The organism is Thermococcus sp. ES12 (assembly GCF_012027515.1).
Lineage (GTDB): Archaea > Methanobacteriota_B > Thermococci > Thermococcales > Thermococcaceae > Thermococcus > Thermococcus barossii.
Map to the genome: position 1 here is coordinate 709,453 of NZ_SNUP01000001.1, position 54,947 is coordinate 764,399.

At 54.4% G+C, this 54,947-nt stretch carries 63 protein-coding genes, 1 CRISPR repeat array and 1 riboswitch (2 of these 65 only partly in view); of the genes, 32 read left to right on the top strand and 31 right to left on the bottom strand.

Annotated features, from left to right (window positions below; genetic code table 11):
* The 4 genes in view from top6B to eif1A are tightly spaced (at most 20 nt apart) and all read right to left on the bottom strand, a layout consistent with a single transcriptional unit that may run on beyond the window.
* Positions 1–294 carry the 5' portion of a DNA topoisomerase VI subunit B gene (top6B, locus tag E3E37_RS03980; RefSeq protein ID WP_167715414.1) on the bottom strand. Its footprint begins 1,395 nt before the window's first position, so only the first 294 of its 1,689 coding nucleotides appear in the window; its start codon is at positions 292–294; its stop codon lies off the left edge, out of view.
* Between the two features lie 2 nt (positions 295–296).
* Positions 297–995, bottom strand: coding sequence for a KH domain-containing protein (locus E3E37_RS03985; protein ID WP_088864700.1), 699 nt, complete (start codon positions 993–995; stop codon positions 297–299).
* Positions 996–1,006: 11 nt separating this feature from the next.
* On the bottom strand, positions 1,007–1,783 hold the full coding sequence (locus tag E3E37_RS03990; RefSeq protein ID WP_167715415.1) for a serine protein kinase RIO: 777 nt from the start codon (positions 1,781–1,783) through the stop codon (positions 1,007–1,009).
* 20 nt (positions 1,784–1,803) lie between these two features.
* Complete coding sequence (gene eif1A, locus E3E37_RS03995) at positions 1,804–2,169, bottom strand: translation initiation factor eIF-1A (RefSeq protein WP_088864702.1); 366 nt, start codon at positions 2,167–2,169, stop codon at positions 1,804–1,806.
* Between the two features lie 187 nt (positions 2,170–2,356).
* Here eif1A and E3E37_RS04000 point away from each other — a divergent pair, with 187 nt between their 5' ends.
* The 3 genes from E3E37_RS04000 to rnhB are packed head-to-tail and all read left to right on the top strand — an operon-like array spanning position 2,357 to position 4,666.
* Positions 2,357–3,151 (top strand): metal ABC transporter ATP-binding protein, encoded by a 795-nt coding sequence (locus E3E37_RS04000; RefSeq protein ID WP_167715418.1) that lies wholly within the window; start codon positions 2,357–2,359, stop codon positions 3,149–3,151.
* Positions 3,148–3,969, top strand: a complete 822-nt coding sequence (locus E3E37_RS04005) for a metal ABC transporter permease (protein WP_088864704.1) — start codon at positions 3,148–3,150, stop codon at positions 3,967–3,969. The genes E3E37_RS04000 and E3E37_RS04005 overlap by 4 nt, the downstream gene beginning before the upstream one ends.
* Positions 3,970–3,973: 4 nt before the next feature.
* On the top strand, positions 3,974–4,666 hold the full coding sequence (gene rnhB / locus E3E37_RS04010) for a ribonuclease HII (protein ID WP_167714986.1): 693 nt from the start codon (positions 3,974–3,976) through the stop codon (positions 4,664–4,666).
* Here rnhB and E3E37_RS04015 read toward each other — a convergent pair whose 3' ends face one another.
* Entirely contained in the window at positions 4,667–6,052 is a 1,386-nt protein-coding gene (locus tag E3E37_RS04015; protein ID WP_167714988.1) for a glycosyltransferase 87 family protein, read from the bottom strand.
* Positions 6,053–6,114: 62 nt separating this feature from the next.
* Here E3E37_RS04015 and E3E37_RS04020 point away from each other — a divergent pair, with 62 nt between their 5' ends.
* Positions 6,115–7,257 carry a methyltransferase domain-containing protein gene (locus tag E3E37_RS04020; RefSeq protein ID WP_371731683.1) on the top strand — a complete coding sequence of 381 codons (1,143 nt, stop codon included), beginning with the start codon at positions 6,115–6,117 and terminating at the stop codon, positions 7,255–7,257.
* Here E3E37_RS04020 and E3E37_RS04025 read toward each other — a convergent pair.
* Positions 7,252–7,455: a PCNA-inhibitor gene (locus E3E37_RS04025; RefSeq protein ID WP_088864708.1), complete on the bottom strand. Its 204-nt coding sequence runs from the start codon at positions 7,453–7,455 to the stop codon at positions 7,252–7,254. The genes E3E37_RS04020 and E3E37_RS04025 overlap by 6 nt on opposite strands.
* Positions 7,456–7,617: 162 nt before the next feature.
* Here E3E37_RS04025 and glmS point away from each other — a divergent pair, with 162 nt between their 5' ends.
* Entirely contained in the window at positions 7,618–9,426 is a 1,809-nt protein-coding gene (gene glmS, locus E3E37_RS04030; RefSeq protein WP_167714992.1) for a glutamine--fructose-6-phosphate transaminase (isomerizing), read from the top strand.
* A gap of 10 nt (positions 9,427–9,436) precedes the next feature.
* Entirely contained in the window at positions 9,437–12,301 is a 2,865-nt protein-coding gene (locus tag E3E37_RS04035) for a peptide transporter (protein ID WP_167714994.1), read from the top strand.
* Here the strand turns inward: E3E37_RS04035 and E3E37_RS04040 are convergent.
* Genes E3E37_RS04040 through E3E37_RS04055 form a run of 4 tightly spaced genes read right to left on the bottom strand, consistent with a single transcriptional unit; the run spans position 12,298 to position 13,934 of the window.
* Complete coding sequence (locus E3E37_RS04040) at positions 12,298–12,702, bottom strand: ParB/RepB/Spo0J family partition protein (RefSeq protein WP_167714996.1); 405 nt, start codon at positions 12,700–12,702, stop codon at positions 12,298–12,300. The two genes, E3E37_RS04035 and E3E37_RS04040, sit on opposite strands and share 4 nt — an antisense overlap.
* On the bottom strand, positions 12,699–13,370 hold the full coding sequence (locus E3E37_RS04045; protein WP_167714998.1) for a class I SAM-dependent methyltransferase: 672 nt from the start codon (positions 13,368–13,370) through the stop codon (positions 12,699–12,701). The genes E3E37_RS04040 and E3E37_RS04045 overlap by 4 nt, the downstream gene beginning before the upstream one ends.
* 1 nt (position 13,371) lies before the next feature.
* Positions 13,372–13,653 (bottom strand): MTH1187 family thiamine-binding protein, encoded by a 282-nt coding sequence (locus tag E3E37_RS04050; protein WP_088865773.1) that lies wholly within the window; start codon positions 13,651–13,653, stop codon positions 13,372–13,374.
* The gene (locus E3E37_RS04055; protein WP_088864712.1) at positions 13,653–13,934 is read right to left on the bottom strand and encodes a ubiquitin-like small modifier protein 1; all 282 of its coding nucleotides are present in this window, start codon (positions 13,932–13,934) and stop codon (positions 13,653–13,655) included. Before E3E37_RS04055 ends, E3E37_RS04050 begins: the two co-directional genes overlap by 1 nt.
* 63 nt (positions 13,935–13,997) lie before the next feature.
* On the opposite strand from E3E37_RS04055, the gene E3E37_RS04060 reads away from it, so the two are divergent.
* Positions 13,998–14,753, top strand: coding sequence for a hypothetical protein (locus E3E37_RS04060; RefSeq protein ID WP_167715000.1), 756 nt, complete (start codon positions 13,998–14,000; stop codon positions 14,751–14,753).
* Here the strand turns inward: E3E37_RS04060 and E3E37_RS04065 are convergent.
* On the bottom strand, positions 14,707–15,390 hold the full coding sequence (locus tag E3E37_RS04065) for an adenylate kinase (RefSeq protein ID WP_088864714.1): 684 nt from the start codon (positions 15,388–15,390) through the stop codon (positions 14,707–14,709). The two genes, E3E37_RS04060 and E3E37_RS04065, sit on opposite strands and share 47 nt — an antisense overlap.
* Positions 15,391–15,446: 56 nt before the next feature.
* On the opposite strand from E3E37_RS04065, the gene E3E37_RS04070 reads away from it, so the two are divergent.
* Positions 15,447–15,893, top strand: coding sequence for a single- stranded DNA-binding family protein (locus tag E3E37_RS04070; RefSeq protein ID WP_088864715.1), 447 nt, complete (start codon positions 15,447–15,449; stop codon positions 15,891–15,893).
* Here the strand turns inward: E3E37_RS04070 and trmY are convergent.
* The 4 genes from trmY to pyk all read right to left on the bottom strand — a co-directional run bounded on the left by trmY (position 15,877) and on the right by pyk (position 23,008).
* Positions 15,877–16,488, bottom strand: a complete 612-nt coding sequence (trmY, locus tag E3E37_RS04075; protein WP_167715002.1) for a tRNA (pseudouridine(54)-N(1))-methyltransferase TrmY — start codon at positions 16,486–16,488, stop codon at positions 15,877–15,879. The genes E3E37_RS04070 and trmY overlap by 17 nt on opposite strands.
* Before the next feature lie 491 nt (positions 16,489–16,979).
* Positions 16,980–19,014: a CRISPR direct-repeat array (repeat unit 30 nt; unit sequence GTTGCAATAAGACTGTAGGAGAATTGAAAG).
* Positions 19,015–19,056: 42 nt separating this feature from the next.
* Positions 19,057–21,312 carry an amino acid permease gene (locus E3E37_RS04080; RefSeq protein WP_167715004.1) on the bottom strand — a complete coding sequence of 752 codons (2,256 nt, stop codon included), beginning with the start codon at positions 21,310–21,312 and terminating at the stop codon, positions 19,057–19,059.
* A gap of 1 nt (position 21,313) precedes the next feature.
* Positions 21,314–21,508: a hypothetical protein gene (locus E3E37_RS04085; RefSeq protein ID WP_088864718.1), complete on the bottom strand. Its 195-nt coding sequence runs from the start codon at positions 21,506–21,508 to the stop codon at positions 21,314–21,316.
* A gap of 63 nt (positions 21,509–21,571) precedes the next feature.
* Positions 21,572–23,008, bottom strand: coding sequence for a pyruvate kinase (gene pyk / locus E3E37_RS04090; RefSeq protein WP_167715006.1), 1,437 nt, complete (start codon positions 23,006–23,008; stop codon positions 21,572–21,574).
* Between the two features lie 95 nt (positions 23,009–23,103).
* Here pyk and E3E37_RS04095 point away from each other — a divergent pair, with 95 nt between their 5' ends.
* A complete protein-coding gene (locus E3E37_RS04095) occupies positions 23,104–23,565 on the top strand; it encodes a peroxiredoxin (RefSeq protein ID WP_167715008.1) in 462 nt (153 codons plus the stop codon).
* A gap of 29 nt (positions 23,566–23,594) precedes the next feature.
* Here E3E37_RS04095 and E3E37_RS04100 read toward each other — a convergent pair whose 3' ends face one another.
* Positions 23,595–24,641 carry a radical SAM protein gene (locus E3E37_RS04100; protein WP_167715010.1) on the bottom strand — a complete coding sequence of 349 codons (1,047 nt, stop codon included), beginning with the start codon at positions 24,639–24,641 and terminating at the stop codon, positions 23,595–23,597.
* A 44-nt stretch (positions 24,642–24,685) separates the two neighbouring features.
* The gene (locus E3E37_RS04105) at positions 24,686–25,375 is read right to left on the bottom strand and encodes a peptidase M54 (RefSeq protein ID WP_167715011.1); all 690 of its coding nucleotides are present in this window, start codon (positions 25,373–25,375) and stop codon (positions 24,686–24,688) included.
* Positions 25,376–25,468: 93 nt separating this feature from the next.
* A riboswitch (Fluoride riboswitch) is annotated at positions 25,469–25,542 on the top strand.
* Between the two features lie 18 nt (positions 25,543–25,560).
* On the opposite strand from E3E37_RS04105, the gene E3E37_RS04110 reads away from it, so the two are divergent.
* The 4 genes from E3E37_RS04110 to E3E37_RS04125 are packed head-to-tail and all read left to right on the top strand — an operon-like array spanning position 25,561 to position 27,841.
* Positions 25,561–26,427: a hypothetical protein gene (locus tag E3E37_RS04110; protein WP_167715013.1), complete on the top strand. Its 867-nt coding sequence runs from the start codon at positions 25,561–25,563 to the stop codon at positions 26,425–26,427.
* Positions 26,428–26,436: 9 nt separating this feature from the next.
* Complete coding sequence (locus tag E3E37_RS04115) at positions 26,437–27,126, top strand: DUF6062 family protein (RefSeq protein WP_167715016.1); 690 nt, start codon at positions 26,437–26,439, stop codon at positions 27,124–27,126.
* Complete coding sequence (locus tag E3E37_RS04120) at positions 27,117–27,419, top strand: hypothetical protein (RefSeq protein WP_167715018.1); 303 nt, start codon at positions 27,117–27,119, stop codon at positions 27,417–27,419. The genes E3E37_RS04115 and E3E37_RS04120 overlap by 10 nt, the downstream gene beginning before the upstream one ends.
* A complete protein-coding gene (locus E3E37_RS04125; protein WP_167715020.1) occupies positions 27,416–27,841 on the top strand; it encodes a ribbon-helix-helix protein, CopG family in 426 nt (141 codons plus the stop codon). Before E3E37_RS04120 ends, E3E37_RS04125 begins: the two co-directional genes overlap by 4 nt.
* Here the strand turns inward: E3E37_RS04125 and E3E37_RS04130 are convergent.
* A complete protein-coding gene (locus E3E37_RS04130; protein ID WP_167715420.1) occupies positions 27,838–29,118 on the bottom strand; it encodes a sodium:proton antiporter in 1,281 nt (426 codons plus the stop codon). The two genes, E3E37_RS04125 and E3E37_RS04130, sit on opposite strands and share 4 nt — an antisense overlap.
* A gap of 127 nt (positions 29,119–29,245) precedes the next feature.
* Between E3E37_RS04130 and crcB the strand changes: the two genes are divergently transcribed.
* The 7 genes from crcB (at position 29,246) to E3E37_RS04165 (ending at position 34,014) form a co-directional block, all read left to right on the top strand.
* Positions 29,246–29,617, top strand: coding sequence for a fluoride efflux transporter CrcB (gene crcB / locus E3E37_RS04135; protein ID WP_167715022.1), 372 nt, complete (start codon positions 29,246–29,248; stop codon positions 29,615–29,617).
* Between the two features lie 4 nt (positions 29,618–29,621).
* A complete protein-coding gene (locus E3E37_RS04140) occupies positions 29,622–30,002 on the top strand; it encodes a DUF190 domain-containing protein (RefSeq protein ID WP_167715024.1) in 381 nt (126 codons plus the stop codon).
* Between the two features lie 54 nt (positions 30,003–30,056).
* On the top strand, positions 30,057–31,274 hold the full coding sequence (coaBC, locus tag E3E37_RS04145) for a bifunctional phosphopantothenoylcysteine decarboxylase/phosphopantothenate--cysteine ligase CoaBC (RefSeq protein ID WP_167715026.1): 1,218 nt from the start codon (positions 30,057–30,059) through the stop codon (positions 31,272–31,274).
* A 58-nt stretch (positions 31,275–31,332) separates the two neighbouring features.
* Positions 31,333–32,145, top strand: coding sequence for a mechanosensitive ion channel family protein (locus E3E37_RS04150; protein WP_167715028.1), 813 nt, complete (start codon positions 31,333–31,335; stop codon positions 32,143–32,145).
* 84 nt (positions 32,146–32,229) lie between these two features.
* Positions 32,230–32,952, top strand: coding sequence for a MinD/ParA family protein (locus tag E3E37_RS04155; RefSeq protein WP_167715030.1), 723 nt, complete (start codon positions 32,230–32,232; stop codon positions 32,950–32,952).
* A 50-nt stretch (positions 32,953–33,002) separates the two neighbouring features.
* Complete coding sequence (locus E3E37_RS04160; RefSeq protein ID WP_167715423.1) at positions 33,003–33,683, top strand: aspartate/glutamate racemase family protein; 681 nt, start codon at positions 33,003–33,005, stop codon at positions 33,681–33,683.
* Positions 33,684–33,723: 40 nt separating this feature from the next.
* Positions 33,724–34,014, top strand: coding sequence for a MazG nucleotide pyrophosphohydrolase domain-containing protein (locus E3E37_RS04165; protein ID WP_088864734.1), 291 nt, complete (start codon positions 33,724–33,726; stop codon positions 34,012–34,014).
* Positions 34,015–34,046: 32 nt separating this feature from the next.
* Here the strand turns inward: E3E37_RS04165 and E3E37_RS04170 are convergent, their stop codons facing one another.
* Complete coding sequence (locus E3E37_RS04170; protein ID WP_167715032.1) at positions 34,047–34,283, bottom strand: type II toxin-antitoxin system RelE/ParE family toxin; 237 nt, start codon at positions 34,281–34,283, stop codon at positions 34,047–34,049.
* Between the two features lie 10 nt (positions 34,284–34,293).
* Positions 34,294–34,512 (bottom strand): hypothetical protein, encoded by a 219-nt coding sequence (locus tag E3E37_RS04175; protein ID WP_167715034.1) that lies wholly within the window; start codon positions 34,510–34,512, stop codon positions 34,294–34,296.
* 126 nt (positions 34,513–34,638) lie between these two features.
* On the opposite strand from E3E37_RS04175, the gene E3E37_RS04180 reads away from it, so the two are divergent.
* On the top strand, positions 34,639–36,057 hold the full coding sequence (locus E3E37_RS04180) for a TldD/PmbA family protein (protein WP_167715425.1): 1,419 nt from the start codon (positions 34,639–34,641) through the stop codon (positions 36,055–36,057).
* A gap of 10 nt (positions 36,058–36,067) precedes the next feature.
* Positions 36,068–37,390: a TldD/PmbA family protein gene (locus E3E37_RS04185; RefSeq protein WP_167715036.1), complete on the top strand. Its 1,323-nt coding sequence runs from the start codon at positions 36,068–36,070 to the stop codon at positions 37,388–37,390.
* A 41-nt stretch (positions 37,391–37,431) separates the two neighbouring features.
* Here the strand turns inward: E3E37_RS04185 and E3E37_RS04190 are convergent, their stop codons facing one another.
* Entirely contained in the window at positions 37,432–38,622 is a 1,191-nt protein-coding gene (locus E3E37_RS04190; RefSeq protein ID WP_167715038.1) for an MFS transporter, read from the bottom strand.
* Between the two features lie 206 nt (positions 38,623–38,828).
* Between E3E37_RS04190 and E3E37_RS04195 the strand changes: the two genes are divergently transcribed.
* Positions 38,829–40,109, top strand: coding sequence for an MFS transporter (locus E3E37_RS04195; RefSeq protein ID WP_167715040.1), 1,281 nt, complete (start codon positions 38,829–38,831; stop codon positions 40,107–40,109).
* Between the two features lie 8 nt (positions 40,110–40,117).
* On the opposite strand, the gene E3E37_RS04200 is transcribed toward E3E37_RS04195, so the two are convergent.
* From E3E37_RS04200 to cobB, 6 genes are read right to left on the bottom strand one after another with little or no spacing between them, the layout of a single operon-like run.
* Entirely contained in the window at positions 40,118–40,579 is a 462-nt protein-coding gene (locus E3E37_RS04200; RefSeq protein ID WP_167715042.1) for a COG2426 family protein, read from the bottom strand.
* Positions 40,576–41,151: a phosphatase PAP2 family protein gene (locus E3E37_RS04205; protein ID WP_167715044.1), complete on the bottom strand. Its 576-nt coding sequence runs from the start codon at positions 41,149–41,151 to the stop codon at positions 40,576–40,578. The genes E3E37_RS04200 and E3E37_RS04205 overlap by 4 nt, the downstream gene beginning before the upstream one ends.
* Before the next feature lie 41 nt (positions 41,152–41,192).
* Entirely contained in the window at positions 41,193–41,741 is a 549-nt protein-coding gene (locus E3E37_RS04210) for an ASCH domain-containing protein (protein ID WP_167715427.1), read from the bottom strand.
* A gap of 7 nt (positions 41,742–41,748) precedes the next feature.
* Entirely contained in the window at positions 41,749–42,462 is a 714-nt protein-coding gene (locus tag E3E37_RS04215; protein ID WP_167715046.1) for a TIGR02253 family HAD-type hydrolase, read from the bottom strand.
* Positions 42,463–42,497: 35 nt separating this feature from the next.
* Entirely contained in the window at positions 42,498–42,908 is a 411-nt protein-coding gene (locus E3E37_RS04220) for a DUF3783 domain-containing protein (protein WP_167715048.1), read from the bottom strand.
* Complete coding sequence (gene cobB / locus E3E37_RS04225) at positions 42,905–43,660, bottom strand: NAD-dependent protein deacetylase (protein WP_167715050.1); 756 nt, start codon at positions 43,658–43,660, stop codon at positions 42,905–42,907. Before cobB ends, E3E37_RS04220 begins: the two co-directional genes overlap by 4 nt.
* Before the next feature lie 148 nt (positions 43,661–43,808).
* Here cobB and E3E37_RS04230 point away from each other — a divergent pair, with 148 nt between their 5' ends.
* The 9 genes from E3E37_RS04230 (at position 43,809) to E3E37_RS04270 (ending at position 52,262) form a co-directional block, all read left to right on the top strand.
* On the top strand, positions 43,809–45,005 hold the full coding sequence (locus E3E37_RS04230; RefSeq protein WP_167715053.1) for an aromatic amino acid transport family protein: 1,197 nt from the start codon (positions 43,809–43,811) through the stop codon (positions 45,003–45,005).
* A 69-nt stretch (positions 45,006–45,074) separates the two neighbouring features.
* The gene (glyA, locus tag E3E37_RS04235) at positions 45,075–46,364 is read left to right on the top strand and encodes a serine hydroxymethyltransferase (RefSeq protein ID WP_088864746.1); all 1,290 of its coding nucleotides are present in this window, start codon (positions 45,075–45,077) and stop codon (positions 46,362–46,364) included.
* Positions 46,365–46,677: 313 nt separating this feature from the next.
* Positions 46,678–47,148, top strand: a complete 471-nt coding sequence (locus E3E37_RS04240) for an immunoglobulin-like domain-containing protein (RefSeq protein WP_088864747.1) — start codon at positions 46,678–46,680, stop codon at positions 47,146–47,148.
* Positions 47,149–47,607: 459 nt separating this feature from the next.
* Positions 47,608–47,940 carry a transcription factor S gene (locus E3E37_RS04245; protein WP_167715054.1) on the top strand — a complete coding sequence of 111 codons (333 nt, stop codon included), beginning with the start codon at positions 47,608–47,610 and terminating at the stop codon, positions 47,938–47,940.
* Positions 47,937–48,110 carry a hypothetical protein gene (locus tag E3E37_RS04250; protein WP_014011748.1) on the top strand — a complete coding sequence of 58 codons (174 nt, stop codon included), beginning with the start codon at positions 47,937–47,939 and terminating at the stop codon, positions 48,108–48,110. The genes E3E37_RS04245 and E3E37_RS04250 overlap by 4 nt, the downstream gene beginning before the upstream one ends.
* A 2-nt stretch (positions 48,111–48,112) precedes the next feature.
* Entirely contained in the window at positions 48,113–48,862 is a 750-nt protein-coding gene (locus E3E37_RS04255) for a DNA polymerase sliding clamp (RefSeq protein WP_167715056.1), read from the top strand.
* A 41-nt stretch (positions 48,863–48,903) separates the two neighbouring features.
* Positions 48,904–49,473: a hypothetical protein gene (locus E3E37_RS04260; RefSeq protein WP_167715058.1), complete on the top strand. Its 570-nt coding sequence runs from the start codon at positions 48,904–48,906 to the stop codon at positions 49,471–49,473.
* Between the two features lie 5 nt (positions 49,474–49,478).
* Positions 49,479–51,389, top strand: a complete 1,911-nt coding sequence (locus tag E3E37_RS04265; RefSeq protein ID WP_167715429.1) for a molybdopterin-dependent oxidoreductase — start codon at positions 49,479–49,481, stop codon at positions 51,387–51,389.
* A gap of 225 nt (positions 51,390–51,614) precedes the next feature.
* Positions 51,615–52,262 (top strand): peroxiredoxin, encoded by a 648-nt coding sequence (locus E3E37_RS04270; protein ID WP_088864752.1) that lies wholly within the window; start codon positions 51,615–51,617, stop codon positions 52,260–52,262.
* A gap of 56 nt (positions 52,263–52,318) precedes the next feature.
* Here the strand turns inward: E3E37_RS04270 and E3E37_RS04275 are convergent, their stop codons facing one another.
* The 4 genes from E3E37_RS04275 to E3E37_RS04290 form a co-directional block, all read right to left on the bottom strand.
* Positions 52,319–53,023 carry an ABC transporter permease gene (locus E3E37_RS04275; protein ID WP_167715059.1) on the bottom strand — a complete coding sequence of 235 codons (705 nt, stop codon included), beginning with the start codon at positions 53,021–53,023 and terminating at the stop codon, positions 52,319–52,321.
* The gene (locus E3E37_RS04280) at positions 53,020–53,721 is read right to left on the bottom strand and encodes an ABC transporter permease (RefSeq protein ID WP_167715061.1); all 702 of its coding nucleotides are present in this window, start codon (positions 53,719–53,721) and stop codon (positions 53,020–53,022) included. The genes E3E37_RS04275 and E3E37_RS04280 overlap by 4 nt, the downstream gene beginning before the upstream one ends.
* The gene (locus E3E37_RS04285) at positions 53,718–54,569 is read right to left on the bottom strand and encodes an ABC transporter ATP-binding protein (RefSeq protein ID WP_167715063.1); all 852 of its coding nucleotides are present in this window, start codon (positions 54,567–54,569) and stop codon (positions 53,718–53,720) included. Before E3E37_RS04285 ends, E3E37_RS04280 begins: the two co-directional genes overlap by 4 nt.
* A 103-nt stretch (positions 54,570–54,672) precedes the next feature.
* On the bottom strand, positions 54,673–54,947 hold the 3' end of the coding sequence (locus E3E37_RS04290; RefSeq protein ID WP_240921898.1) for a hypothetical protein. The gene runs 2,194 nt beyond the window's last position; 275 of the gene's 2,469 nt are visible here — the last part of the coding sequence; its start codon lies off the right edge, out of view; the stop codon is at positions 54,673–54,675.

A 54,947-nucleotide genomic window follows, 5' to 3' on the forward strand; every position in this document is an offset into this window, starting at 1 on the left:
TCCGGCGAGCATCTTGCCGAAAACGTGGGTTATGTACTTCTCGGGTATCCCCGGACCGTTGTCCTCGACGATGACCTTGTAGTGCTCCTTCCCGAGCTCCTCTATCTCAACGCGGATATACGGCGCTATTCCTGCCTCCTCACAGGCGTCGAGGGAGTTCGTTACCGCCTCGTGGACGACCGTCGTGAGGGAGCGTATCTTGCCTGTGTAGCCGAGCATGGCCGCGTTTCGCCTGAAGAACTCGCTGACGCTCTGAATCTTGAACTCCTTAAACAGCTGACTTGCTTCGGCCATCTTCATTCCTCCTCGTTCTTCTCAACCTCTTCGCCAAGGGCCTCGTAATAGCTCATGCTCTCCAGTTCGAGGTCCTTCTTCCTGCGTTCCAGGTACTTGTAGACCACACCGTGGGGGGAGCCCTTGGCGAGCTTCTCTATGGCAGTCTTGGCAACCTCAACCTGAATAGGGTTGCCGATTATCGCAACGGTCTTGCCGTAAACGCTCACATCCGCCCCACTCATCTCCTCTATTATCTCCCTGGTTCTGCCCTTCCTGCCGATTATCCTTCCCCTAACGCGTGGAAGGGCGTTCTTATCGTTGCCGATAACTACATCGGTGAGGTTAACGACCTCAAGAACCTCACCCTCGTTGAAGAGCCTGAAGGCCCTCTCCGGGGAGAAGCCCCTCCCGATGGCCATCACGACGTCCCTCGCTTTCCACACTGCCAAGGGATCGTCGGTCTCCTTCGTGGCGGTGATGAAGACCTCGCCCGTTTCGCTGTCTATCTCTATCTTAGTCTTGGTTCTCCGCTCTATCTCCTTCTTCGTCTGCCCCTTCTTCCCTATGACGACCGCCACCCTGTCCTTCGGAATCCTCACGAACTCCTCCTGCTCACCCTCGGCCGCGTAGGTTATCTCCTCCTCGTGTCTCTCCACCAGCGGCCGGCCGTCCTTGTCAAGGCGTTCGTACTTCTTAAGGAGCCTCTCGAACTCGTCCATAATCTCACCCTCTAAAGACCAACCAGCTCACGGAACTTATCGTCGAAATCATCAACATCCACACCCTTTCTACCGAAGTAATTGATGACGTTACGCAGGTCGCGCTTTAGGAGCTCCAGGCTCATGCGATTCCTCCTCACCGTCGCCTGGGACCAGTCTATGACCACCGGCCCCTCGTGGAGCAGGATGTTGTACTCGCTCAAATCCCCGTGCACCATGTCGCCGCGCTTCCAGAGCCTCTCGATGACCCTTATGGTGAAGTCGTAGAGCTCCTCGAAATCTCTGAGCTCAAGCTCGCGCTCCACATCCTTGAGCCTGGGGGCGGGCACTTCGTCGCCAATGAACTCCATCACCAGGACGTTGTTGCGGAAGATTATCGGCTCGGGAACACGAACAGCGTACTTAATCGCCCGCTGGAGGTTCTTGAACTCCCTCCTTGTCCACACGAAGACGAGCTTGCGCATATCCTTGGGCAGGTATCCGATTCTCGGGTCCGCAGCCAGATACTCCCATATGCGCCTGAACTCGGTTGTGTAGGTGCGGTATATCTTGACGGCTATCCTCCTTCCCTCGGCGTCCACACCGGCAAAGACATTGGCCTCCTTTCCCGTGCTTATCACACCGTAGAGAGTGTCTATTTTGCCCCTCCTATGCAGGTAGGCGAGGGTTTCCTTCGTCGTCCTGTCAAAGACCTCGTTGGCTATCTTGTAGAGTTCGCTGTCCTTTTCACGCCTCTCCCTGAGGCCGAGCATGTCTTCGATGGCCCTCTCGATGAGCTCCTCGCGCATCGCTATCACTCAGAGCACGCTCAGAAGAGCATATCTCCGCCGGTGAGGAAGTCCTGGCTTATCTTGCCCTTCCTGAGGAGCCAGTCAACCTGGGTTCTGGTGTAGCGGTACACTATGTCGCCCCTCTCGTCGGTCTGAACCGGCCAGGGCTGGACTATGACGACGTCGCCGACGCGCATCCACATGCGTCTCTTCAGCTTGCCAGGGATTCTGCACCTTCTGATTTTTCCGTCCTCGCAGCGGACGTCCATCCATCCCGAGCCAAGGGCCTGTTCTATCACCCCGAAGAGCTGTCCGTTCTTCGGTAGAGGGACCCTGATGACCTCATCACCCTGAACCTCACGGTTCTTTTTCTTTCCACCTTTTCCACCCCTGTGGTACACCATGACAATCACCTCCAGCGAGTAGGCCCGAGCCCTTATAAACCTGAGCCTTGCAAAAATTTTCTAATTGGAGTACAGGTCTGTGCTTTTAAAATTTTTGCACGCCGCTCGAGTAATTGCCCATCTCTGTCCAGTATGGACACATGAAAGTTTAAAAACGCACCGTTTAAATTGAAGTTCGGAGATGCCCATGGCAGCGATAACCGCCAAGAACCTCACCATAACGTACGAGGGAGTACCCGCGGTGGAGGGGGTCACGTTCGAGGTGGAGAGGGGGGAGACTCTGCTCCTCCTCGGCCCCAACGGTGCCGGAAAAACGACCCTCCTCAAGACGATAGCCTGCTTTCACCGGGAATACCGCGGAGAGCTTAAGGTTTTTGATATGCCCCCCTGCGAGGCGAGGGAGCTCATAGGATACGTGCCCCAGAGCCATAGCCTCAACGAACGCGTTCCCGTCACGGCCCTTGAAGTCGTCGCCATGGGCGGGATATACAAGAGAGGTTTTTCCCATTTCAAAATACCCAGACACGTCCTCGAAAAGGCTGAAGACGCCCTGAACTTCGTGGGGCTTTCGAACGTCCAGGGAAAGCTTTTCCGGGAGCTGAGCGGGGGGCAGAAACAGCGCGTCCTTCTCGCCCGTGCCCTGATAAGCGACCCGAAGCTCCTCCTGCTTGATGAGCCCCTGTCTGCCCTCGACCCGAGCGCAAGGGCAGAGGTCTCGAACGTTCTCGGAAAGATAAAGCGCGAGCGCGGGATAACGATGGTGATAACGACCCACGACATAAACCCCCTCCTGGAGATTGGAGACAAGGTAATGCTGATCAACAGGCGCCTCATAGCCTTCGGGAAGCCGGAGGAGGTTCTGAGGGACAATGTCATCAAGTCCGTCTACGGCCCGCTGGCGAGGGTGATTCCAGTTGAGGACAAGCTGTTCTGCATAACCGGCGACGTCCATCTGCACGGGCACGGGGGTGGAGGCAGATGATCCCTGAATACCTAATCAGAGCTATCTTAGCTAGTGTAATGGTCAGCGTCCTTCTTGGAATGCTCAGCCCCCTCATCAACACCAAGGGACTCGCGTTCCTCACCCATGCAATCTTCCACTCCCTCCTCTTCGGCGCCGTCCTTGGGATGATACTGGGGCTCCTCTTCGAGAACATGGCACTTGTGATGACAGTCGCTCTCCTCGTAACGATAGTGGTGGTTCTCCTGATAGCGCATCTCGAAAAGCTCGGATTCACTCCCGACTCCGCCGTGGGGATAGTGGCGAGCTTCGTTGCGGGACTAACGGTTCTGGGCTTTGGCGTTCTGTACAAGGTCATGGAGAGCCGCCCGTACTTCCCGCTCAGCGAGAGCATAATCTCGTACCTCACCGGCGAGATATTCCTGATAACCCTGAACGACCTTACAGTCCTTGTGCTCGGAGGGGCGCTTCTCTTCTTCGTCATGCTCTTTCTCTACCGCGACTTCCTCTACCTGAGCTTCGATCCCGAGGGTATGGAGAGCTACGGCGGTAACGTGAGGGCCTACCTGATGATTCTATACGTCCTCGTCGGGGCCATTGGGGCTCTAATCGTCCAGACAGTCGGCCTGATAACGCTCCAAGTCGTCGCGGTCCTTCCCGGGGCAATAGCACTGATGGTAAGCAGCGACATCCGGAAGGTTCTTGGCGTGAGCCTCTTTCTGACGCTGGGAATACAGCTCTCGTCGGTTATCCTCGCGTACTTCACGGACATACCGCCCAGCGGAATAGCCACGATAATGCTTGGCCTCATCTACGGGGCCCTTCTCTTCAGGAGGTGAAATCTTGAAGCTCGCTGGAATTGACGAGGCAGGCAGGGGGCCGGTGATAGGTCCGATGGTCATAGCCGCTATTGTAGTGGACGAGAAGAACGTTCCGAAGCTGGAAGAGCTCGGTGTTAGGGACTCGAAGAGGCTCACCCCAAGGAGGCGCGAGAAGCTCTTCGATGAAATAATTGCAGTTTTAGACGATTATGTAATTCTTGAATTATTGCCCGAGGAGATTGACTCCCGCGAGGGCACGCTCAACGAGTTCGAGGTCGAGAACTTCGTCAAGGCCCTAAACTCGCTCAAAGTCAAGCCCGATGTCGTTTACATCGACGCAGCGGACGTCAAAGAGGCCCGCTTCGGCGAGGAGGTAGGGAAAAGGCTGAACTTCGAGGCGGAGATAGTGGCAGAGCACAAGGCCGACGACAAGTTCGTGCCAGTCTCGGCCGCCTCAATCCTCGCGAAGGTAACCCGCGACAGGGCTATAGAGAAGCTTAAGGAGGAGTACGGCGAAATCGGGAGCGGTTATCCCAGTGACCCGAGGACGAGGGCTTTTCTGGAGAGCTACTACCGCGAGCACGGCGATTTTCCCCCGATAGTAAGACGGGGCTGGAAGACGCTGAGGAAGATTGAGGAAAAGCTGAGGGCTGATGTCGAGGCCAAGAAATCGAGGGGAAGGGGACAGCTCAGCCTGGATATGTTTATGGAGTAGTTACCTCCCCAGCCTCAGCCTTATTCTGTCCTTTATTTCAAGGAGCCATTCGAGGTAGAGCCAGAGTGAGTCGGTGAAGGCCTCCCAGCGGAGGAGCTCCTTCAGGGCGATGCCCATGACTATCGCCGCCGGTGGGACGAGAACGGTGGCATAGAAGCTGAACTGGGTCGTTCCGCCGAGGAGGTACTGGAGGACGAAGAATCCGACGGTGCTCCAGAAGATGCCGAAGGGAATCAATATCTTCCCGCGTTTTCTGTAGAGCCAGGGTAGTGAGAGGATGAAGAGAACCATGCTGAGGAGCAGAAACGGGTCCGTCTGGGCGAAGATATTGGGGTTGTAGTGGAATGGAAAGGCCTTCTTGTTCACGAACCACTCCCACACCGGGGAGGCAGCCGGGTGACCGCCCTTGTTCGAGAGGTGCCACCGGAAGCTTCCGAGGATGTCGTCGACCCACTGCTCGAATCCGACGGCCTTTATGGCCACGAGGTTGGGTATGAGAAAACCGAGGGCAGGAAGGGCTGCAATGGCAAGTAAAAAGCTTGTCAGCCTTCTTTCATCTCTGAATGCCTTTATCAGGAGTATTGGATACCCAAAGGCACCGCTGAGCTTTGCGGCCGCGGCGAGGCCAACGGCAAAGCCCGAAGCCTTACGCTTTTCGTAGATTAGCAGAGTGGTGAACAGAGTCACGAACAGTGCCACATGTATGTCAAGCATCGCCGTTACGGCGGTTGCCTCAAGGGTTGGGTCGGCAACCGTAAAGATGAGCGCTATAAGCGCCGCGAGATAGCTTCCACTTATTCTGTAGGTTGCGAGAACCACGAGAAGGCCTATCATGATAAAGGCCAATATACCCGGCAGGCGCCAGTTTATGGGTCTGTCCTCGACGAGCATCCCGAGCATTATGAGGTCCTTCCCAAGGAACGGGTGCTCCGTGTTGAGGTAGTTCTGGATGTTCTCCTTGTCGGGATACCTGTAGCCGGGGACGACGTAGTAGGCATCGGGCGGTATCTCCGAGGAAAGGGCACCGATGAACCCATCCACGTTCTCCAAGGGTACCTCAAAGTAGACGCCCGGAAACTTGAGGTACTCCATCTCGTAGGTGGCGTTGTAGCGGAGGGCTATCTTTTCGACCTCGTACTGGTACTTTATCCTGACGCTAGTGTTCGAAAAGATGACGTTTATCCCGGCTGAGTTTGTCGTTTCGTTCACGTAATGGAGGCTAACACCAAGCCTGTGGAGAACGTTTCTGCTGGCTGGAACGTACCAGACCTCGTCTCCAATGTAATCCCTGAGGTCGGAACGGGAGGCAAAATCGTAGAGATACCAGAATGAACCGATGAGTATAACGGCCGAAACCGCGATGAAGAGGACCCGTCTCCAGTCCATTTTACCACCGGGTAGATTAGCGCGGCAACGTTTTTAAGCCTCTCCCCGAGGTTCGAAACATGATGATAACCGAGGAGCAGGTTCAACTCGCGGTGGAGATGATACGGCGGGGCCTCGATGAGCGGAAGCTACGCGCCAAGCTCGGTGAGAACTGGAGGCTCATAGCGGAGATAGCGAGGGCCAGAATAAGGGCAGGGGACAAATTCTCCCGGAATGACCTGTGGATGGACACGGAAGGCCTCCGCTACGCCACCCATGAGGTCGTGGCCAAGTACCGGGCCGAACGTCTGAGTGAGCTCGGCGTAAAAAGCATAGCCGACGTCTCCTGCGGGATAGGGATACAGCTCATCTTCTACGCCATGAAGGTCGAGAGGGCATACGGGATAGACATAGACCCCATGAAGATTGAGTTCGCCCGGAGGAACGCAGAAAAGTACGGCGTGGCAAACATCGAGTTCATAAACGCCGACTCGCTCGACCCCGAAACCGTCGGGAGAGTGGATGCGGAGGTAATCTTTTCAGATCCCGCAAGGCCGCCTGAAATGCCCGAAAGAAGGCTGGAAGACCTCCTGCCCAGCCCGCTGAAAGTTTACGAGGCATACAGGAATAAAACCGATTCTTTCATCTTTGATTTACCTCCCCAGATGAGGCGCGAGAGGGTTCCCTGGAAGGGAGAGTTTGAGTACATAGACCTATTCGGCGCCCTGAACAGGCTGACGTTCTACACTGAACCCCTGGCGAGAACCGAGAGGAGCGCGGTAATCCTGCCGGCGGGGGGGAGAATCGAAAGCAATCCTGACCTGGAGAACATCGTCGAGTGGGCTGAAAAGCCCGGGGAGTACCTCTATGAGATTCCACAGAGCGTTGACTATGCAGACCTGATAAACGAGCTCTTCCACATCCTGAGCGCCGATGTTAGAATGCTTCTCCGTGAGAAGAGGCGTGTCTTGGCCACCGGAGACGAGGAAATCAGAAGCCCATACCTCAAAAGGACGTATGTCATAGCTGGCGTCGTCCCCTTCCACCCGGTCAGAATAAACGATTTCCTCAGGAAGGAGGGCTTTGGCAGGGCGACGCTCAGGATAAGCGTGCCAGAGGGAGAATACTGGAAGGTCAGAAAGAGAATCGAGGCGAACCTGAGGGGTGAGAGAAGGGCCTTCGTCTTCCAGTTCGGGAAGATGGCAATAATAGCGGAGGGGCTATAGCTCCTCTATCCTGGCGTTTCTTATCTTCTTGGACCCTATGCGGAGCCTCTTGAAGTAATTCACATGCTCCTCCGGAAGAAAAGACTCCAGACTGGTTGATTTCAGGCGCTTCTTCTTTTTCCTCTGCCCACTATTGGTTTCTTCAACCCCTGTCCTCGGCGAGACAGCCTCCAAGAACTCGTCGAGCTTCCGGTTCATCGGCACACCCAAACTGGATAGGCCTGGGGATATAAAGGCTTTATCCTCCCATCGAGTGTTGAACCAAAGGCCATATTAACCGTCCGGGAAACCACCGTTGAGAAACGCTTTTAACTTCCGGCATTTATTTAGGGAAAGAGTAAGCGAGGCGGGTGGAAGGTAATGTGCGGTATAATCGGGTACATCGGGGACAGACCAGCCTGCGAGGTCATTGTAAAGGGTCTAAAAAGGCTGGAATATAGAGGGTACGATTCGGCTGGAATAGTCACCGAAGACGGGGGAAGGCTTTACATAAGGAAGGGCGCCGGGAGGATAGATGATCTCACTGAAAAGCTCGGCTTTCTTGAAATGCCCGGAAAGAGGGGAATAGGACACACCCGCTGGGCCACCCACGGGATTCCAAACGACATCAACGCCCATCCCCAGACGGACTGCACCGGGAGGATAGCCCTCGTTCACAACGGTATAATCGAGAACTACCGCGAGCTCCGGGAGGAACTCCTCAGGAGGGGGCATCACTTCGATAGCGATACGGACACCGAGGTTATAGCCCATCTCATTGAGGAGGAGCTTAAATCGAGTGGGAGCTTTGAGGAGGCCATGAGGAGGGCGCTCCTCAGGCTCAAGGGTTCATTTGCCCTCGGCATAGTGTACACCGGAGAACCTGACAGGCTGTACTTCGTGAGAAACGAGAGCCCCCTCGTGCTGGGCATTGGGGACGGCGAGAACTTCGCGGCGAGCGATGTTCCTGCCTTCCTTGAGTACACGAACCGCGTTGTGTTTCTGGATGATAGGGAGTACGCTATAATCACGAGAAACTCGTGGACCGTCAAGAGTCTTGACAGCGGGGAGGTCGTTGAAAAAACCGTCCAAGAGGTAGAATGGACCCTTGAGATGGCCGAGAAAGCGGGCTACCCCCACTTCATGCTCAAGGAGATACACGAGCAGCCCAGGGCCATAAGGGACGCCATACACGGGAACGCAGGGATAATCCGCTCGGTGGCAGAGGAAATAGCGAAGTACGACAGGATATTCATAGTCGCCATGGGCACTTCCTACCACGCCGGTCTGGTTGCCAAGTACCTGTTCCAGAGACTCGCCAAGAAGGTGCCCATAGTCGAGGATGCGAGCGAGTTCCGCTACGAGTTTGAAGAGCTGGTGGACGGGAACACCCTCGTCATAGCGATAACCCAGAGCGGGGAAACTGCAGATACGCTCGCGGCGATGAAACTGGCCAGGAGGAAAGGGGCGAAGGTTCTTGCCATAGTCAACGTCGTTGGGAGCATGGCGACCAGGATAGCGGACTTCACCCTCTACACCCACGCGGGTCCGGAGATAGGCGTTGCGGCCACCAAAACGTACACCACCCAGCTGACGGTTCTCGCGATGCTCGCCATCGAACTTGCGAGGGTTCTCGGAACCGCTGATCAGGAGTACCTTGATGAACTGGAGGCGGAGCTCAGCGCTGTTCCCGAACTCGTGGAGAGGGCCCTCCGGCATGAGGCATCGCTGAGAGAGCTGGCCGAGGAGCTCAAAGACAGGAGGGACTTCTTCTACATCGGGAGAGGCATAAGCGTCCCAACGGCCCTTGAGGGTGCACTCAAGCTCAAGGAGATAAGCTACATCCATGCCGAAGGCCTGAGCGCCGGCGAGCTTAAGCACGGACCCCTTGCACTCCTTGAGGACGGCGTTCCTGTCGTTGCGATAGCACCCAGCGGAAAGACCTTCGACAAAATAGTTTCAAACATCGAGGAGTCCAGGGCCAGGGGGGCATTCATAATAAGCATCGGGGACAGGGAAGAGCTGGGAAGAATCTCGGACGTTTTCGTCCAGATGCCTGAGATGGACGAACTCCTTACGCCGATAGTTTACATCGTCCCCCTCCAGATACTCGCGTATCATCTCTCTGTCTTGCGGGGCAACGACCCCGATAAGCCCAGGAATCTGGCCAAGTCTGTTACCGTTGAGTGAGGTGGTTTGGATGGTAAAAACAAAGGTTAAGGAGAAACGGAAGAAGAAGGGAGAGAAAACTTCCCTCCCCGAGTACTATCAGAAGTTTAAGACCTACGGTCTCCCGCTGATAGTCCTTGTACTGGCTTACTTTGGCTTTAAGATAAGGAACGTCACGTCAAACTACAAGACCTTCCTTGACCCGGATACGTTCTTCCACTACGAGATGTACAGGATAGCCATTCACGACTGGATTCCCAAGTACTTCGCCTACGCGGATCCACCCACGGGAATAAAAGCAGGTGGTTACCTCGGCCTCTACACCATTCAGGCCGTATTCTACAAAATCGTCTCGGTATTCGGGTACGACCCGCTGGGGGCGTTCAAGCTCTGGCCACCCTTCGTCGGAGCAATGACAATCATAGCAGTATACCTCCTTGGAAGGAAGCTACACTCAAACTGGGCCGGCCTCTGGGCCTCGGCATTCATGATGTTCTCCTACGCCAACTTCAGCAAGACCTACTCGGGCAACAACCGTGGTGAAGGTCCCTTCATGATGTTCTTCCTCTACGCCGTATTCCTCCTGATGATCTATCTCGACGAGAAGGAGTGGAACTGGAGGAAGGTACTCTCCGGGGCCCTGTTCCTGCTGATGAGCATCCTTTACATGGCCGCCTGGACGGGAAGCACCTTCGGTGTTGGCATACTGCTGCTCTTTGCGGGCGTCACCGCCGTTGTGTTCTTCATCTTTGGAAAGATTGATGCTCTGAAAGGGTTCGTCAGGGATTTCTTCCCGCTCTACGGCCTTTCACTTATCCTCGGACTGGCCCTATCATACACCGGATTCATCGGCATAAAGTGGTTCCTGATATTTGCCATCGAGGCCTTCATAGCCCTCAGTGTTCTAGTCGCGATAATGCTCTACGGAGAGAGGATCGGCCTCAACTACTCGGACAGAAAGCACAGGTTCGGCACCGTTGCGGTTATCGCGATCATTGGAGTCCTAGCTGTTTACGGTTACTTTGGTAAGGATCTCCTCAAGTTTCTTGGGAGCGCAACCCAGTCAAATCCCCTCTACCAGACGGTAGCGGAGCTCGCAAAGACGGACTGGAACACGATAAAGGCCTACTACAGCGTCAAGACCAAGGACGCGCTAATCTTCATCCTCTCAGCTGTGGGCTTCATCATAGTTGCCGCGAGATTCGTAAGGAAGCTCGCCAGGAACGACCTGACCGGCCACAAGGAGATATTCCTCGTCACGTACTACATTGGCTCACTCTATCTGCTCCTCTTGGCGGTTCGTTTCGTGTTCCAGGCATCTGGAGCCATACTCCTGCTGGCAGGCGTTGCCATCGGGGAGATATTCCTCTTCGTTGAGGAGATGAAGGAGAGCATAACCACCAAAGCCCTTTACGCCGTTCTTCTGATGCTCCTGTTCCTGCCGTTACCGCTCATTGGAGCCCAGTACATGAACAGCATAGCCACAAACACCGCGAAGAGCCAGGGCTCGGTTCCGTCCGAGTGGGTGAACTCACTTAACTGGCTCAGGGAGAACAGCAACCCGCTCGACAGCGCCACCAGCTGGTGGGACTACGGCTACTGGATAGAGTCCAGCCTGCTCAGTCACCGGCGCTCCGCCACGGACGGTGGTCACGCCTACGACAGGCGCTACATCGTCGCGGACTTCTTCTCGCACTACGGCAACGAGAGTGAGCAGGACTTCGAGGCCTGGGAGCTGAACTACCTCATAGTCTGGCAGCAGGACATCTACAAGTTCAACGCCATAAGCTACCTTGGCGGTGCGATAACCTATGGCGAATACCGGAAGAACCCGATGTTCCAGCTCATTCCCGCCCAGTACATCCAGTACGTCAACGAGAGCGGAAAGATCGTTGTGTACATCAACACAGGAAAGTATGCCTATCAGCCGGTTTTCACCATAGACCTCACCAAGGGAAGGATAATCCAGGGGAGGGGAGACATACCATACGTCCTCTACGTCTTCCAGGGATACGGACTTCTGGCGTACCAGAAGATAGCATTCAGCAACTTCGTAAGGCTGGCATTCCACATCCCGTACTCCTTCGAGCCCTGGGATGCCCAGAAGCTCTTTGCCAACTTCAAGCCCGTGCACAGCGACGGTGGAGTATCAACCTATGAGTTCAGACCCTTCGCGGTGTACAGAATTGACAAATTTGAGAACGGGACATGGAAGGCATTCTACAGCACCCTCGGCGGCGGAAAGCTCCCGCTCGGAGAGCAGAGGCTCAGGCTCTGGATATCCGCATTTGGCAGAGACGTCAAGGACGCCACCCTCATCTTTGAGGCTTACAACGGTAGCGTGCTTGTAAAGAGGGAAGTACTGGCGGAGGGCGTCAACATGAACCACCTCAACGAGACTCCTATCGAGGTGAACCTGACGGTACCCAACGCCACCAGCTACCGCTTTGTCCTGGCTCAGAACGGTCCCCTTGGGGTGCTCGACGGGCCTGTCTACGTCAACGGAAAGGAGGTAAACCCAAGCTACGTTCTCGACGAGGGACAGAGCGGAGAGCTGAAGCTCACCGCCGCGTTCAGGGAGGAGCGCACAGTTGACCTGTACCTCAGGGCAAGCATAGTCTACTACGTCGCACCCAACGGCAAGGACATCTACCAGGAGAAGTTCTACCTCGAACCCCATCAGGACATAGTGACGTACGTGCCGGTTAAAGAAGGGATAAGCGTTGTCGCTGGGGACAACCATATCACCGTCCAAGCATCGATGCCCGATGGCGTCTTTGAGAGCTATGTCCAGAGGCTCTATCAGAAGTACGGAGAGGACAAGGTTGTAGTGGTCAGGAAGAGGGTAGAGCCAATCTTCATTGCAAAGAAGGAGTACGTGATCTGGGAGGGCTAATCCCTCACTATTCTTACATCTTCGAGTCTTTTTAATCCCCCTTTTTCAGCGGTGTTGACAACGCCGGGTGTGAATTTTTTCCCCGGAACAAGGATGATAGCCTCAACTTCCCCAAAGCCCAGTTTCTTAAGGGCAAAGGCCCTGTGGTGGCCGTCTATGAGGTAGTACCGGTCCCCGTGGGGTATGACTATTACCGGCGCATCGTAGCCGTGCTTTATCTCCTGGAGAACCACCAAGAGCTTGACCTCGCTCAGCTCCGCCTGGGTCGGGACAATGCAATCCAGGGGAATAAACGCCGATTCAAGTTTGAATTCAATGCCATAGATCGCCTCGTATTCCCTTCTTATCCTTTCCGCCCGCTTCCAGGCTTCCTCCCTCGTTATCAACCTTATCCTTCTCAAGGCTTCACTCCCCGAACGGCTATGAAGGCAGCCATGTTCCTGCAGCGTCTGTAAAATCTCCTGTCGATACTCTCAGCCAGACCATGGAAAGGCCAGAAGGACGGAAAGTATATGACGCCAGCACTCTCGATGTCAGTGAACCCCGCGTTTTCGAGGAGTTTCTCCAGCTCCTTTGGGGTGTAAAAGCGGGCGTAGCGATAGGCGGTCTCCACAAACAGACTCTTCAGCCTTTTGAAGAAAAACCATGCACTCCGTCCGTTCATCGTGGCTATGAGAACCTCTCCACCTGGTTTCAGGACGCGGCTTATCTCGGCCAGAACCTTTTCCGGCTCATGGATGAACTCGAACATCGTGACGCTTAAAACCAGGTCAAAGCTCCGGTCGGGAAACGGCAGGCTGTAGGCGTCGCCCTTTATGCATTCCAGTCCCTTCGAGCGTGCAACCTCAAGCATACCCTCACTGGCGTCGAGTCCAATAACGTCGAATCCCCTTTTCTTCAGCTCAAGGGTGTAGTTGCCGGTTCCGCAACCGAGGTCGAGCGCCCTCCCAGACCTCGACCGTAGCATCGAGAAGACTAGCCACTTCTCGGTCCTGTCAACGTAGCTGCCCGTCTTCGTTCGGTACCACTCGTCGTACCTGCCGGCAATCCTGTCGAAGTACTCTGCCATCTCACACCCTCATCTTGCCCTCTATGGTCAGCGGCTTGTCCGTCCTGTCATCTATCCTCAGGCTTATAACGACCCTCTCGGCTCCAGCCCGGAAAATGGCCTCGTGGCAGGCCTTCACGAGGTCAAGGATTTCCTCTACGGAACCCTCGACCACAGTTCCCATCGGACAGAGCTTGTACTTGAGGCCGCTCGTCCGGATGACCTCCAGCACGGGTTCTAGGTACTTTCCCACGCTCGGCGTTTTCGTCCCCAGAGGGAACAGACACAGCTCGGCAACCGCCATCATCCTCCCCCCGCGGGAGGGAATATGTGCACCTCGTCATCCTCGTGAAGCTCCGTGTCCAGACCGTTCAGATGAAGGACGTTGTGACCGTTGACGAGTATCATTCCATCGACCGGCTTGTTTTCATCAACGCGCTCCGTTTCAAGGAGCTGTTTTTTAATGTCGGGGCTGTAGTGCTCCGAGAGGTACTCAATGAGCTCGCGTACGGTTTTTACACCGTGAACTTCCACCTCTTTTCTCCCCACCAGCTCCCTAAACGTGGCGTAGAACTTAACCCTCATGGAACCACCAAATATCTCTGTATGGAAAACCCTTAAAGTGATTTCGTCGTATTTAGTAACGGAGTGTTGAAATTGCTGACGGTTAATCCACCGGAATACTACCCAATCATTGACAAACTGTTCGCGGGGAGGATTAAAGAGGCTGTGGAGGCCTTTGGGGCATCGCTGGAGGAGCTCACAGTCTTCGTCCAGCCGGAAGACAGGGTTCTGAACCTCATATTCTTCCTGAAAGTCAGGGGACTCCAGCGGTTCCTGTCCATGGAGGTGGATCCCTTCGTCTACGGCCTCTTAGAAAAACTTGCCTCCGATGCCACGGAGACATTCGGAAAGGTTTATGGGGTGAGGTTTTCAATATCCGGTTTCAAGGTGGTTGATGAACACCCCCATGAGCAGCCCGAGAGCGCCGCCAGGCTCGTAGTCAACGGCCCCGATGATATGAGAGATGTGCTGGAGCGCCTTGGAAAGGGTCTCATGATAACCCTGCGTGAGTGGAACGTGCGCTTCTCCGCCCTTGCCGTGACGGTACCCATTGAAGAGCCCCATATACTCACCATAGTCCTTAAAATGGAACATGTGATACCTCCCGAAGAAAAGGTTGAACTCGAAAAGAAGCTACGGCACAAAACGAGAACCTACCTCAAAACCCTGACAAAAAGGGTCATTCCCGTCGAGATTAAAATACTCGACCCAGAGGACAAGACCCTCGCGTCGATACTACGGAGAAAGATCGAGATTGAGAAGGAAGCTGAAGAACTGGCAGAAAGTGACGAAGTCAGGGAGCTGATGAACCTCCTGGGGAAGGAGACTCCCGGTTCCTGATGTAGTCCAGGAGGGGCCTTATCCTCTCCCACACCTCGCTTATGCTCCCGTGCCCGTCTATTCTAACGTACACGCCCTGCTTCTTGTAAAACTTGATGATTGGCTCCATGTTCCGCACGTAGAGGTCATAGCGTCTTGCAACTATCTCCGGCCGGTCGTCCTCCCTCTGCACCAGTTTTCCCCCACAGATGTCACATCTTCCCGGAACTTTTGGTGGCCTGTATCTCAGGTGGTACACGGCACCACATTTTGAACATATCCTTCTCCCCGAGATTCTCTCGATGCTCTCCTCCTTGGATATTGATATCTCTATGGCAACGTCTATGCTCATGCCGTGGTCATAGAGGTAGTTCTCCAGGGCCAGAACCTGTTCTGCGGTTCGTGGATAGCCGTCTATGATGAAGTTCCTCCTGTCGCGTCTCAGCCTTGAGATTATCAGTGTGTTAACGACGGTATCAGGTATCAGCTCCCCACGTGCGAGGTACCTCTGCAGTTCCCTGCCGAGGGAACTTCCCCTCTCTATCTCGGCCCGTATCATGTCGCCGGAGGATACGTACGTCAGACCGTAGCGCTCCGTTATTGTCCTGGAGTGGGTTGACTTGCCGCTTCCGGGTGGTCCAAATATGAGGATGTTCATTTTTCTCACCGTTAGTTATTTATTTCTCAACGGATAAAACACTTATGGTGATGGCCATGAGGCTGAGTACGGGATTCGTTCGTGCCTCTGGCTATGCGTACAAGGTAAGGAGAGTCCTCTTCGCGCTGACGCGGAAGAAAGTCGAGCCGAGGGAGGTCGTGAGGGCGGCCGGAGAGCTGAACCAGAGAATCTTCGAGAGGCTCCAGGAGCTGGGCGTTGAGAAGAGCGACGTCATCAGGATAACCGTGCCCTTCAGGATTGAAGATGGAACCATAGTATGGGACTATAACGGAATGAATATCGAAGTCTACAGAAAGAGCGAGGAGGAAAACCTCGCGCGGGCCATGGAAGAAATCGAAGAGCGCGAGAAAGCCCTTGAGGAACAGATAAAAGAACTTGAGGAGCTTGCACTGCAGCTCAGGGACACGAGCGAGAAGATACTGGAAAAGCTGGAGGAGCTCAAGCAGGAGCACACCTCTTTGAAGCTCAGGGCGGAGGAGTGAGGGAATCCAGGAAGATGTTGACGTAGGCCACGACATGGGAGGCCAGGTAGCTCTTTTTTCCGACGCTTATTTTTTGCGCTATTCCCGAGAGGAAGACCTCGTCCTCCCGAGAAAGGCCCTCGTGGTCGCCGAGAACAAAGGCCACGTTGGGAGGGAAGGAGACCTCCGCTATCGGCTTCCCCTCCTCGTGCAGGTAGTAGAGAGCGGAACCTTTCAGGGTTCTTCTAACGATGTCCTCGAAGGTCATGTTGCTGACGTAGATACCCGGCAGGACTTCAACTTCTTTGCTCGGTTCTCTCAAGTTTTCCGCGGCCTTGAGCGCCCGTATTATTAGCTTTGCCGTGCTGAGCTCGTCCGGGTTGAGCGTTTTTGGCCTCATTTTCTGGCCTTCAAAGCGTATGGCCTTGGGCGGATTTGGTGGACCGTATAGGCTCAGCCACACCCTGACGTTCTTTCTGAAGCCGTGAGACAAGAGGAACGCCGAGTTCAAAACCCTGCAGAGAAGGTCTATCCTGCCGCTCGTGCCGGGGAGGTCATTGAGCTTGAAATCCGGAGCTGTGTGGGCCTTGCTGGCCTTGACAATGAAGGTTCTCATGTTTAAGGATGAGGAAACCTGGTTTATAAGGTTCACCAGACCATGCAGAATCTTAAAGTACATGCAGCAGAACTGCGGCGATAGATTGAAAGCCCAAACTCTCCCGAAGGTCTTTAGTAACCTTCCCACAGTATCGCACGCTTAGTTTCATTCATGTCAGATTTTGTAACGAAATTTTTTCGAAAATCACGGATTAGACAGCTCCTCCGCCAAAATTCGCGAAACCCCGATTAAAATAAAGATTTTCTGAGTACTGGCGATTTAACGGGAATATCTCCAAATTCCAGTCAGATTCTGGCCCTGGAAGGCGACAAACAGGGACGGGACATAAAATACAGGAAACACCAGCGAAAAGTAAACGAAAAATGGCCGGCTCTTGTACCCCGTACAGCTCCCCAGAAAAGTCCGCAAATACGAACCTTCGAGGAAAACCTTATAAATTTGAAGCTCGTCTAATTCTCTGTTGGGCGAAAGAAAGCAAAAACCGCCCTGTTGCAATAAGACTGTAGGAGAATTGAAAGCGGTGTAGGAATATGGGCGTTCCACCCTCTCGAAAAGTTGCAATAAGACTGTAGGAGAATTGAAAGTTGTAGAGGAGCGTGTACTGGTCTTTCTGGGTCTCAGTTGCAATAAGACTGTAGGAGAATTGAAAGCTAAGACGCTTGAGGAGATGAGCATCAAGGAGCATGGGTTGCAATAAGACTGTAGGAGAATTGAAAGCTCGATGATATCAAGACCAAAGTTCTTACGAACCCAGTTGCAATAAGACTGTAGGAGAATTGAAAGACGTCTTTGGGGAACGTCGGGGAACTGGGGATTTGGGGGTTGCAATAAGACTGTAGGAGAATTGAAAGGTTCAAGGGTATCGTCGCGGCGATTGCAGAGGGCGGTTGCAATAAGACTGTAGGAGAATTGAAAGGGAGGACGCCGGGTACATCAAGCTGGTGAACTACCCGAGTTGCAATAAGACTGTAGGAGAATTGAAAGTTGCAGAGTGTAACCAAACTCCTCGACGAGCTTCTTAGTTGCAATAAGACTGTAGGAGAATTGAAAGACACGCCAAGGACTATGGCATCAACCCCCATGGTCATGTTGCAATAAGACTGTAGGAGAATTGAAAGTTAATGTATTAGTTTTTTAGTGTGTTTAGTGTTGTGAGTTGCAATAAGACTGTAGGAGAATTGAAAGGAACCAGAACTCCACCGTCCCGGCGTCGCTGACGTGGTTGCAATAAGACTGTAGGAGAATTGAAAGGTAGCTGTGCGTCTTCTTCCTTCATAAGCTCTCACCCCGTTGCAATAAGACTGTAGGAGAATTGAAAGCGACCCGCCCACGGACGGCTTGGTACTTTGGTATGCCGTTGCAATAAGACTGTAGGAGAATTGAAAGTATTACCGGCGTTGCATATGAAAGGAAGGGGTGGGGGTTGCAATAAGACTGTAGGAGAATTGAAAGCCCTGTGAAAAGTTCAAGCTTGAGGATGAAGAATGATGTTGCAATAAGACTGTAGGAGAATTGAAAGGGGCGCTCTCCCACTCGAAGCTGAACTTTCCTTTCCAGTTGCAATAAGACTGTAGGAGAATTGAAAGCTCACGCTGCTCGTTCTCTGAAAAGATTTCGAGGGCAGTTGCAATAAGACTGTAGGAGAATTGAAAGACCCCAGTTCACGTACGCCCATGAGCCGATGTACACAGTTGCAATAAGACTGTAGGAGAATTGAAAGAGGTTAAGGCGTTTGAGAAGTGGTCAAAGAGCATGGAGTTGCAATAAGACTGTAGGAGAATTGAAAGCTCATGTCCCTGACCTGGATAGTGCCATTCGCCTCGCGTTGCAATAAGACTGTAGGAGAATTGAAAGCATGCCCCACCTACGATAAAGAAGAGAAAGGGCACGCGTTGCAATAAGACTGTAGGAGAATTGAAAGGAGGCGGAAAGGCAGGCAGATGGTCTTTAATGTTCAGGTTGCAATAAGACTGTAGGAGAATTGAAAGCGAAAAATGCTATTTTAAAGTCAGGCTGGTAACTGTCCGTTGCAATAAGACTGTAGGAGAATTGAAAGCGAACAAACCTTTGGGCCATCCTCCGCTCACCTCCAGTTGCAATAAGACTGTAGGAGAATTGAAAGCTTTAACTTCTGTGATCATTGCAGAAGCGTGTCACTCGGTTGCAATAAGACTGTAGGAGAATTGAAAGTTAATAACGTATTTAGCGTTCCTTTTCTTTTTGAAGAGTTGCAATAAGACTGTAGGAGAATTGAAAGCGTTGGTTCGGCGAATACTTGCTGAAAGAGATTGAGTTGCAATAAGACTCTAGGAGAATTGAAAGCGAAGCGCGGTGGGAGCTTCAGGAGCTCGACGGTGACTGTTGCAATAAGACTCTAGGAGAATTGAAAGGAGGTCTCCAGTGGCTCCATCTTCCTTGACATCGTAGTTGCAATAGGACTCTAAGAGAATTGAAAGCAAAGGGGGCGAGATGATCGGAATCGAAGGGCAGTAAGTTGCAATAAGACTCTAAGAGAATCGAAAGATGGGCTGGTTAGGTAGAATCAAAGGAAATAAAAAAGCGCCATCACTCCACCCTTCTTCCAAGCAGACGGTTTATTCTCGCCCGTATGCCCCTGTTGATCTTGACCAGCATGACGGTTCTTGGGCATCTGCTTGCCACCCTCTCGGGCACTTCACCGAATATCAGCCTTTTGAAGAGCGGCTCCCTTGTTGCACCCATCACCACGAGGTCGTGCACCCTGCATTCCTGGAGAATTGCCTGTACCGGGTCGCCGTCCACTATCTTAAGTTCGGCCCCCTTTATCTTCTCAACGACCGGCTTAAGGCGCTCTCTGAGCTTCTCCTCCGGCTCATTCTCAACATTAACGCTCAGGACAGTAACCCTGGCACCGTAAACATCGGCCAGTATTGAGACGAGCTCTGCGCTCGCGGCGCCCTGTTTTCCTCCCCTCGTCGGGAACAGTATGCTCCCTATCGTTTCTAGCTTCTCTGTATCGCCGGGTTTTATGACGAGAACGTTGCAGGGAGCGTTTTCGACTATCTTGTCCAAGTTGCTGCCGAGGACGTATTTGCTCCACCTCGAGCGGCCCTCCCAGCCCAGGACGAGAAGGTCAGCCTTCTGGTCCCTGACGGCGCTCAGGATTCCTCTGTAAACGCTGTGGGCGTAATAAACGATTCCCTCCGTCTTGACGCCGCTCGGCGCGTATGACTTGGCGAGCCTGATGGTCTGCACTGCCTCATCAGCAAACTGTCTGGCTTCCTCAAGCGGGGTCTGTTCGGGAACGGTAACGACGCTGACTATCAGCAGCTCCCCGTTTATCCTCTCCGCTATTTCCCCAGCGTATTTCGTTAGTATTTCGGCATTCTTCTGGTTTGAGACGGCCACCATTATTCTGTAGCGGGCCTCCTCGCCGGCCTCTTCGAAGACCACCTCACTCTCCGGCTTTTCCACCTCGACTTTGGCGCCCTCGTATCCGCGGTAGATAACCAGCCCGGCAACTATCCAGAGGAGGGTTATTGCCCATGCCGTGGGGCTGACGTGGAAGACCCAGAGCGAGAGGATCGCCTGGAAAACGATTGCGAGCAGAGGAATGTAGGGGAAGTAGGGCATGAGAAAGCCATAGTTAAGCTCATCTCCCCGTTCGTTCCTTATCTTTATCACAGCCGCGTTAACGAGCAGGAAGATTAGGAGAAACACTATGTCCGCGCTTGCCGCGACATCCTCTATCGGAAATATGAGGGCAACGGTTAGAACTATCAAGGACGATGCAAAGAGCGCGTAGTGGGGAACGCGCCTGACCCTGTGAATCCTTGAAAAGATTCTGGGAAGCCTGCCGTCTCTGCTGATGGCAAAGAGAACCCTCGTGGAGGAGTAAATGGTGGCGTTCAATGCAGAGGTAGATGAGAAAATCGCCGCCAGCGTTATGAGAAGTCCCCCGTACGGCATCAGGTCGCTTATGGCCTCGCCCATTCCAACTGGTCCGTGCATTGCAAACCACTCACTCACAGACATCCCGCCGGGTTCGGCCCCAACTATCGCCGCAAAGGCGAATAGAAGGTAGGTCGCCGTAACTGCGGCGACAGAGTATAGTATGGCCTTGGGGACGGTTTCTTTGGGTTCAAAGGCCTCCTCTCCGGCGTGGGCTATGACCTCGTACCCCTCGAATCCCACATAGGTGAAGCCCATGGCCATCAAAACCTTCTCCCAGCCGTTGGGGACGAAGTTACTGAAGTGCGAGAGCTTTTCAGGATGAATAACGATGTAGTAGATGGAGAAGAGGCCTATAAACGCCAGCGTTCCCATCTGGCCGAGGGTTATGAGGTTCTCGATGTTCCCGGTCTCAGACACGCCGATGTAGTTTATGACAATGAACACAAGTGCTATCGCCAGGGCCAGGAGCTTGATGACCAGCTCACTCTCAAGGCCGAGGTTGGTGAACCATGGCGTATCTTCGATGAGAAAAACCGTGTAGGTTGCAAAAGTTATCGCGTAGAGGCTGCCCGCGACCGTCAGGGCAAACCAGTTCATCCAGCCGGATATGAAACCAACGATGCCCTTGAACGCCTCGTCGATGTAGGTGTAGGCCCCTCCGGCCGTTGGGAGGGCGGAGGCCAGCTCCGCAAAGGACATCGCTGAGAAGAAAGCGATGAGACCGTTGAGAGCGAACGCAACTAAAATACCACCCGGACCGGCGAAACCAATGGCGATGCCGGTTGCAACGAAGACACCGGCACCTATCATCATGCCCATACCCATCATCATGAGATGAACCAGCGAAAGCCCCCGGGAAAGCTCCACCTTTTCACCCTCGTGCTCCATATTACCTCCTCCTGTGTCTCGTAGCCCTCTGAACTTCAAGGACATGACCTATCCTCTTTTTCGCGTATTTACGCTTTCTTTCAATCCGTTTGCGCTTCATCTCGGCTATTATGGAGTTTGACTTGTGAAGAAGAGCAAGCATCGCCCCATAGGAGCCGAAGATTATAGCAGCGCCGAGTATCTGGTCGGTGTTCATTCCTTCCACCCCGCAGGTGAGGAAATAATAGGGAAACGGAAATTTAAAATGTATCGATAGTCTTCAGACGGTGAATATCCTGATGGTGTTCGTGCCTGCAGTCTTTCCTATCGGCGTCCCCTTGGTCAGAAGAACCGGGTCGTTATCCTTAACGAGGCCCAGTCCCCGTATCACGCGCAGTATCTCTTCCTCACTCGTCTCACTGACAACGAAGGGGTAGACGCCGTACGAGAACATCAGATTCCGTGCAACGTGCTCGTCGGTGGCAAAGGCCAGAATCCACTGCTTGGGCTTGAAGCGCGAAATGAGCCTCGCCGTCTCGCCGGTTCTCGTCGGGGTAAGGATGTACCTGATATCCATTGAAGTGAGTGCCTCGATGATGCTCCTGGCTATTGTGTCCTTTATCGTGCCCTTCTTGGGCCCCCTTTCGCTCCAGCGGGTCATCTTCCACTCGATTATGCGTGCTGACCACTGGGAGTCCCTGTATGCCTCCGTCGTCTTGGCTATCCTGGCCATCATTCTAACCGCATCTACCGGGTACTTTCCAACCGCAGTTTCCTCCGAGAGCATGACGGCGTCGGTGCCGTCCAGAATGGCGTTCGCCACGTCAGTGACCTCTGCCCTGGTGGGTAGCTTTTCCTCGGTCATGCTCTCCAGCATCTGGGTGGCCGTTATCACGGGTTTTCCGGCAACGTTGGCCTTGTGTATGAGCTTCTTCTGGAGGACGGGGAGCTTCTCGATTGGCATCTCGACGCCGAGGTCGCCCCTTGCTATCATAATACCATCGGCAGCGCAGAGTATATCATCGAAGTTTTTCACGGCATCAGGTCTCTCTATCTTTGCGATTATGAAGAGGCTCCCCTTCCGCTCCTCCACAAATCTTCTGACCTTGAGGACGTCGTAGGCAGAGCCAACGAAGCTTATACCGACGGCGTCAATACCGTTCTCAATCGCAAATTTAATGAACTCCAAATCTCTATCAGTTACTGCGTCGATTGCCATCCTTGCCTTCGGCACGTTGATGCCCTTGTGGGAGAAGAGGGTTCCCCCAACCAGAACCTTGCAGACGACATCCTGTCCCCTGATCTCCTCCACCCTCAGCGCTATGAAGCCGTCGCTCAGGTAGATGACATCCCCCTTTGAGACCATTCTGGGGAAGTCCTTGAATTCTACGGGTATCTCTGCCTCGCTCCCAACGACGTCTCTCGTTGTCAGAACAACCGTTTGCCATCGTCTCAGCGTCACCGAACCGTTCTGTATCTCCCCAACACGGATTTTTACCCCAGGCAGGTCGCCGAGAATGGCCACTGGGCGGTTGAGCCTTTCTGAGATTTCCCTTACCATCTCGACCGTTTTCGCGTGCTGCTCAAGGTCACCGTGGGCGAAGTTTATTCTCGCAACGCTCAGCCCGGCCTTTATCATGGCCTCGATGGTTTTCCGCTTCATCGAAGCGGGACCTATCGTGGCCACTATCTTGGTTTTGTGAGACGGAAGCCTCATGTTCTCACCTGATATGACAGTTCAGCACCCTCCTAAATAATCTTATCCCACGAAAGGCTTATGAGTTAGGATACCCTAATCAGAGGGGTGATTGGATGAACCCGCTGGAAGTTGTGGTATTCGATGAAGAGGGAAAGGAAGTCTCGCTCCGCGAAGTCCTGGGTGGCAAATGGACCGTTCTCTACGTCTACCCCAAGGACAACACCCCCGGCTGCACCACCGAAGCGAAGGAATTCACGGAACTCCTTCCAGAGTTCGAGAAGCTGGGCTTTCAGGTTGTTGGTGTCTCAAAAGACTCCGTGAAGAGCCACCTCCGATTCAAAGAGAAGCACGGATTGAGAATCAAACTGCTCAGCGATCCCGAGGCCAGGCTGATAAAGGCCCTGGGTGCATGGGGAAAGAAGAAGCGCTACGGGAAGGAGTACGAAGGCGTGATAAGGAGCACGTTCATATTCGACCCGAATGGAGAAATAGTCTGGAAGAAAATCAACGTCAGGGCGAAGGGCCACGCGGCAAAGGTTCTTGAGGAGGCCAGAAAGCTGGTAGGCGATTTGTAGAACTGGACTCTGCCTCAGAAATCAGGGGGCTAACCCACCAGGGCGTTTCTGAAACCGAGCCCCTCAACGATCTCGGCTGCTCTCTCCATTTCATCCCTCTTGAGTCTCCTGTTGATCTCGGAATACCTTCCTGCCAGGTATTCCGGCCTGTACTGGAACATCACGTTGATGCGCACGTCCCGTCCAAGGTTCCCGGCTATCCATTTAAGCACGGGGCGCGTGCAGCACTCAAGGTGTCCCGGAACCACGAGATGCCTTATGAGGAACTCCGCCCCGTAATGTTTCCTGGCCAGGAGGAGGTTCCTGGTTACCACCTCCCAGTAACGGGGAATCTTTGAGTACTTCAAGGCGCACTCATCGTTTCCCCACTTAAAATCGGCAAGATAAACGTCAACCACACCATCGAGAAGCCTCATTGCCTCCTCGCTCATGTACATGTTGGAGTTCCAGACGACGGGTATTGGAACATCAACGCGCCTCAGGGTTTCCAGGATGAAGGGGAGGTTTGGAGTCGGCTCACCGCCTACGAAGTTAACGTTTCTGGCGCCCCGCTTGAACGCCTCTTCGATTTTCAGAGCCATGAACTCCGGAACATGCTCCACTCCAACCCGGTACTGGCTTATGTCCCAGTTCTGGCAGAAGACGCAGCGAAAGTTGCAGCCTGAGAAGAAGACTGTGTACGACGGCACGAGTTCAGGCTCCTCCCCGTAGTGGAGGAAGTCGCTCGCAACCAGGCTCTCCCGAACGCGACAGTACCCTACACCCTCCCTTCTATTCACGCGGCACTTTACCTCGCAGAGGGTGCAGGATTCCAGGATTCTGTCTGCGATGAGTGCCTTGAGGTCGAGGAGGTTCTTTTCGGGGACTTCGCCGAGGTCGTTGTCCCTAAGTCTGTCCATGCCCTCGGCGTGCTCGTTCCAGAGCTCATCGAGTGGTGAATCCTTATCAAAGCTCACCTTAACTTTCCTCACGGCGAAGAACGCCGGCTCAGTCTCCCCGGCCAGAATTGAGAAGTAGCGGGGTAGCGCTCTTCTTGCATTCTCGGATTCGTATCCGTGAAACCTTCCGCCCCACATCACAATGGTGTGACGCTGGGAACCCTAAAACCTTTGCCTCCCCTTCACTCCCTCAGGTTGAGGTCAGACCATTCAACAGCCCTCTTGAGACTGATGAAGCAGGAATCGCAGTAGCCGAGCATCCTTGAGTCCCATTCCTCCATGCTCGATGGCGAGTTCATCACACAGTTGTTGGTGCAGTGGTCAAGGCCAAAGCTGTGGCCGACCTCGTGGAGAACCCCCTTCAGGAGGCGGTTCTTGAAGAGCTCAAGCTTTGACCTCAAAAGCTCCCCCTTTCCGTTCTCTCCAGGTTTCTTCAGGAGTTCTGGGAGCTCTGGTGGTTCAAACGGCCTCATCGAGAGCACCATAATCCTGAGACCGATCCGCGTTTCGTGTATCCCCAGAAACTTCTCGAAGAAATCGAAGTAGGGATTGCGGGAGACGAGCGGAAATGTGGTCAGGGCAAATATCTTGTTCATCTTGATATCGGGCCTCTCCTCTATCTCGTTTAGCAACTTGGCGTGGAGAACATCAACCAGGGCCTCGAGCGGATAGACCCTAACCTTTCCCTCTGGAGTGTTTAGGCTTATTAGGTATCCCGGTTCAAGCTTGAGTTTCCCTATGTACAGAAACCTCAGGGGAATATCGCTCTCCTCAAAGAAATGATTGGCCTCCTCGAATACGCTGAACACAACTTCCCGTATGACCTCCTCCTTCACGAAGTTCCCGACGTAGGTGAAGGCTATGAACTCCATGATTTCATCACAAATGAAAGGCCGTTTTATGCTTATTAAATTTTTAGGTTATTAGGTAATTGCACCACAAACGTTTTTAAACGCCTTTCAGATGCTTTTTCGGGCGATGGCGTCCGCCCGGGCTTCGAGCCGAACCGCCCGCGAGGGCTGATGACGCCTGTTCTACCAAAGAAGGAGGCGGTGGAATGGGCTCGAAGCTCCATGAAATTGGACGGTTCATTAACGCCGATTCGCTCATCAGGTACATAGAGGAAAGACGCCACGGGGACGGCGGCTACTGCTTCGTCAGCGTTCTGGACGATACCAACGTCAATGACACGTACTACGCGGTCAAGATTTACGACCTGCTCGGGCTGGAGTTCCCGGAGCCTGAGAAGACCATTGAATTCCTCGCGAACGCAATACAGCCCCAGACCGCTGTGGTGGCGATAGCAATGGCCTTTGAAGGGCTGGCCATGTTGGGAGCAGAAGACGTTGCGATGGAGCACATTGACATCGTTTTTACCAAGTACAACCCGCTGGAAGGCGAATTTGCCGTCGGTCTCGGCGGAAGTGAGGAGTTCGGGACGGCAACACCGCTGGAGGCAACCTACTGGGTGGTCAAGGCGTTTAAGGCCATAGGCTACGGGTTCAGCGCCGATGAGAGGGGCGCCATAAGAACCTTCGTCATGAGGTTCAGAAACGGCAACGGGTACGGCGTTAAGGGGCCCACAACGACGATGACCTACCAGGCAATCTACACACTCCGGGCCCTCGGCTACAGGCCACCTAAGAGTCCTCACTTCAGGAACTGCGAGCTCTGCGGTGATTGGGGCGGTTTCACCGAGGTCCCCTACAGCCTGCCCCCGTACCTGGAGCCGACCTTCTACGCGGCCAGGGGGCTGGAACTTCAGGGTGAAACTCCAGTCTGCCCGAGGAGGCACATCTGGTTCATACGTCAGCTGCAGAATCCCAACGGCGGCTTCAGACGCTCTCTGGAACTGGGCATTTCGAACTTCCAGAACACGTACAGGGCCCTGGCCGTGCTGGATTTCATGAAGCGCTACCTCTGAGTGGTGTGAATGGACCTTATTGGCATATATCTCCGAGATGCGATGGGAGACGGCTGTCCCGTCTGTAGAATACTTCGCAAATACGAGGAGTCTGAGATAGAGACGATCCTCTACGAACACGTGAACGACCCGGGAGTGCGGGAGAAGTTCAAGGAGAGTCTCGGCCTCTGCACCTACCACGCATGGAAGACCCTCAGGGAGGCCTACTCCGACCCCCTCCTCGGACCCCTGGGCGTGGCCATCATCTACGAGCACATGCTCTCATCCTATGTGGCATCACTGGAAAGGGGCCGTACCCCCGAGGAGGGGGAATGCTTCCTCTGCCGGCTGGTGGAGGAGAAAGAGACCAGCACTGTGGAAGCTTTTGCGGAGAGGATTGAGGAGCTTCTCCCGGAGTACCGGAACTCCGAATCCATACTATGCAGGAGACACTATGAGATGCTGGTGTCAACCCTCCAACGGACGAACCCCCAAGCGGCCAGGATGCTTGAAAACCTCCAGCTGGAAAAGCTACGGGTTCTGGAGAAGCGCCTCGGGTCATTCATAGATAAATTCGACTACCGTGCCAGGGAGAAACCCACGAAAGAGGAGATATCATCACTGCCCCTTGCGATAGAAGCTCTGAAGGGTCTCGAAACTGGAGTAACGGTTAGAAAGAGGGGGAAAGGAAAAGGTCGGAGGGGCTTCCCGTGGAGATAGAGGTCACGGACGACGAGCTAAAGGAGATAAGGAAGAACCGGAGGGAGATAGAGGCCAGGTTTCGGGACCTGGAGGGCCTTGAGAGAACCCTGAGGGTTCTAAAGCTACGTTTTCTCATCGAGCAGAGGGAAAGGGTCAAGAAGAGGCTCATCGAGATGAAGGCAAACTACGAAGAGCTGATCGAGTTTGAAGAAATGGGCAAGCTGGACAAGAGGTTCCTGATGGCGTTTCGGAAGGAGCTCAGTGAGGAAAATAAACGGCTCAGAGCAGAACTGGAGGGCAGGAAAGGATGAAACTCACGGTACGGCCAAAGAAGGGCTGGCGAAGGGTAACGTTCAGGATTCCAGACGAAATCATGGAGCGAATCAAGGAGCTCTGTGAACGCTATGGATTCCGGGTTGAAGAGGCGATCAGGATAGTGCTTCTTCATGGTTACCTAGAGGACGACCCCAACGCCAACCAGGAAACGTTTGAAAGGCTCAAAGAGGAAATATCCCGGCTCGAAAAAGAACTCTACGAACTGGAGGGCAAATGGTCCCCTCTGAAGTTCCGCTCATACTACATCGCACTGGACAACCAGAACCTTGCGATACAGCTCTCAGCCATGATTGCCGAGAACAGGAGACTCCGTGAGCGGCTGGGACTTCCGGAAAGGGACTACAGTGAGGTCGAAAAGAAGATACATTACTACCTCAACTTTGGGGGAAAAGACTAACCCAGCAGTTTCTCCCTGAGGACTGAGACCCACGCGGATTCCAGCAACATGGAGAGCAGAACCGTCATCAGCCCGGCGCTCAGTATCAGCTCCCCCCATTCAATAAGCTCAGGGCTGCCGTAGACCCTCCCGAGGACGACGGGCAGTATGGCCATGCTCGCGGCAACGGCACCCTTCGGGCCCTCCAGGGATATAAAGAGGTACCTCCTGAGGCCGGTGAAGGGCAGGATGACGAGGGAAGCCAGCGGCCTGGCGACGAATATGACGAAGAGGGCCACGAGGAGCGATGCCACTATCGTTTTCCACTCCAGGCCGGTGAGGTCGAGGCTTGCACCGAGGAGCACGAAGATGAATATGACCGAGAATGTCGAGAGGACGTCGTTGAACTCCATGTTCCTCTCCACCGCATCGTCCACCTTGCTGCTTTCCTTCCTGAAGAACTCGCGGTGGTTTCCAAGGATGAGACCTATGACGGTAACGACGAGGAAGCCCGATGCCCCCAGGAACTCCCCGACAACGTAGCCCCCGAAGGCCATCGCCAGACCGAGTATCTGGGTGTAGGGGCTTCTGTAGAGGCCAAGCCTCACTATGGCCTGGTACGCCATGTAGGCTATGGCCGCTCCAATGGCCGCCGAGACGAATATCTGGTAGAGGAAGTAGGCTACGGCCGCCCAGTACAGCCCCGCACCCTTCAGAACGGGCCCGATGGGATTGTAGCCAGGAATCTCAGGAACTACAAGGAAAAGAGCAACCATCGTGAGTATTATCGCAAGGGGGCCGTTGAATATGGCCTCCGTAATGATTATCGTCTCAACGTCCTCCGGGACCTCGTGCTCCTGGAAGAGCGGTATGAGCGTGGCCGGGTCGGTGCCGGAAACCACTGCCCCAAAGAGAAAGCCGACCGCGAAGGGAACGTGGAAGACCCACGAGAAGAACCATCCGGCGAGGAGTGCAGTCCCAAGAAGGCCGGCCGTATCGAGGAGTGTTATGACGAGCTTGTGCCGCCTGAGAACATGGAGCTTGAGGTCAAAGCCCGCCGCGAAGAGAACCAGAAAGAGACCGAAGGCGCGGACGTAGTAGAAGAGCACCCTGGCGGTGTGGGGGAGAATGAGACTGAGGACGGGCCCCACAAGAACGCCGAGGAGGACGAGAAGGGGAGTGTAGGGAAACTTCGTCTTCCTGCTGATGAGCATCGCCAGTATGCCCGAGAGAAGAACTACCAGTGAAGCGAGGGCAATGGTCTCTATTCCAAATTCAAAGCTCGGAATCCCCGGCATGTTTGCCACACTCCTACAGCGGCGGGGAATTATTTAAGGGTATTGCAACCCAGGGGCCCAAAATCTTAAGTAGGGGTTGCGGGATGCATGCTGGAGACGGGAGAAAGGCAGAGGAGAGGGTGATATCGTGAACTTCAGAATAGTAACCGCGATAATGCTGGGCGGCGCCCTCGGTGCGCTGGCAAGGTTCTACATTTCGGGGCTGCTTCCCGTTTACAGGGAGTTTCCCGTCGGAACCCTCATGGTGAACAGCATAGCCAGCCTCATCCTTGGCTATCTCTACGGATTGCTCTTCTGGGGCATCGGAATCTCAGCCGAATGGAGGCTCTTCTTCGGAACGGGCTTCTGCGGGGCACTGAGCACGTTTTCAACCTTCTCCTACGAGACCTTCTCTCTCCTCCGCGAGAGAGAATACCTCATAGCCGCCCTGAACATCTCGGCAAACGTTATAATCACGATTGGCCTAGTATTCCTCGGGTTCATCCTTGCAAGGAGGTGATTTTGTGGTTGAGGTTGAACACTGGAACACCCTCCGCCTTCGCATCTACATAGGCGAGAACGACCGCTTTGAGGGAAAGCCACTCTACAAGGCGATAGTTGAGAAGCTCCGTGAGATGGGCATCGCGGGGGCAACCGTTTATCGCGGGATTTACGGCTTTGGCAAAAAGAGTCGCGTTCACTCCGCGGACGTCATGAGGCTCTCAACCGACCTGCCCATCATAATCGAGGTCGTTGACAGGGGGTATAAAATAGAGAACGTGATAGGTGAGATAAAGCCAATGATAAAGGACGGGATGATCACGGTTGAGCCGACCATAGTCGTGTGGGTGGGCACGAAGGAAGAGGTGAGCAGGTTCGAGGAGGACGCCGTGAGGGAACTCTGATTCTCTCCTAAGTATTATATATGAGTTAGTGCAATCCCTTCTGGAGGTGCCATCATGCTTCACCACGTCAAGCTTATCCACGCCACCAAGAGCCGAAAACTCCTTGGAAAGAAAATCGTTCTCGCTATTCCGGGCAGCATAGCAGCGGTTGAATGTGTGAAGCTCGCCAGGGAGCTTATTCGACATGGCGCAGAGGTTCACGCCGTCATGAGCGAGAGCGCAACCAAGATAATTCACCCCTACGCAATGGAGTTCGCTACCGGCAATCCAGTCGTTACCGAAATCACGGGCTTCATAGAGCACGTTGAATTGGCGGGAGAGCATGAGAACAAGGCGGACCTAATCCTCGTCTGTCCGGCAACCGCTAACACCATTGGCAAAATCGCCTGCGGCATAGACGATACACCCGTTACAACCGTTGTAACCACCGCTTTTGCCCACACGCCGATACTGATAGCCCCTGCCATGCACTCCACGATGTACGAGCACCCGATAGTTGTGGAGAACATCGAGAAGCTCAAAAAACTTGGCGTCGAGTTCATAGGGCCTCGCTTTGAGGAGGGCAAGGCCAAGGTAGCTTCGATAGACGAGATAGTTTACCGCGTCATCAAAAAGCTCCATCCCAAGAACCTCGAAGGGAAGCGCGTTCTGGTTACGGCGGGAGCTACACGGGAGTACATAGACCCGATCCGCTACATAACCAACGCGAGTTCTGGGAAGATGGGTGTTGCTATAGCAGAAGAGGCCGACTTCAGAGGGGCGGAGGTAACGCTGATAAGGACAAAGGAGAGCGTCCCCAGCTTCGTGGAAAACCAGATCGAGGTTGAGACCGTTGAGGAGATGCTCCGGGCGATAGAGGGCGAGCTGAGGGCAAAGAAATACGATATTGTTGTTCTGGCGGCGGCTGTCAGCGACTTCAGGGTCAAGAATAAGGCGGAGACCAAGATAAATAGCGGGAAATCGCTGACCCTTGAACTCGAACCGACGCCGAAGATAATTGACCGCGTTAAGAAACTCCAGCCCGACGTCTTCCTCGTCGGCTTCAAGGCCGAGACGGGCCTCAGCGAGGAAGAGCTTGTAGAGGCCGCAAGGAAGCAGATTAACAGAGCCGGAAGTGACCTTGTGGTGGCCAACACCCTCAAAGCCTTCGGGAGTGACGAGAACGAGGTTTTGCTGGTCACCCGCGATGCTGTAAAGAAGCTCCCCCGGATGAGCAAGAGGGAGCTGGCAGAAAGGCTCTGGGACGAAATAACTTCAATTCTTAGCCGATGAATGAAAAACCTTTTTTACCCTCTTAACCAATTTTCCTAAAACCATTCGAGGTGATAGTATGGTGGCCTTCGATGAGCCCCTGCCATACATAGGGGTGACACCGTTCCAGCTGGTGTCGGCGCTGATAATACTTGTCGTCGGCTATCTGGTGGCGAGGATACTCGTATCGCTCCTCAAGAGGAGCCTGAGAAAGACCAAGCTCCCGCCGCTCGTCGTCGAGTTCCTCGGCAGGTTCCTGGCCATAATGCTCTACGTGGTCGTCATAATAGTGGCCCTTGGAGCCGTTGGCATCTCGGTCTCCCCGCTGATACTCGGCCTGTCGGCTGTGATAGGCCTGATACTGGGCTTCGGCCTGCAGGATACCCTCACCAACCTCGCAGCGGGCGTATGGATAGCGGCCCTCAGGCCGATAGACCTCGATGAGGTTGTCGAGGTCTCTGGCCAGGTCGGAAAGGTTAACGGCATAGGCCTGATGAGCACCGAGCTGATGACCCCGGACAACAGGGTCATAACCATACCCAACAAGCTGGTCTGGGGAAGCATAATAGTGAACTACACGAGGATGCCGACGAGGAGAGTAGATGTGGACATAGGCGTCGCCTACGGCACGGATCTTGACAGGGCAATAAAGCTGGCTATGGACCTGATGAAGGGCCATCCCAAGGTTCTCGACGACCCCGAGCCGAGCGTCGTGATAACCGCCCTCGCGGACTCATCGATAAACCTCCAGCTGAGGGCCTGGGCGAAGACAGAAGACTATTGGACGGTCAAGGGAGACCTCACCAAGGGTATCTACGAGCTTTACACCAGGGAAGGCATAGAGATACCGTTCCCACAGCTCGACGTCCATGTCAAGGAGATGCCCGAATGACTTTTCTTAAGGGCGGCGAGAAAGATTTTTGAACCTTGCCGCCCAGTTTTATTATTGTCAGAACCCGTTACAAAGTGAGCAGGGATGGTGGTCATAGGGATAACCGGTTTTGAAGGCAGCGGTAAGACCGCCCTCACTTCAAACATTGGGGCCTGCCTAGCCATGAGGGGCATCAGAACCCTTCTCGTAGATGCCGACCTGTACTTCCCCAACCTGGCGTTTCAGTTCGGGGTCACTCCAAAATACACCATCCACGCATACCTTGAGAATCCGAGGATGGATTTAGAATGGCTGACGTATCCCTACATGGAGATAAGGAACCTTCATCTCCTCTTGGGCGACCCAAACGCCCCGATAAGGCACAGGTTACCCTTTAAGAATCTCACGACACTTATTGAGTACTTTAAACCTGCATACGGAGCCGTTCTCATAGATTTCCCATCTGGCCTTCCGATAGACGCCCACCCGCTCATCCCCGAGCTTGACTATCAAGTGCTGGTCATAGACCCCAGCACCGTGCCGTTGAGGAACCTCAAGGACTGGGTAGATTCTGCGATAAGAAAGTTTCTCCACCTGGGAATCGAGGATTTCTGGGTCATCCTCAACAAGCCGTTAATCCCGGAAAAGAACCTCGAAGACCTTGAGAAATTCATCTCCGAGGAGCTTGAGGTGCCCCTCCTTGGCACGGTGCCGTACGACCCGCTGATACTTGAGGGCACGTACAACGGCACTCCAATCTGCACCTGGGGGGATGAACTGGGTGTGATAACCAAACTGTCCTACACGTTTGAGGAAGTTTTCTTCTAATTTCCAAAACGCTCATAAACCCTGGAACGTTCCGTTTCTCGGTGGTTCTTATGAAAAGGATAGGAATCATAGGCGGAACAAGCCCCGAGGCCACGTGTTATTACTACAAAAAATACCTGGAAATAAGCAGGGAGAAGTTCGAGCCCTACGTCTTTCCCGAGCTGATAATCTACTCGATAAACTTCAAGGAGTTCATCCACAACCCGAACGGCTGGGAGGGACGGAAGGAGATACTTATCAAGGCTGCCAAGGCCCTTGAGAGGGCGGGGGCGGAGATAATATCGCTCTCGGCCAACACTCCCCACATAGTCTTTCCGGATGTTCAGAAAGCAATCAACGTCCCGATGGTGAGCATAATAGATGCCCTCATCGAGGAGATGAAGAGGAGGGGTGTTAGAAAGGTCCTCCTCCTCGGAACGAAGACGACAATGACGGCCGACTTCTACAAGAACGCACTCCGCGAGGCCGGTTTCGAGGTCGTGACGCCGAGTGAAGAGGAGATGGACGAGCTGAACAGGATAATCACCGAGGAGCTGATGTTCGAGGACTTCACCAGCAGGAACTGGGTGATTGACCTCATCAACCGCTACATAGAAAGAGAAGGCATCGAAGGCGTCATCCTCGGCTGCACCGAGCTCCCGCTGATAGTGAAGTCCGGCGATGTGCCGGCGGAGGTCTTCGACACCGTCGAGATCCACATGAGGAAGCTCATCGAAGTGGCGAGCGAGTGATTTTTAAGCCCTTTTCTTCCCCTTCCTCCTGGTGGGGAAAGTGGAAATACGGGAATTCCAGGAGATGATCAGGGAGATATACTTCCACAAGGACTCGAAGAGGGGAGTGGAGAGAACCTTCCTCTGGTTCGTTGAGGAGGTCGGCGAGCTGAGCGAGGCGATAAGGAAGAAGGACAGGGGAGCGATGGAGGAGGAGTTCGCCGACGTTCTGGCCTGGCTCGCGAGTTTAGCCAATCTGCTCGGCGTTGATTTGGAAGAGGCGGCCAAGAAGAAGTATCCCGGCGTCTGCCCCTACTGCGGAAAAAAGCCGTGCGAGTGCGAGGAGAAGTGAACTACCTGTATACGTTCTCCCGCTTTCCAAATTTAACGATTAAGAATAAGAAGCTCCTTTCGTCGAAGTTCGTAAATTACTCTGTATTCACCCAAACGGACTCTAAATGTGTTCTTTCTCCCCTTAATCTTCTTGATGTCAAACTTCTCGGAGGGTATCGGGTTGAACCTAAGCTCTTCAATCAGCTCACCAAACTTTTTCTTTACGCCCTCGGGGGCATCTTTTAAATTTTTCACGACGTTTCTGTGAAGAAGAACTTGGTATGTCATTCAACGCACCTCAGAGGCCGAGCTCTTTCTTTGCCTCTTCCCAGGGTATTCCCTTTTCCAGGGTCTCCCTGGAGAGATTTTCAAGCTCCTCAAGCTCTTCATCGCCGAGCTCCTCCTCGTCCAGCTCTTCCATTTTCAGCTTGAGGAGCTCCTTCTCTATCTCGTCCAGTTTTCTGCGCATGAGCTGAATGTCCCGAAGTATCAGGGAAATGTTCACACTCTCACCCATAATCCCACCGGACTTATCTAAGCTCCCACAAACTTAAACCTTACGTGCTTTTCGACCGCCATCTTAACGAAAAGACTTTTATACTTTCGAACGCACTATTCTATGCAGTAAACCGAGGTGATGTGCATGGATGTTTTAGAGTTCGCGGTTGAGAAGGCCCTCGAACTCGGCGCTTCCTACGCGGAGGCGAGGTTCGAGGAGAAGAACGGCACCTCCCTGGCGATGAAGAACGGCAACCCCGAAGGCCTTCAAGTACTCGCGGACAGGGGGATGGGGATAAGGGTTCTCGTGGATGGAGGAATGGGCTTCGCCAGTACAAACGTCCTCACGAGGGAGAGCGTGGGCGAGGCCGTTAAAAAGGCCGTCAAGCTGGCCAGGGCGGCATCGAAGGTGAGGAACGAGCCGATTCGTTTTTCCGAGGAGGACTTCCACCGCGTTTCCTACAAGGTCAAGATGAAGAAGGACTTCCGCGACGTTTCTCCGGAGGAGAAGCTTGAGCTTTTGAAGAAAATCGAGGAGGAAGTCAAAGCCACCGGCGTGAACGTGCCCATGCGCTACCTCATGTACTCTGACCAGCTCTGGAAAAAGGAGATACTGACCAGCGAAGGGGCCTACGTGAAGAGCAAAATCCCGCGCGTTTCTGTGACCTACAACCTCGTTGTCTTCGAGAACGGCCAGATGGAGCAGGCCCCCTTCGTCCAGAGGGCATTCTCCGGGGGATTGGAGCTCATCGAGAGGGACGAGCCCTGGAAGTGGGCTGTCAAGGACGTTCAGGCCCTCAAGAAGCTGATTTATGAAGGACAGAAGCCGCCCGAAGGTAAGGTTGACCTGATCATAAGCCCCGAGGTGGCCGGGATAGCCGTCCACGAGAGCGTCGGGCACCCCTATGAGGCCGACAGGATATTCGGAAGGGAAGCCGCTCAGGCCGGGGAGAGCTTCGTCAAGCCGGACATGCTCGGCGAGAGAATTGGAAGCGAGGTCGTTACGGTCATAGACGACCCGACGATACCGAACAGCTGGGGCTTCTACCTCTATGACGACGAGGGTGTCAAAGCCCGTCCAAGGTATCTCATCAGGGAGGGAATCATAACCGAATTCCTCACCAACAGAGAATATGCCCATAAGCTCGGCCAGCGCTCCAACGCCTCGGCGAGGGCGATAAACTACAACCGCGAGCCGATTGTGAGAATGGCCAACACCTACTTAGCTCCCGGCGATTACTCCTTCGAGGAGCTGATTGAGGACGTCAAGCTCGGCGTCTACATGGTCTCGTTCAACGAGTGGAACATCGACGACAGGCGTTACCAGCAGAGGTACATCGGAAGGGAGGCCTACCTCATCGAGAACGGCGAGCTGAAGCACCCTGTTAGGAGGCCAATCCTTGAGATAACCACCAGAGCTTTGTGGAGCAGCGTCGATGCCGTTGGCAAAGAGGTCGAGTTCTATCCTGGAACCTGCGGAAAGGGTGAACCCGGCCAAGGCGTCCCGGTCTGGATGGGCGGAGCGCACGCGAGGCTCAGGGATATACCGCTTAGGAGGCCGTGAGGTGGTGGAGATGTTCGACATTAATGAGTTCATCCTTAAGAAGGCCAAAGAGCTGGGCTTCGGTGACGTCGTGGTTCTGGGTTATGAGACCAACCGCAGACAGGTTCGCTTCGCCAATAACGAGATAACCGTGGCCAAAAACTGGCACGAGAGGAAGGTGGAGCTGTTCGTTGAGCTTGAAAAGAGAGTGGCAGGTACAACCATAACCGAGCTGAGCGAAGAGAACATTGATAAGACGCTCAAAACCCTGCTGGCGAACATGAAGGGCATGGCGCCGAAGGAGGACTACTATGGCATCGCCGAGGGACCCTTCGAGTACAAAGATATTCCGGAGACCTTCGATAGGGCCATAGTCGAGCTGGACGAGCCGAACGAGTACGTTGAGACCGCCATAAACGCGGCCCTTGAGGAAGGAGCGAAACGCGTCGCCGGTGTTCTCTACACCGACCATGACAGAATTTACCTAACCACCAGCAACGGTGTCGAGGCCTTTGACGAGGGAACGGGGATAGAGATAAGCGTTAGAGCTTTTGTGGGAGATCTTGAGAGCGGCCACGGAACGAACTCGGTGCGCGTTCTGAAAAAGTTCGACCCAGAATCAGCCGGAAGGAAGGCCGGCGAGATAGCTAAGATGGCGCAGAACCCGGAGCAGGGACCGGAGGGAAGGTTCGACGTCATCTTTGACCCGCTGGCCTTTGCAAACCTGCTGAGCTACATGAGCTTCATGACCTCAGCCTACGCCGCCGAGGCGGGCTTCTCCTTCCTGGTGAACAAGCTCGGTCAGAAGGTCGCGAGCGAGCTGGTTACAATCAAGGACATCGGCAACCTGCCAAACGGCTACGGAACCAGGAAGTTCGACGATGAAGGCGTTCCGACGAGGGAAACGACAATAATCGAGAACGGAACCTTCAAGACATTCCTGCTCAATACGAGCATGGCAAGGAAGTACGGAACCGAGACGACGGCCAACGCCGGCCTGATAATGCCCCACGCCTGGAACATCGTCCTTGAGCCGGGGGACTACTCGAAGGCCGAACTCTTCAGCGAGGTTAAAAGGGGCATATACATCACCAACGTCTGGTACACGAGATTCCAGAATTACGTCGCCGGCGACTTCTCCACGATACCGCGTGACGGCATCTTCCTCGTCGAGAATGGCGAACTGAGGCCGATAAGGAACATCCGCGTGAGCGACAACTTCCAGAGGATCCTTGAAGGAATCAAGGCCCTCGGAAATGAGAGCCACCACATCCACTGGTGGGAAGTCAGCACGCCGGTTTCGACGCCCTACGTTCTCGTTGAGAACGTCGGCATAACGAGGGCAACGAAGTGAGTCTTTCCTTTTATGCCTCTCTTTAACCTGTTAAGCTGGAGTCATGCCTCAAACCTCAGGTAATTCCTGAGGGGGCCAGCGCTCAGGAGCTTGAAAGTGCATCCCAGGGCAAGAAAACCTAGCGCGAAGAGAAGTCTCGCCCTTGAAAGGCCAAGGGAGTCCGTTGCAAAGCCATAAACTACATAGAACGCAGAAGTTGCAAGGGCGAGAACCATGTTCCTCAGCGATATCACCGTCGCTCTCTTCTCGCTCGAAACCCTCTTCTGGAATTCGACCGAGAAGTTAAAGGTAAACGCAGACGCAAGGAGCGATGCGGCAACTCCAAGGAGGACTATAATCAGGGGACTGGGGTAAAGAACTGAGAGAACAGTTGCCAGGGGTATGCCAACGGGGGCAAGCCCGTGAAGGAGGCGGCCGGCCCTCCCGCGGAGGGCGATCCCCATGTACCGGGGGACTGTTCTAACGAGCACCTCGACGAGTCCGAGTATTCCGAGGGTCCCCAGTATCGTCGTCCCAAGGTAAGCTGCCAGGATGTCTCCCAGGTAGGGCTCGAAGAACTTCCTGAACTGCCCGAGGGCGAGCGTGACCGAGAGAAGGTAGGCGATGAGCCACGCAATTTCCGGCTTCCTGAGTTCACGCCACGAGCTCAGAAGGTGGAGGGTGTAGGAAAGTTCGGGTTTGGAAAAGCCCATCTCGGGTATGCTAAAGGCGAGGGGAATCAGGAACACCTGAAGGGCAGCCGTGAGGGCTATGGCCACCTCGAAGCCAAAGAACTGGGCTATGAAGCCCCCGGCAACGGTTGTGGCAGAGCTGACTATCAGGGCAAGCTTTTGGATTGAGCGCCATATCTCCCTGAACTGACCTTCCATGCCCTCCGCTCTAAGGTTGTCAAAGAGCCACGCCTGGATGCTCCCGCTGACAAAGGAGGCCCCGAGGGTTCCTAGGAGTTCATGGAGCAGGAGAACCCAGAAGCTTCTCAGAAAGAGAAGGAGGGACGTTGAAAACGGCATTATAATGAAACCAATCAGCACGCTGGTTTTTCTGCTCACCTTGTCCCCGATAACCCCCGTTGGAACCTCAAACAGAAAGAAACCCATCCCGGCAACGGCCGTCGCGAGACCTATCTCGCCGTAGCTCAGGCCCCGTGAAAGGTAGTATATAACGGCTATGTTGCCCAGAAATCCGGCGTAGGTCAGGGCGAAGAGGAGCTTAAAGCGTCCAAGCCATTCCATTTCACCACCCGGGGATGGAAAGTTGGTCGTTGGAAAGATTTAAGGTTTTTGAATGACGCAACGGGCATAACACCCGGCGTCGGAGAACACAGAGTCACGTTACTTTCCAGAATCTCCAGGAGATTGCCCAAATCTGCGTAACAAGACGGAATGGCCGAGAAAACGCTTAAAAACTTCTTCATTCAAATGAAAGCGGGTGGTGAGGAGTGGAGGTCATCGAGAACTCCAGGTTGAATAAGTTCCACTACACGCTTTTGGCTATCCTCGGGACGGTTTGGGCGTTCATAGCGGTGAACACCATCTCGGCGGGCTTCGTCATAGCACTCCTCAAGAACGACCCGGCCTTTCAGGGCAGTTTGGCAAAGCTCGGCTCTCTCGGCTCGGCGGCCCTCTTCGGCATGCTCTTCGGCGCGTGGCTCTTCGGCTACCTCTCGGACAGGATAGGCCGGAAGCGAACGCTCATCCTTGCGGTCGGGACCTTCTCCATCGGTTCAGTAATCAGCTCCTTCGCTTCAAATCTCAATCAACTCATAGCCCTGCGCTTCGTTGTGGGACTTGGTCTCGGCGGTTCATTGCCCGTTGCAAGTTCGTACTTCGCCGAGTTCATGCCGAAGTCGGTAAGGGGTGCCATGATCTCCATCTTGGAGAGCTTCTGGGCGATAGGCACGATAATAATCGGCGTCGTGGCCATTCTCGTCGGGGCCGACTGGAGGGGCATCCTGCTCTTCGGCGGCGCGGTAATACTGCTCCTGCCCCTGCTCTTTACCCTCCCGGAGTCGCCCCGCTACCTGCTCATCAGGGGCAGGGTTAAGGAGGCCGAGGAAATCCTCAGAAGGATATTCGGCGTTGGAGTGAAGCTGGAAGTCCCGAAAGCTGGAGAGAAAGCCTCCGTGCTTGACCTCTGGCGGCGCTATGGCAAAACGACAATGATGCTCACAGGAGCATGGTTCAGCATAGCATTCGCCTACTACGGCTTCTTCATCTGGCTCCCGAGGTTCCTCTCCGCTACGCTTGGAATCACAGTCTTCAAGAGCTTCCAGTACTTCATCATCACGGCGATAGCTCAGCTGCCCGGCTACTGGAGTGCCGCTTACCTTCTCGAACGGATTGGGAGGAAGAAAACCCTCTCCTACTACCTGCTGCTTTCGGGAATAGCCGGCGTCGGCTTCTACTTCGCGGCGAACTCCGGCAATGAAACGACGATAATCGCGAGCGCGATAGCCTTCAGCTTCTTCAACCTCGGGGCCTGGGGGGCTATATACGCCTATACGCCGGAGCTTTATCCAACAGCCGTCAGGGGCACGGGAACAGGCTGGGCTGGGGCGATGGCGAGAATAGGCGGTGGAATAGCTCCGATACTGGCAGGGAAGGTGATGGAAGCCAGCGGGGCGGCGATGGCGGTTCTCATCATTGCGGCCATGGCAATAGCCGGGGCGCTCGACGTTCTGGCACTGGGCGAGGAGACCATGGGGAAGGAGCTTTCATGACTTTCCTTTTACCCAAACAGCCCCAGCGCGGGGAGGAGCGTTATCGTCATGCTCAAAAGCCCGCCGAGGATTAACGCCGGAACCGTCTGCTTCTTTTCTATTCCGAGCAGGTAAGCGGCTAAAGCCCCGGTCCAGACGCCCGTCCCCGGGAGAGGTATCGCGACGAAGAGAGTCAGCCCGATGAAGCCCCACTTCTCCACGTAGGGGTGGGCCTTCTTCCTGACCCGCTCAACGTAGTACAGGTAGAGGTGAGCGATTTTCCTGAGAAAGGTTCCCTCAAGCCAGAGCATCAGCCTGTCTATGTAGGGGAGCAGAGCGGGAAGGACGAGCGAAAGGAGCAGAACTCCGAGGGAAGCGGCCAAAAGCGTCTCCCACATGGGATAGCCCATGCCGATGCCGTAGACTATCGCGTAGCGCCCCTCAAAGGTTGGAATCAGCGAGAGCAGGAGGACCTCAAGGAAACCGTTCATTCAAACCTCCCTCCGAGGAGTGATTTGAGCAGGAGGTAGAGCCAGGGGGCGAAAAGCAGGCTGAAGAGAACGTCGCCCAACCAGTGGACGTGGAGGAGGAGCCTGGTGAGGGCTATCCCGACAGCGTAGGCCCAGAACAGGGGGGCGTACTTCCTCCAGCGGTCCGAGCCGTAGGCCGCTATGATCGCGGCTCTAAAGGTGTGGCCTGAGGGGAAGGCGTAGCTCCCCACGCCAGAGCCGTAGGCGATGGGCCTCGGCTCGGCGAAGAGAACCTTCATTGCCCCGACGGCGGCGAGGCCAACGACGATGGACAAGAGAAACGAGGCCGTTTCCAGGGAGGGCCTCCCTTTCTCCCTCCAGTCGAGATAGAGCACGAGGGCGGCGAAGGAGAAGAGAAAGAGGTCCCCTCCGAAGGCGGTTAGAAAGTTCATAATGGGGGTGTCGATGAGGGGAAGACTTGAGTTGACCCGTTCGTTGATTCCGTAGAGTAAACCGGCCGCCTGGAGAACCAGGAGGCCGAGAACCCCGATGGTGAGGATACCAAATCTGATGTCAAGTTTTATCCCCCTCATGGCACTCTAAGAAGGGAAGACCGATAAAAAAGCTTTTCCTCTCAGATAATCCCGGCAGAGTAGAGCGCGTGGTAGGTCTTGAGGAGCGCTCCCTGAACCCTCTTAGGCCCGAAGGTCCTGACGGCCCTCCCGAGGCCCTCGTTGTAAATCCTGCGCATTATGAAGTCGGTCTCGCGGTTGAGGTTGAGCTTTTCCCTGTTCTCCAGGTAAAGACGCGCTATCTCAGCCGGCTCGCGGTAGTTGAGACCCTTGAGCCACTTCAGAGGAATCCCGTCATCAAAGCGCTTGACCACCTCGAAGCCTATCACAGTGACCTCGTCGTCGCCGTGGAGCTCGCCGTAGATTTTGTTCAGCTCCCTGACGAGTTCCCTGACGTCGGAGAAGCCGTCGAGTCTGGCATCTTCGTTGGTGAGTTCCTTAACTTTCTTTTTCTCGACCTTTGTTATTCTGACCTTGGCTACGGCGGTGTCGCTCGGCGTTATCACGAGGTAGATTTCGCTCCCGAGCTCCGCCTCGTAGTCGCCGTAGCGTATCGTGGTCACCTTGTCGCCGCGGAGGATCCTCGACTTATAGGCGGAATCAATCAGCATGAACTTCCTAATCTGAACCCTCCTGCCTTTCCCCACTGTTTAACCCCCGCACGATTTCAACAACCTCCTCAAGGGAACTCACGGTAAAGTCGGCGTATTCAAGGTATTCAAGCTCCCTGTTCGCGTATTTGCCGTACTTGAACCAGGCCGTCTTCATGCCGACCTGCTTCGCCCCGTATATGTCGGAGTAGAGCCTGTCGCCCACCATGAGCGCCTCGCCGGGCTCCACCTCCATTTTCCTGAGGGCCTTCTGGAATATCTTCGGATGGGGCTTTTTCACGCCGAGATAGTCCGATATAAAGACCCCGTCGAAGTAAGCATCGAGCTCAAGCCTGAGAATCTTCTCCCACTGCTTTATCGGGTCCCCGTCGGTGATTATGCCAAGCCTGTAACCCGAACGCTGGAGGTCAAGGAGAACCCGCCTGACGCCCTTCACAGTACGCAGGTAGGCGAACTTCGTGTTGTGGTAGGCTATGACTCCAGCCGCTATCCACTTTGGATTGCTGGGAAGGTCGAGGCGCCTGAGGAGGTAGTCAAAGTGCCTGCCGAAGTTGCTCCCGTACTCGGATATCAGCTCAAGGAGCTCCTGGTAGGCGGTGTCGAAGTCAACGGGAAGGCCATGTCTTACCATATTCTCTATGGCGTTCCGCCTGGCCATCTCGGCAAGTCTGCTCGTGTCCACAAGCGTGTCATCCAGGTCGAAGAACACGACCTTTATCATCCCTTCACCCACCGGTTTCTACTCTTCCAAGGTATTTAACCCTTCCCGAGATCGAGGAAAAGGCCCCTTCTCTTTTCGGCCTCCTCACGGGCCCAGCGCGCTGCCTTGAAGTATTCGTCCTCAGCCAAAAGCTCGTTGAGAAGGTCTTCGAGCCTCCAGGTCAGCGAGGTCTCGGTGGTCGTGGCGAAGATAATCCTGCCAAGGTTGAGAGATTTGACGGAGCGCATGATGTCCTTCAGCGTCTCGTTATCAACGTCGTGCATTATCACGAACTTCCTGAGGTGCCAGTAGCCGGAGCCGCTCAGCTTCTCGGCCTTTTCGACTATCTCACCCACCACCCAGTCCCGGCAGTACTCCGGAACCTCAAAGACCGGAACCGAGAGTGCCTTTCGAAGTCCCTCGACTTCCTCGGGCGGAAACCCCACAACCAGGACCTTTCCACTCATTCTATCAGCCCCTTAATCCTGCTCATCAACATCTCCATTGCCTTACCCGCCGGACAGCGCAGGAAGACGTCTGCAATCGGCGTTATTCCGCTCTCCTCGGGGTTAATTTCGACAACCTTGCCCCCGGTTTCCTTGACTATCTGAGGAACGTAGGCGGCTGGATAAACGACGCCACTCGTACCGATGACGAGAACAAGATCTGCCCTCTCAGCGAGCCTGAAGGCCTCGTCAAGGGCTTTTCTCGGGAGTGGCTCGCCGAACCACACGACGTCCGGTCGGAGGAGCGAGTCGCAGCGGGGGCACTTCGGAAGTTTCTTCCCGGCCAGGAACTCCTCCAGCCTTCCACTCTCCTTGAGGTTCTCCCTGTAGCTGCACGAGGTACATCTAACGCGGAATATGTTGCCGTGAAGCTCGATGACGTTCCTGCTCCCTGCCTCGCGGTGAAGGTCGTCGACGTTCTGGGTTATCACGGCCTTCAAAATGCCCACTCTCTCAAGCTCGGCCAGAGCATAGTGGGCGCTGTTGGGCCTGGCTTTTCGTATCAGGTCCATGCGCCACCTGTAGAACTCCCAGACGAGGTGAGGGTCCCTTCTGAAGGCCTCGGGGGTCGCAAGCTCCTCGGGACGGTACTTCTTCCATAGTCCATTGAACCCCCTGAATGTCGGAACACCGCTCTCGGCGCTTATTCCGGCACCCGTAAAAGCAATCGCAAACCTTGAGCGGGCAAGGAGTTTGGCCGCCTCCTCTATCATATTACCCCCTACTCGGCCATCCTTAAAAATCCTGCCCGAGGTTGAGGGGTTTCTCCGTTTCCTGCCGAAGAATCTTTGAAACTGACTTCATGTTTTCGTGGGAGGGTTTAAATTGTATTCATGAGCACATTTGCGAGGAGGTGAGGGGATGCCAGTAACAGACGGAACTCCAAGGAGAAAGGTCACAACATCACACGGACGCTATTATGCGGAGAGGGGAGCACTTTCGAGGAGAAAAAAGCTGAGAAGAAAAGCTACATTGATTCAGCTCATGAGGAAGCGCAAGGGCGTTGCGGCGATAAGGACGAGCACTATAAGGGTGGAGAAAGCCCACATCTCAAAGAACGAGGCGCTGGCAATACTGGTCGGAACCCAGATAGGCGCCGGCGTTCTTGGCCTCCCCTATGCGGCCAGCAAGGTCGGTCTGATTCCAGCGCTGGGAGTCCTCACAGGGGTCATGCTCCTGATGCTCGCAACGGCCTTCATAGTGTTAAGGTTCAGCGCCGAGATGAACGGGGCTCAGATGAGCACGATAGCCCAGAGAACCCTTGGAAAAGCCGGCGGCTGGCTGATGTACCTTAGCATATTCATAATGAGCTTTGGAGCACTTCTTGCATACATTGCCGGAATGGGGAGCGTCTTCGCAAGCCTTTTCGGGGTCAGCGATACCCTCGGTGCGGCCATATTCTGGGTGCTGGCTTCCTTCGTCGTCTATCGGGGCCTTGAGGCGAGCGGGAAGACCGAGCTGATAATGAGCTACGTAATGCTGGCCCTCTTCATCGGCGTAACGCTGATGCTCGTCCCCCACGCGGAGCTTGAGAACGGCCTCTACGCCGACCTCTCCGGAATACTGAGCATAACCGGCGTCGCCATCTTTGCCCTCGGCTGCCACACCATAATCCCCGACGTCTACAAGGGGCTCGGAAGCTACGAGGAGACCAGAAAGGTCATCGTGCTGGCATTCCTTATCCCAACGGCCATCTATGCGGTCTTCATGGCGGCCTTCCTGCTGGTCTTCGGAAAGGAGACCCCCGAGATAGCCACGCAGGGGCTTGAGCTCCTCTACGGCCACCTCGGTAGAATCTTTGGCAACCTCATCCCGCTCCTCGCAATAACAACGAGCTACATTGGCATAGCTCTCGCACAGCAGAGCAACAGCGAGGAGTTCGTGAAGCTAAACAGAAAAGTCGCGTGGGCTTTGACTGTGATCCCGCCGGCCCTCATTTACTTCGCGGGCGTCAGGAACTTCGCTGACGTTTTAGCTTTCGCCGGAGACACGGGAGACATGCTGGCCTTCATAGTGCTCCCGGTACTGATGTGGCTCGCGGCGAAGCTCCGCCGCTGAACTCCCAAGTTCTCCTCCCTCGGTAAGGTTTATATCCTCCACGTTCAAATCTCCATCGAGGTGTTTCCCATGGCTGAAGGATACAGGGACTATCGTGACAGGGTTCTGAATTTTGTTGAAGAGCATGAGAAGTGGAGAAGCCATACTATAAACCTCATCGCGAGTGAAAACATAACCTCTCCGAGCGTTACGAGGGCCGTTGCGAGCGGCTTCATGCACAAGTACGCCGAGGGCTGGCCGAGGCAGCGCTACTACCAGGGCTGCAAGTACGTCGATGAGGTCGAGCTCATCGGCGTCGAGCTGTTCACCAAGCTCTTCGGGAGCGATTTTGCCGATCTCAGGCCGATTTCCGGAACCAACGCCAACCAGGCCGCTTTCTTCGGACTCACCAACGCGGGCGACAAGGCGATAGTTCTTCACACCAGCCACGGTGGGCACATAAGCCACATGCCCTTCGGTGCGGCGGGAATGAGAGGTTTAGAGGTCCACACCTGGCCCTTCGACAACGAGGAGTTCAACATCGACGTTGACAAGGCAGAGAAGCTCATCCGCGAACTCGAGCCCAAGATAGTCGTCTTCGGCGGCTCGCTCTTCCCGTTCCCACATCCGGTCAAGGAGCTCGCTCCTGTTGCCAAGGAGGTTGGAGCCTACGTCATGTACGATGCCGCCCACGTCCTTGGCCTCATAGCCGGAAAGCAGTTCCAGGACCCGCTCCGCGAGGGCGCTGACATAATCACCGCTTCGACCCACAAGACCTTCCCCGGACCGCAGGGCGGTGTCATAATCTACAAGCGCTTTGGAGAGACAGAGGAGATAGCCAGGCTCCAGTGGGCCATCTTCCCGGGAGTTCTGAGCAACCACCACCTCCACCACATGGCCGGAAAGGTCGTTACTGCTGCCGAGATGCTTGAGTACGGTGAGAAGTACGCCGCTCAGATCGTCAAGAACGCGAAGGCACTGGCCGAGGCCATGGCCGAGGAGGGCTTCAAGGTCATTGGCGAGGACAAGGGCTACACCGAGAGCCACCAGGTCATCGTCGATGTTTCAGACCTCCACCCCGCTGCCGGTGGCTGGGCGGCGCCACTCCTTGAGGAGGCCGGCATAATCCTCAACAAGAACCTCCTGCCCTGGGACCCGCTTGAGAAGGTCAACGAGCCGAGCGGTCTTCGCATAGGCGTCCAGGAGATGACCCGCGTTGGAATGATGGAGGACGACATGAAAGAGATTGCCAGGTTCATTCGCCGCGTCCTTATCGACAAGGAAGACCCGAAGAAGGTCGAGCGCGATGTTTTCTACTTCAGGCAGAACTTCCAGAAGGTCTACTACTCCTTCGACTACGGACTTCCGCTCAGGGAGTGATTTTTCCAACTCATTCTCTTTTTTGTGGATTACTTTGCAAGTTTAAACTTGAGATTATCGATTTTCGCCGAGGTGTTCCAATTCCTTCCCAGAATTGAAAGAAAGTCGCAGAGATGTATTTTAGAAAACGTTATAAACGGCCGTTTCCAGGCAAATTAGGCGGTGTTACTTCTCCGTTCTCCGCCAATCTTATGGATAACACCGCCCGGGTAAAATCACCCGCTGAAATCAGCCTGCTAAAATCACTTCCACCCATTTTGAAGCATTGACAATCATTAAAAAGACGTATGCGTATTTCTATCGGTGGTGGCCAGTGAACAGAATAATCCCCGTCCTTCTGATAGTCCTACTGGTTCCGCTCGGGTACTACCTCACCTCGACTGAAAGAAGCATTGCAGACAGTGGACAGGAGGGTGACGCTGGGATGGTTCCCATCGAGAGCAATGGAATAGTCCTCAAGCTTGACAGGACATCGTATTCCCCCAGAGACACGATGGTCCTGAGGGTAATAAACAAAGCCAACCTCAACGCTACCACCAGCTACCACTTCAAGCTCTACCGGCTCGAAAACGGGGAGTGGAAGGAAGTTCCTGTCAACCTAGTGTTCATAGAGGTAGCCGTTGTCGTAGAACCCGGAAAGAGCTGGGAGCAGAGGGTGAAGCTCTCCAGCCTGAACCTCGGGCCGGGCCACTACAAGATAGTGAAGAAAGTCTCCCTGACGGGCCCTGAGACAGGAACCGCCACCAGTGTCGATGTCTGGGCTGAGTTCGATGTGAATGGTTGAGGTGGGAGAAGCACCGGAATAGTCCTTCTGATACTCCCTGGGGGACTGACCGGACCCACTCCATGATGGGCCTCGATAAACGCGTATAGTCATCCGGAGAGGGTGTGGAGCCCACCGTATGGAACGTCGGCCTAACGCCCACCTACTTGGGCGGGAAAACGGGAACTGGGCTAGGGTGAAAACCCTATTTCTCTTTATCGCCATGCTCTATGACCTGCCTCCCTTTCATTCATAGAAGCAGAGAATTACCCTGAAATATCTGCCCGAAAATGAATCCCCGGGAACTCCCGGCACCTACCCGGACCTTCCTCCCGGGAGATATCGGCTCGTGAAGGAAATCTGCGGCTGGCCGATGGGCTGCAGGAACACAAGCGTGGAGTTTGAGGTGGCAGGTTAGTTTTGGCAAAACTTTTTATTCTCCTCCCACATACCGAACCCTCGGCTAAAGGGGTGAGAAAGATGAAGTTCTGTCCAAAGTGCGGTAACCTCATGCTTCCGGACAGGAAACGGAAGGTCTGGGTCTGCCGCTCATGTGGTTACGAGGAACCCTTCGACGAGCAGAAGGACAGGGAGAAGACCGTGATAAAGCAGAAGGTCGAACACAAGCCGGATGAGGGAATTATCGTCGTCGAGCAGGATGTCAAAACCCTGCCAACGACCAAGGTGACCTGTCCGAAGTGCGGCAACGACACGGCCTACTGGTGGGAGCTCCAGACGAGGGCCGGCGACGAGCCAAGCACGATATTCTACAAGTGCACCAAGTGCGGCCACGTCTGGAGGTCTTACGAGTGAGGGAGCTTTCGGAACTTGAACGAGAAACCCTCAGAAAGCTCGCGGAGAAGGCTCTGAAGGAGCTTGAGGAGGCCTACAGGAGGATACCCGACACCGACAACGGAAAAGCTTATTTATTCCGCGGCAAAGAAAGGGTTAGGCTGATGCTCGATATATTGAAGGAGGGGTAAAGATGCCGTTCGAGATAGTTTTTGATGGTGCCAAGGATTTCGCCGATCTTATAGCCACCGCAAGCAACCTCATTGATGAGGCTGCCTTCAAGATAACCGAAGAAGGAATTGGGATGCGTGCCATGGACCCGAGCAGGGTCGTTCTGATAGACCTCAACCTCCCGGAGAGCATCTTCTCCAAGTACGAGGTGGAGGAAGAAGAAACCATTGGAATCAACATGGACCACTTCAAGAAGATACTCAAGCGCGGCAAGAACAAGGACACACTCATCCTCAGGAAGGGTGAGGAGAACTTTCTCGAAGTCACGTTTGAAGGCACGGCCAAAAGGACCTTCAAACTCCCGCTGATTGAAGTTGAGGAGCTTGAGCTCGACCTCCCGGAGCTTCCCTTCACCGCCAAGGTCGTCGTTCTCGGAGAGGTTCTCAAGGAAGCCGTTAAGGACGCTTCCCTCGTCAGCGATGCCATAAAGTTCATTGCCAGCGAGAACGAGTTCGTCATGAAGGCGGAGGGCGAAACCAACGAGGTCGAGATAAGGCTCACCCTTGAGGACGAAGGCTTGCTCGACCTTGAGGTTGAGGAGGAAACCAAGAGCGCCTACGGAATCAGCTACCTTGCGGACATGATAAAGGGCATCGGCAAAGCCGATGAGGTTATAATCCGCTTCGGCAACGAGATGCCCCTCCAGATGGAGTACCCGATAAGGGACGAGGGCAAGCTGATATTCCTCCTCGCTCCGCGCGTTGAGGACTGATTTCTTTTCCTTCTCTCGATTTCCTCTAGGCTGGTGGGAGCGTGGACATCGTTAAGCTCAGGGAGCTACTTGAGGCGGAGCTTTCCTCACCGGACCTTACGGAGTTAGACGACGAGTTCTACGCTGAGTTCGACAGCCTCATTAAAGCGCTTAAGCTCAGCGCGGAGAGTTCCCGTGAGAGGGGCGAGGATGTTGAGGAGAGGCTCTATCTCGCCCAGCTGGGGATAGCCGAGAGGCTCATGCGCGAGATAATCAAAATCAGACTTCATAAAATCGTTGACCTCGCCGTTGAGGGCGTCCCCTACGGCCTGACCTCCGAGGAGAGACGGATTTTCACGATACTCAGGACGTTCATAGAGCGCGAGGAGATTCCAGTCGAGATTCCCGAGGAAACCGTCGAGGTGAGTGAGGAGGCTCCGGAGAGAGAGGTTCCAAAGAAGAAGGTTCCGCGGGAGGCATATATAATCAAGATCGACCTGCCGAAGATACTCGATCCCGAGCTGAAGGAGTACGGCCCGTTCAGGGCTGGGGACCTCGTCATAATCCCCCGGAGCCTCGGGAAGGTTCTCGTCGAGAGGGACGCGGCAGAGAGAATAAGGATTGCCCCGTGATGTCCATGCCCTTCTCCGTCTGCATGAGGGACTGCTACGACACCTGCTCGATGGTGGGCGAGCTGAGGAACGGGAAGCTCAGGGTGAGGGGCAACCCGGAGCACCCTGTAACGGCCGGTTTCCTATGTCCAAAAGGTGCCCTTCTCCCAAAATGGTTCCACGCTGAGGACAGGCTCAAAATTCCGCTCATCAGAACCGGAGAGCGCGGGAGCGGAGAATTTAGAGAGGTTGGCTGGAAGGAAGCCATAAAACTGGTAGCGGAAAAGTTAAGGGAGACCATCGATGAACACGGAAGCGAGAGCGTTCTGGTTTATCAATACGCCGGCGACAGGGGCGTTGTTAACTACGCCTTTCCGCTCAGGCTCTTCCACTACCTGAACGCATCAACCCTCGACTACGGAATCTGCGACAGGGCCGGGCAGGAAGCGCTGAGGGACGTTTACGGGACGGCAGTTGGTATGGACCCCGAAAAGCTCAGAGACCAGAGGCTTATCGTTTACTGGGGTATCAACGCCTTCTGGACGAACCTTCACGGCTTTATGCTGGCGAAGCGGTACGGACTTGAAATCTGGACGGTTGATGTTGTAAGAACCGAAACCGCCAGGCGCTCACAGAGGTTTTATCAAATAAAGCCCGATACAGATGCTCTCTTTGCCCTCGCGGTTGCGAAGGTTATCGTCAAGGAGGGGCTTTACGATAAGGCCTTCGTCCGCGAGAACGTTTACGGTTTTGAAGAATTCAAGAATTATGTAAAAACATTATCGCTTGAGTACGTGAGCCGGGAAACAGGCCTGAGCGTGGAGATGGTGGAGAGCTTTGCGAGAGACTTTGCCGAGAAGAGGGGCGTAATTCACATCGGCTACGGCTTCCAGCGCTCCTTAGCTGGGGGAGAGGCCGTGAGGGCGATTTCGATTCTCCCCGCGCTGGTGGGGCACCGCTTCGGCTTCATCTACGACATGAAGACGATAGATAAAAGCTATGCCGAAGGCGCGTTCCTGAGGACGAAGCCCGCCAGAAGAATCCCCCAGATGAAGCTGGCCGAGTACATCGAGCGGGGCGAGATAAAGTTTCTGTACATCTACAACTCCAATCCCCTTGCGAGTTTGCCAAACCAGAACAGGCTGAGAAGGGCACTTGTTGAGAATGATGTTTTCGTAGTTACGCACGATATATTCTTAACAGATACGGCTCTCTACTCCGACGTCGTTCTTCCGGCAAACACATTCTTCGAGCGTCTTGATATAGCGGACAGCTACTACCACCGCTACGTGGCTTTGAATGAACCGGTTGCGAGACTCTACGGAAAGAGCAACAGCGAGATGACGAGGCTTCTGGCGAGGGAACTTGGGATTGAGAACCCCCATCTCTACGAGAGCAACGAGGAGGTCATAGAAAAGATTCTGGAAATTAACGGTTTGAGCTGGGAGGAGCTGAAGGCTAAGGGTTTCGTCAAAGTTCCAGAGAGGCCGAGAAAGTGGAAAACACCGAGCGGGAAGATCGAGTTCTACTCCCAGAGAGCGATGGAGAGGGGCTTAAGCCCGTTCCCCGAGTACAGGAAGTTCGAAGGAAAGTATCCGCTGAGACTCCTCACACCAACCCACAGGATGACGATAACGAGCCAGTACCACAACACCTACAACATGATCGACCCGAACCTTTACATCAACCCATCCGATGCAAGGGAAATGGGAATCGGCGATGGTGATACCGTCGAGGTCTTCAACGATTACGGCAAGATAAAAACGAAGGCAAAGATAACGGAAGATGTTCCTCCAGGGGTGGTTCTCCTGTACAAAGCATTCTGGGTAAAGCTTCTCGGCTGGAACGCGAACTTTCTGACGAGCGATGACACCTTAGAAAAGTACGGAAACGGCTCGGCGTACCATTCAACATGGGTGGACGTCAGGAAGATTTGAGGCAAAAATAGACTTTCTTTTCGAGCTTTTTGACAATGCATTGTACTACAGTCTCGCACTATGACAACCAATGTCAAGCATTCTTTGCACGCCTGTCCTCCAATCCCCTAAACTTTTTGGATATTCGACAAAAAGTTGCCCGTTAGACGAACCGAAAGGTTTATATATTCGAACCGATGAGGTTTATAGTGAAGACGACACACAAAAAGGAAGAGGTGATGTAAGATGGTCGTCATAGGAGAAAAGTTCCCAGAGGTTGAGGTCAAGACCACCCACGGAGTGATAAAGCTCCCAGACTACTTTGCCGAGAAGGGCAAGTGGTTCATACTCTTCAGCCACCCGGCTGACTTCACGCCGGTCTGCACCACCGAGTTCTACGCGATGCAGAAGAGGGCAGAGGAGTTCCGGAAGCTCGGCGTCGAGCCGATAGGGCTGAGCGTTGATCAGGTCTTCAGCCACCTCAAGTGGATGGAGTGGATCAAAGAGAACCTCGGAGAGGAGATAACCTTCCCGGTCATAGCGGACGACCGCGGCGACCTCGCCGAGGCCCTCGGCATGATCCCGAGCGGAGCAACGATAACCGCCAGGGCGGTCTTCGTCGTCGACGACAAGGGCGTCATAAGGGCCATCGTCTACTACCCGGCCGAGGTCGGCAGGGACTGGGACGAGATACTCAGGCTCGTCAAGGCCCTCAAGACCAGCGACGAGAAGGGAGTCGCCCTGCCGCACAAGTGGCCCAACAACGAGCTCATCGGCGACCGCGCCATCGTCCCGCCCGCGGCCAGCGTTGAGGAGATCAAGGCCAGGGAAGAGGCCAAGGCCAAGGGCGAGATCGAGTGCTACGACTGGTGGTTCTGCCACAAGAAGATTTGAAGGGCTTCAGCCCTTTCTTCTTAACTGTTCTCTGCGGTTCTTGAAAATTGAGGGAGTCAGAGCACCCTCCTCCTGAAGAGTACCACCAGCGGGATCAGCCAGGCCAGATGCACGAGCACTGCCATCGGGAAATCGCTGTAGTCGTTTAGGGTTATGCCCTCGAAGACTTTGTACGTCCAGTACGTCGGCAAAAACGCCGTGAGCTTGCTCCAGTCCGTTGAGAGATCCCTCCAGAGGACAACGAGCTTTACCGCCACCGGCAGGATCAGGAGCCAGCCGAGAATCTTGGAGACCGTCAGCGCCTGCATTCTGGATTCAGCGAAGATGGTTATCACCAGTCCATAGATCCAGACCTCCAGCAGGAAAAGAAGAACCAGCGCCAGAACACCCTTTTGGGAAATCTCCATGTCAAGAATATAGGGCGCTATCACCGTAAAGGCTACGGTCACCAGCGAAGCCCACGTGAGCCTGTAAACAATGAACGCCTCGCTCGATATGGGAATCACCCGCAGTGCCTGTACCGTCTTGTTCTCCTTCTCGTCGGCCATCATAAAGCCGGGAATCATGCCGAATATCATGGGTATGAATATCAGCACGAAGAGAGCTATCCCGTAGTAAAGCTCGCCCATGTGATCCTTGAAGTAGCGGACGATGAAGAGGAGCACCAAAGTCATCCCCACGCTGTATAGGAGCATGGGGTCCCTGCGGAGCAGCTTGAGGTCGGTCCTGTAAATGGCGGCAAATTTTCTTACAAAGCTCATCTCACTCCCTCCACCGCGTACCTGTAAAAGCGAACCCTTGCGAGGTAATACGCCACGATACCCCACACCATCAGACCAAGCGCCGACCACAGAAGGTTTTCCGCCGAAACCCCTCCGAAGGGGGCGCTGAAGAAGTAGAGCGCCGGATAGCTCGGGATGACGTAGAGAACCTTCCATATCCCGTCCGTCAGGTAGCCGTGATAGTGGGCGAAGGGCAGGAGGGAGAGCACCATGACGCCGAGGAGCGGCACGAAGTAGTCGTCCAAATCGCGGTATTTTGAGGCTATTGCTATGCCAAGGAGCGTATAGACTACCGAAACTAACAGGGTACCTGCCAAAACGTAGGGAAGCCCGCTCAGGGAGCGCGTGCCGAGGCAGAATATAAGCACTGCCGCCGGGAGGGAAACCAGCGCCATAAGGAGAGCCTTGGCGAGGATGTAAGCCCTCCAGTCGAGTGGCGTAACCGCCAGAGCGCCTATCGTTCCGTCCTTCTTCTCCGCGAAGATGGCCGTGCCGACGAAGGTGAAGCCGACCATCCCGGGCTCAAGGATGAGGAAGAGGGGAACGACGGTTGAGTGGTACCCCTCTGGAAACGCCATCACCATGAGACCATAAGCTAAAGCCACGAGCAGGTATATCGGATAGACGTAGCCCCTCGTTCCGACCTTCAGGTCGAGCCTCACCAGCTCGCCTATCATACGAGCCTCCTCCCCGTGACCTTCAGGAAGATGTCCTCGAGTGTCGGTTCTTCAGTGTTTATGCGCCTTATCTCATGCTCCCGCAGGATTCTCAGGAACTCCTCGTTTCCTCCAAGGTTCTCAAGCGGGAACTCGGCGGTTTTGACGCCCTCATTCGAAACGTATTCGACCTTTACGACCCTCTTTCCCATCTTCACCTTCAGTTCACTCGGGTTGTCGACGAGCCTCACCGAACCCTCCACGATGAAAGCCACCCTGTCGCAGAGCTCATCGGCGACGTACATGTTGTGGGTGGTCAGAAAGATCGTCTTCCCGTTTTCGCGCATCTCAAGGAGCAGGTCTTTTATCCTCCTCGCGCTCGCCGGGTCGAGACCCTCTAAGGGTTCATCGAGGAAGAGGATTTCCGGATCTGGAAGCAGTGCCCTGGCTAAATCGAGCTTCTTCTTCATGCCCTTTGAGAAGCCTGACACGAGCTGGTCGGCTTCCTTGTCGAGGCCCACCATCTTGAGGGTTTCAACCGGGTCGAGATGCCTTTTATAGAACGACGCAAAGAACTCAAGGTTTTCGAGGGCGGTAAGCCGGGAATAAACGGCAGGAAATTCGAAGGAGACACCAATTTTTCCGTAGTAGTCCTTCCCCCATTCGCGCAGGTCTTTCCCGAAGACCTTCACAGTCCCATGATAGTCCTTTATTATCTTCACAAGAATCTTGACAGTCGTGGTCTTCCCAGCCCCGTTAGGACCGAGGAACCCGTAGATTTCGCCCCTCTCGACGGAGAAGCTCAGGTTCTCAACGCCGCGCGTTTCACCGTAGTACTTCTTAACGTTCTCAACCTCTATGACGGGCATGCTTTCACCGGCTGAAGACCACGCGTCCATAGTTATGGTATCCATCACAGTAGACCGACCTCCTTCCGGCTAAGGGCAGGGCTTGAAAAGAAAAATGAAAGCCTCAGCTTCCCACGCACTCAATGAAGGCATTCCACATCTCAAACGGCCCGAAGAGACAGCTCATGTAGCACTCACAGTTGAAGTCCACATCGGCGCATTCGAGGGCACTGCAGATGGTGCCGGGATCACCGGGGTCAATGCCATCCAGGGGGGAGAGGCAGGGATGTATATCCCCCCATCCGGGCGTAGGGAGACTATCCCTAAGGCCATCCGCGTAGCTGTTTACTCCGCCATCGCCAACAACCGAGTTCGTTTCCGGAAGCGGGGGCCAGGGGA

Bases quoted from the DNA above. Each gene is read 5' to 3' on its own strand.
- E3E37_RS04050 (WP_088865773.1), bottom strand. From the start codon at position 13,653: ATGGCGGTTGCCGAGCTGTGTCTGTTCCCTCTGGGGACGAAAACGCCG.
- glyA (WP_088864746.1), top strand. From the start codon at position 45,075: ATGGCTGAAGGATACAGGGACTATCGTGACAGGGTTCTGAATTTTGTT.
- E3E37_RS04045 (WP_167714998.1), bottom strand. From the start codon at position 13,370: ATGGCAGAGTACTTCGACAGGATTGCCGGCAGGTACGACGAGTGGTAC.
- E3E37_RS04015 (WP_167714988.1), bottom strand. From the start codon at position 6,052: ATGGACTGGAGACGGGTCCTCTTCATCGCGGTTTCGGCCGTTATACTC.
- E3E37_RS04125 (WP_167715020.1), top strand. From the start codon at position 27,416: ATGAAACTCACGGTACGGCCAAAGAAGGGCTGGCGAAGGGTAACGTTC.
- E3E37_RS04275 (WP_167715059.1), bottom strand. From the start codon at position 53,023: ATGAGCTTTGTAAGAAAATTTGCCGCCATTTACAGGACCGACCTCAAG.
- E3E37_RS04170 (WP_167715032.1), bottom strand. From the start codon at position 34,283: ATGACATACCAAGTTCTTCTTCACAGAAACGTCGTGAAAAATTTAAAA.
- E3E37_RS04055 (WP_088864712.1), bottom strand. From the start codon at position 13,934: ATGAGGGTTAAGTTCTACGCCACGTTTAGGGAGCTGGTGGGGAGAAAA.
- E3E37_RS04255 (WP_167715056.1), top strand. From the start codon at position 48,113: ATGCCGTTCGAGATAGTTTTTGATGGTGCCAAGGATTTCGCCGATCTT.
- E3E37_RS04080 (WP_167715004.1), bottom strand. From the start codon at position 21,312: ATGGAGCACGAGGGTGAAAAGGTGGAGCTTTCCCGGGGGCTTTCGCTG.
- E3E37_RS04085 (WP_088864718.1), bottom strand. From the start codon at position 21,508: ATGAACACCGACCAGATACTCGGCGCTGCTATAATCTTCGGCTCCTAT.
- E3E37_RS04095 (WP_167715008.1), top strand. From the start codon at position 23,104: ATGAACCCGCTGGAAGTTGTGGTATTCGATGAAGAGGGAAAGGAAGTC.
- E3E37_RS04190 (WP_167715038.1), bottom strand. From the start codon at position 38,622: ATGGAATGGCTTGGACGCTTTAAGCTCCTCTTCGCCCTGACCTACGCC.
- pyk (WP_167715006.1), bottom strand. From the start codon at position 23,008: ATGAGGCTTCCGTCTCACAAAACCAAGATAGTGGCCACGATAGGTCCC.
- eif1A (WP_088864702.1), bottom strand. From the start codon at position 2,169: ATGGTGTACCACAGGGGTGGAAAAGGTGGAAAGAAAAAGAACCGTGAG.
- E3E37_RS04230 (WP_167715053.1), top strand. From the start codon at position 43,809: ATGCCAGTAACAGACGGAACTCCAAGGAGAAAGGTCACAACATCACAC.
- E3E37_RS03990 (WP_167715415.1), bottom strand. From the start codon at position 1,783: ATGCGCGAGGAGCTCATCGAGAGGGCCATCGAAGACATGCTCGGCCTC.
- glmS (WP_167714992.1), top strand. From the start codon at position 7,618: ATGTGCGGTATAATCGGGTACATCGGGGACAGACCAGCCTGCGAGGTC.
- E3E37_RS04105 (WP_167715011.1), bottom strand. From the start codon at position 25,375: ATGGAGTTCATAGCCTTCACCTACGTCGGGAACTTCGTGAAGGAGGAG.
- E3E37_RS04285 (WP_167715063.1), bottom strand. From the start codon at position 54,569: ATGCCCGTCATAGAGGTTGAGAACGTTAAGAAGTACTACGGTGAAACG.
- cobB (WP_167715050.1), bottom strand. From the start codon at position 43,660: ATGATAGAGGAGGCGGCCAAACTCCTTGCCCGCTCAAGGTTTGCGATT.
- E3E37_RS04115 (WP_167715016.1), top strand. From the start codon at position 26,437: ATGGACCTTATTGGCATATATCTCCGAGATGCGATGGGAGACGGCTGT.
- E3E37_RS04220 (WP_167715048.1), bottom strand. From the start codon at position 42,908: ATGAGTGGAAAGGTCCTGGTTGTGGGGTTTCCGCCCGAGGAAGTCGAG.
- E3E37_RS03985 (WP_088864700.1), bottom strand. From the start codon at position 995: ATGGACGAGTTCGAGAGGCTCCTTAAGAAGTACGAACGCCTTGACAAG.
- E3E37_RS04180 (WP_167715425.1), top strand. From the start codon at position 34,639: ATGGATGTTTTAGAGTTCGCGGTTGAGAAGGCCCTCGAACTCGGCGCT.
- E3E37_RS04110 (WP_167715013.1), top strand. From the start codon at position 25,561: ATGGGCTCGAAGCTCCATGAAATTGGACGGTTCATTAACGCCGATTCG.
- E3E37_RS04200 (WP_167715042.1), bottom strand. From the start codon at position 40,579: ATGAACGGTTTCCTTGAGGTCCTCCTGCTCTCGCTGATTCCAACCTTT.
- E3E37_RS04175 (WP_167715034.1), bottom strand. From the start codon at position 34,512: ATGGGTGAGAGTGTGAACATTTCCCTGATACTTCGGGACATTCAGCTC.
- E3E37_RS04155 (WP_167715030.1), top strand. From the start codon at position 32,230: ATGGTGGTCATAGGGATAACCGGTTTTGAAGGCAGCGGTAAGACCGCC.
- E3E37_RS04245 (WP_167715054.1), top strand. From the start codon at position 47,608: ATGAAGTTCTGTCCAAAGTGCGGTAACCTCATGCTTCCGGACAGGAAA.
- trmY (WP_167715002.1), bottom strand. From the start codon at position 16,488: ATGAGAACCTTCATTGTCAAGGCCAGCAAGGCCCACACAGCTCCGGAT.
- E3E37_RS04185 (WP_167715036.1), top strand. From the start codon at position 36,068: ATGTTCGACATTAATGAGTTCATCCTTAAGAAGGCCAAAGAGCTGGGC.
- E3E37_RS04280 (WP_167715061.1), bottom strand. From the start codon at position 53,721: ATGATAGGCGAGCTGGTGAGGCTCGACCTGAAGGTCGGAACGAGGGGC.
- E3E37_RS04020 (WP_371731683.1), top strand. From the start codon at position 6,115: ATGATAACCGAGGAGCAGGTTCAACTCGCGGTGGAGATGATACGGCGG.
- E3E37_RS04215 (WP_167715046.1), bottom strand. From the start codon at position 42,462: ATGATAAAGGTCGTGTTCTTCGACCTGGATGACACGCTTGTGGACACG.
- E3E37_RS04270 (WP_088864752.1), top strand. From the start codon at position 51,615: ATGGTCGTCATAGGAGAAAAGTTCCCAGAGGTTGAGGTCAAGACCACC.
- E3E37_RS04205 (WP_167715044.1), bottom strand. From the start codon at position 41,151: ATGAGGGGGATAAAACTTGACATCAGATTTGGTATCCTCACCATCGGG.
- E3E37_RS04000 (WP_167715418.1), top strand. From the start codon at position 2,357: ATGGCAGCGATAACCGCCAAGAACCTCACCATAACGTACGAGGGAGTA.
- E3E37_RS04160 (WP_167715423.1), top strand. From the start codon at position 33,003: ATGAAAAGGATAGGAATCATAGGCGGAACAAGCCCCGAGGCCACGTGT.
- E3E37_RS04150 (WP_167715028.1), top strand. From the start codon at position 31,333: ATGGTGGCCTTCGATGAGCCCCTGCCATACATAGGGGTGACACCGTTC.
- E3E37_RS04035 (WP_167714994.1), top strand. From the start codon at position 9,437: ATGGTAAAAACAAAGGTTAAGGAGAAACGGAAGAAGAAGGGAGAGAAA.
- E3E37_RS04005 (WP_088864704.1), top strand. From the start codon at position 3,148: ATGATCCCTGAATACCTAATCAGAGCTATCTTAGCTAGTGTAATGGTC.
- coaBC (WP_167715026.1), top strand. From the start codon at position 30,057: ATGCTTCACCACGTCAAGCTTATCCACGCCACCAAGAGCCGAAAACTC.
- E3E37_RS04070 (WP_088864715.1), top strand. From the start codon at position 15,447: ATGAGGCTGAGTACGGGATTCGTTCGTGCCTCTGGCTATGCGTACAAG.
- E3E37_RS04210 (WP_167715427.1), bottom strand. From the start codon at position 41,741: ATGCTGATTGATTCCGCCTATAAGTCGAGGATCCTCCGCGGCGACAAG.
- E3E37_RS04025 (WP_088864708.1), bottom strand. From the start codon at position 7,455: ATGAACCGGAAGCTCGACGAGTTCTTGGAGGCTGTCTCGCCGAGGACA.
- E3E37_RS04130 (WP_167715420.1), bottom strand. From the start codon at position 29,118: ATGCCGGGGATTCCGAGCTTTGAATTTGGAATAGAGACCATTGCCCTC.
- E3E37_RS04065 (WP_088864714.1), bottom strand. From the start codon at position 15,390: ATGAACATCCTCATATTTGGACCACCCGGAAGCGGCAAGTCAACCCAC.
- E3E37_RS04100 (WP_167715010.1), bottom strand. From the start codon at position 24,641: ATGTGGGGCGGAAGGTTTCACGGATACGAATCCGAGAATGCAAGAAGA.
- E3E37_RS04265 (WP_167715429.1), top strand. From the start codon at position 49,479: ATGCCCTTCTCCGTCTGCATGAGGGACTGCTACGACACCTGCTCGATG.